Origin of the sequence: Kitasatospora sp. NBC_01287, from assembly GCF_026340565.1 — a bacterium.
Taxonomy (GTDB): Bacteria; Actinomycetota; Actinomycetes; order Streptomycetales; family Streptomycetaceae; genus Kitasatospora.
In genome coordinates this window covers 5,724,559-5,782,229 of record NZ_JAPEPB010000001.1, presented here as the reverse complement: position 1 = coordinate 5,782,229, position 57,671 = coordinate 5,724,559, and the positions used below count along the sequence as shown (strand labels likewise).

Here is a 57,671-nt window from a genome sequence, read left to right as displayed (position 1 = left end):
ACCGTCGCCTCGGCCAGCGCGCCCAGGGCCAGGCCGGGCGCGGCGGCACCCCGCTCCACCACCAGGCGCAGCGTGGCCAGCGGAGTACGCAGCTCGTGCGCGGCCTCGGTGAGGAACTGCTCCTGGCGCTCCAGGCCGAGCAGGGCCGGGCGCATCGCCCGCCCGGAGAGCAGGTGCCCGGCCGCGGCCGCCGCCAGCACCAGGCCGGAGCAGCCCAGCAGTAGCCGGCCGACCAGCCGCGCGTGGTCGGCCCCGCTGCGCGCCGGATCGGTGCCGACCACCACCAGGGCGGCGATGTCGTCACCGTCCCAGACCGGTGCCGCCGCCCAGCGCAGCGTCCGGCCGCCACCGCCGGGGCCGGTGGCCAGCGCGGTCCCCTGGGTGTCCTGGACCTGCCCCCAGAGCCGGGAGAGCAGCTGGGGGCCGGGCAGCCGGTCGGGGCCGGGGCGCGCCCAGCGCGGCACGCTCGGCACCCCGCCCCGCGGCCCGCGCTGCAGCGCCGCGAGCACCTCGGCGCCGCGGGCCAGCTCGTCCTCGTCCAGCGGTTCGGTGGCGAGCACGCCGCCGTCGAACCAGAGCGCGCGGGCCAGGCCGCCGGCCCGGCCGGTCACCTCGCTGTCCAGCTCCCTGGCCCGGGAGTGGGCGTCGGTGTGCGCGGCGAGCGTGGCCAGCACCAGCAGGCAGCCGGCCGTGGCGGCGGCGAAGAGCAGTGTCAGGGTCCAGCGCAGCCTGCGCAGGCGGCGGACGGCGGGGGAGGTCACGCGGAGCCGTCCCGCTCGGCCGGGTCGATCAGCCGGTAGCCCGCGCCGCGCACCGTCTCGATCGGGTCCGGCGGCCCGAGCCGGCGGCGCAGCTGGCCGATCAGCACGTCGACCACGTTGGACATCGGCTCGTGCCGCTCGTCCCAGCAGCTCTCGATCAGCCGGCTGCGGGTCACCACGCACCGGGCCTGCAGCATCAGCAGCTCCAGGACCGCGAACTCCTTGGCGGTCAGGCTGAGCAGCACCCCGCCCCGGGTGACCCGGCGGCGCGGCAGGTCCAGTTCCAGGTCGCCCAGTCGCAGCTCGGGCGAGCGGGGCTCGGGGCGGCGGCAGAGGTTGCGCACCCGGGCCACCAGCTCCGCGGCGGCGAAGGGCTTGACCAGGTAGTCGTCGGCACCGGCCTCGATGCCGGTGACCCGGTCGGCCACCGAGTCCATCGCGGTGAGCAGCAGTACCGGGCGCAGCCAGCCGGCCCGGCGGCGGTCCGCCAGCAGGCCGATCGCGTCGCCGTCGGGCAGGGCGCGGTCGGCGACCAGGCAGTGGTAGTCGGTGATCGACAGCTTGAGGTCGGCCTCGGCCAGGTCGACGGCCAGATCGACGGCGAAGCCGGCCCGGCGCAGCGTGTCGGCGATCTCCGGGCCGAGCCCGGGGTCGTCCTCCAGTACCAGTACGCGCATGGTGCTCGACCCTATGTCGAGCGCGCGCGGAAACGGCAGAGCGGGGGCGGTCCGGCGCACCGGACCGCCCCCGCTCCACAGAGGATCAGACGCCCTTGGCGGCTTCCTTGAGCTTGGAGCCGGCGCTCACCTTGGCGCTGTAGCCGGCCGCGATCTGGATCGGCTCACCGGTCTGCGGGTTGCGGGCGGTCCGGGCGGCACGGTGGGTGCGCTCGAAGGTCAGGAAACCGGGGATGGTGACCTTCTCGTCACCCTTGGCCACAACCTCGCCGACAACCTCGGCGAAGGCCGCCAGAACGGCGTCGGCGTCCTTGCGGGTCACCTCGGCGCGGTCGGCCAGAGCGGCCACCAGCTCACTGCGGTTCATGTGTACTCCTGTGGTCTGTTCGTTGCGGTGTGCGGGGGCCCATCGGTCGTCCCTCCGGAGGCACCCGGTTGGGCCGCTGGTCCGCACACTGTGCTCGTTCAGGCGGCTGGTGGTAGGGGCCCGGCTCGTGCTCCGGGCCGCGCACCGTGTCAGTCCTGCCACGTGCCTGCCTGGGAACGAATCCTGCCCTTACCGGCCCCGAGAAAGCCAATCGGGCCTCGGCCGTCCACCCCGAACGGCGCCCTCCCCACGCAGCTGTGACGCTCCGTCGGCGCCGGCGGACCGACGCGGGCGGCGGCCGGGAACGACTCGCCGAGTGGTTGGGGGACGTTCCGTACTTGTCGGACACGCCTGCCCCGTGCAGGGCTACCGTACGCCCTGACGGGGACAAGCCCAAACACGCCCTTCCCCTTGTGTCGCAAGGGATCGAGCCAGGTCGGCACGGGCAGGGGCGGTATTCGGCCAGGTGATCGACCGGATACCGCCCCCGGAGCGCCGCGAGGAGCGGGGTGAATCAGAGCTTGACCACCGGGAACGCCGCGGTGTCCAGGGTCCCGACGATGCCCGGAGTGGGCCGCGAGGGGGCACTGGCGGCCGGGTCGGCGGCGGCCAGCGCGGCGTCCCGCACCGCGGCGGCGACCGTCTTGGCCACGTCCGGGTGGAAGACGCTGGGGATGATGTAGTTCGCGTTCAGCTGGTCGTCGGTGACCGTGGTGGCCAGCGCCCGGGCCGCGGCGATCATCATCTCGGTGTTCACCGTGCGGCTCTGCGCGTCCAGCAGGCCGCGGAAGACACCCGGGAAGACCAGCACGTTGTTGATCTGGTTCGGGAAGTCGCTGCGGCCGGTGGCGACCACGGCGGCGGTCTGCCGGGCCACCGCCGGGTCGACCTCCGGGTCCGGGTTGGCCAGCGCGAAGACGATCGCCTTGTCGGCCATCGAGGCGATGTCGTCCCCGTCCAGCACGTTCGGGGCGGAGACGCCGATGAAGACGTCGGCCCCCGCCACGGCCTCCTTGAGGCTGCCGGTGCGGCCCGAGCGGTTGGTGTGCTCGGCGATCCAGCGCAGCGAGTCGTTGAGGTCCTCGCGGCCGCTGTGCACCACGCCCCGCACGTCGGCGACGGTGGCGTGCTCGACGCCGGCGGCCAGCAGCAGCTTGAGGATCGCGGTGCCGGCCGCGCCGGCGCCCGACATCACCACCCGGATGTCGCCGATCTCCTTGCCGACCACCCGCAGCGCGTTGGTCAGCGCGGCCAGCACCACGATGGCGGTGCCGTGCTGGTCGTCGTGGAAGACCGGGATGTCCAGCGCCTCGCGCAGCCGGGCCTCGATCTCGAAGCAGCGCGGCGCGGAGATGTCCTCCAGGTTGATCCCCGCGAAGCCGGGGGCGATCGCACGGACGATCTCGACGATTTTGTCAGCGTCCTGGGTGTCCAGGCAGATCGGCCAGGCGTCGATCCCGGCGAAGCGCTTGAACAGCGCCGCCTTGCCCTCCATCACCGGCAGCGCGGCCTGCGGGCCGATGTTGCCCAGGCCCAGCACCGCCGAGCCGTCGGTCACCACCGCGACGCTGTTGCGCTTGATGGTCAGGCGGCGGGCGTCCTCGGGGTTCTCGGCGATGGCCATGCAGACCCGGGCCACGCCGGGGGTGTAGATCATGCTGAGGTCGTCGCGGTTGCGGATCGGCAGCTTCGAGGACATCTCGATCTTGCCGCCGAGGTGCATCAGGAAGGTCCGGTCCGAGACCTTGCCGATCGTGACGCCCTCGATCGCGCGCAGCTTCTCGACGATCTCCTCGCCGTGCGCCACCGAGGCGGCGGCGACGGTGACGTCGATCCGCAGCGCCTCCAGGCCCGAGGCCGTCACGTCCAGGCCGGTCACCGACCCGCCGGAGGACTCCACCGCGGTGGTGATGTTGCTGACCGCACTGCCACTGGCCGGGACCTCCAGCCGCACCGTGATCGAGTTGGAGACACTGGGCACCGTCGCCATCGACGTCCTTCTTCCGTCCACTGAGGGGTAAGAGCCGGCCAGGCGGTCTTCAACGCCCTGCTGGAACGCCACTTGGTCATTTCAACAGTTTGTTGATGCTGCGCCTCGCGCATCCTAGGCCTCGATCGTCCCACCTACCAGGGGGTTCCCAGAAATATCGTCCGTTGATTGCGGGGAACCAACAACAGAGGATCCGGTGAACCTGACCAAGCACCGAAAATCCGCCGCCCGGCCTTGCCTGGCGGGGCCGATGGGTTACATTGGACGAGACACCGGCTCGATCCAAGCCCCCGGGCCCAACCTTAGTCGCTTCGAGCGACCACTTGCCGCGAGGCGAGCATGGCGGGTCGGTGTCACCAACGTGATGACTGTGGCCCCCACCTCCGGTGGGGGCCACAGTCGTTGACGGAGTGTCCGCGCTACCGCAGCAGCGCGGGGACGCCCTCGGTGTCGGGCAGGTCGTCCGGTCCCGAGAGCACCGTCAGGCGCTGGGTGGCCCGGGTCAGCGCGACGTAGAGGACCCGCAGCCCGGCCTCCGACTCGCCGGCGATGCCGGTCGGATCGGCGACCACGGTGGCGTCGTACTCCAGGCCCTTGGCCTCCAGGCTGCCCAGCGCGACCACCCGCTCGCCCAGCCCCTCGATCCAGCCGGCCGCCTCGGCCCGGCGCTCCATCGGGACCACCACGGCGACCGTGCCGTCCACCTCGCCGAGCAGGTGGCGCAGTTCGGCCCGGGCGGCGGCACCGAAGGCGGCCGGCTCGGGAGCGGTGACGGCCGCGAAGCGCGGCTCGATGCCGGTGGAGCGCACGGCGCTGGGCGAGGGCGTGCCCGGGGCGGCCAGCGCCAGCACCTTCGCCGCCACCTCGGCGATCTCGGCGGGGTTGCGGTAGTTGACGGTCAGCGTGTGGCGGCGGCGCGGCTTGCCGGCCAGCACCTCGTCCAGCGCCGCCTGGGCCTCCGCGGGGAAGGGCCAGGAACTCTGCGCCGGATCGCCCACGATGGTCCAGGTCGCCGAGCGGGAGCGGCGGCCGATCATGCGCCACTGCATCGGCGTCAGGTCCTGCGCCTCGTCGACGATCACGTGCGCGTACTCGGTGCGCTCCACCGGGAGCTGCTCGCGGCGGCGCGAACTGCGGTCGGCGAACGTGGTCACCTCCTCCAGACCGGTGAGCAGGTCCACCGCGTCCACCTCGCGCACCTTGGGCCGGGCCGGCTCGCCGAGCAGCAGCTGCAGCTCGTCGATCAGCGCCACGTCGTGCGCCGAGAGCGCCCCCTCGCCGCGCCGGCCCAGGTGGCGCCAGGAGGCGGCCAGCAGGCGGGCCTCCTCGGAACTGACCACCTGCCGGGCGATCCGGTTGGTGTGCTTGGCCTGGCGCAGCGTGGCCAGCACCTGACGCGGCGTCAGGGCGGGCCACCAGGCGTCCAGGAAGTCGAGGAACGGGGCCTCGTCCGAGACGTACTCGTCGAAGCTCTCCTTCTCCTCCTGGCGCTGCTCGCGGGAGAAGTGGTCGGCGGGCCTGGGCAGGTGCTTGGTGGCCTCCACCCAGAGCGCGTCGAGCAGCAGCCGGCGGGCCCTGGGGCGCAGCAGGTTGAGCGGGGTGCCGCCGCTGCCCACCACGTTGCCGCGCACCGCGCGCAGCCGCCCGGCGTCCAGCCGCAGCACCTCGCCGCGCGCCACCACCTTCAGCTCGGCCGGCGCACCGCCCGCGCCGGAGCCGCCGGTCGGCACCTCCAGCGCGGCCCGCGCCGCCCGGCGCAGCAGCTGGATCATCCGGGCCGAACCCTTGATCCGCGCCGTCTCGGGGCTGTCGTAGCGCTCGGCCTCGATGCCGTCCACCAGGCTGCCGATCGCCCGGATCGCCACCTGGCCCTCCTCGCCGAGCGAGGGCAGCACGCCCTCGGTGTAGGAGACCAGCAGCGGGGTCGGGCTGACCACCAGGATGCCGCCCGCGTACCGGCGGCGGTCCTGGTAGAGCAGGAACGCGGCCCGGTGCAGGGCCACGGCGGTCTTGCCGGTGCCGGGGCCGCCGGTGACCAGGGTGGCGCCGGCCGCGGGCGCCCGGATCACCTCGTCCTGCTCCTTCTGGATCGAGGAGACGATGTCGCGCATGGTGTGGCTGCGGGCCCGGCCGAGCGAGGCCATCAGGGCGCCGTCGCCGATCACCGCCAGTTCCTCGCCACCCAGCACCGGGGTGAGGTCGGGACGCAGCAGGTCGTCCTCGACGCCGATCACCTTGCGGCCCTTGGAGCGGATCACCCGGCGGCGCAGCACCCGGCCCGGCTCCAGCGGGGTGGCCCGGTAGAAGGGGGCGGCGGCCGGCGCCCGCCAGTCGATCACCAGCGGGCCGTACTCGGCGTCGAGCACGCCGAGCCGGCCGATGTGCAGGGTCTGCGCGACGTTCTCGTCACCCGGGTCCAGCGGGGTGAAGGAGGGGATGCCGTGCTCCTCGGGGGCGTCGGCCTGCTGCAGGTCGATCCGGCCGAAGAGGAAGTCCTCGAACTCGTTGTTCAACCGGTTGAGGTGCGTGCCGGCCCGGTAGACCTGCGCGTCCCGCTCGGCGAGCGCGCCGGGGGTGCCGACCTGGACCCGCTTGGCGGCGTCTTCCAGCACGTACTCGGCCTCGGCGAGCTTCTCCTCCAATCGCCGGTAGACGGTGTCGAGGTGCCGCTGCTCGCCGGCGATCTCTCGCTCGCGCAGCCCCTCGGCCGCGCTCGTGATGATGCCCGCTGGTGCCGTTCCGGCCTCGGTGGTTGCGGCCGCGTGCTGCCTGCCGTGCGCGCCCAAGGGGTCCCCTGTCGTACGTCTGCTGGTCGGAGAGATGACCGCCGTCCAAAGTCGGCGGACGGACGATCCTACTCCCGGAGGCCAGGACGGGTCACCCAGGGCGGGCGTCCCGGTCGCGCGCCACCGGATGCCCCGGGCGCTTCGGGTGCTTCGGGAAACACGAAGGCCGCCCTCCGGAATCGGAAGGCGGCCCGCATGCACATGGGATGGTGGAGATGCCGGGAATCGAACCCGGGTCCAGTGGAGTGGATTCAGGACTTCTCCGAGCGCAGTCCGCTGTGCTTTTCTCGGCCCTGGCAGTCACGCGGACAAGCCGCCAACGGGCCCAGCTACTGTTTGTTGTCCCGCTCACCCGCGTAACCCGGGTGGGCAGTTGAGTTCCCTAAATTATGCCAGGCTCCGGGTCGGGAACTCCCCGGTCTGACACCTTGGCTACTCGCTGCTCAGGCAGCGAGCGCGAAGGACTCGCGCTTAGAATTGGCGATTATTTTTTTGCGACAGATGGTTAACGAGATCATTGCCGCGTTCCTCGGCTCGCTTCTCCTGTTTCGACGTCCCCTGTCGAAACCGATCATCCCCATGTTTTTTTGAGAAACAGCTGGTTGAACCGCGCCCCGCCCGGGTCGACCCCGTCCGGTGACGCTCGCTCCATGGTACGCGCCCCGGATGGGGCGGTCCAGCCGATTAGGCCGCCGCGCCGGGGGCCGGCGGCGACTTGGTCACGTGCGGCCCGGGGGTGCCGAGCTGCTGGGCCAGCCAGGGCAGCGCGTCGGCGAACGCGGTGGCGGCGAACTGCCAGACGTGCCGGCCCGGTTGGACGTCCACCGTGCACGCGATGCCGTCCTTGCGGGCGGCCGCGGCCAGCTGCCTGCCCTGCGCGGTCTGCCGGACCTCCTCATCGCCGCTCTCGAACCACCCGGAGGTACCGCGGTACTTGCCGTGGCGCCCGAGCACCGTCAGCGGATCGTGCGCCGACCAGGCCGCCGCGTTGCCGCCGTAGAGCTTGTCGATGGTCTGCTGCTTGTCGCCGGCGTTGGGTCCGAGGTCGCCGGAGATGTCCTCGAAATGGGTGAAGACCTGGGGGTGTTCAACCGCCAGGTCGACCGCGCAGGTCCCGCCCATCGACCAGCCCGCCACGCCCCACTTGCGCGGGTCGGTCGCGGTGCCGAAGGTCTTCTCGATGTACGGCGGGATGTCGCGCACCAGGTGGTCCTCGGCCATTCCGTTCGGACCGTCCACGCATTCGGTGTCGACCTTGAATCCGCCGGTCGCGTCGGTGAAGACCAGGACCGGCGCGTAACCGCCGTGCCGGGCGGCATAGGCGTCGGCGGTCCGCACCGCGTCACCGGCGCGCACCCAGTTGTCGGGCGCCGCGTACTCGCCGCCGATCATCTCCACCACGGGCAGCTTGGGGCGGGCCTTGCTGCGGAACCAGGCCGGCGGCAGGTACACCAGCTCGGGGCGGTGCTCGAAACCGCTGGCGCTGTCGGGTATGTCCACCTGGACGATCCGGCCGGTGCCGGTCCGACCGGTCAGCGAGCCGAGCTGGTCGAGCGTCACCTGCTGGGGCAGCGGTGCGCCGGTCAGCTCGCCGATCGCGTCGTCCAGGGTCGGGAAGTAGCCGGTGGCGGCGTTCAGCGCGTTGCCGGCGGCCAGCAGGGCGAGCAGGGCGGCCACCGGCGCGAGCGCTCGGCGCCACCAGCGCGCCGAGCGCCGGCCGGCCACCAGCACCGCGAGTGCCAGCACGGCGGCGCCGGCCCAGAGCCAGAGTTCCGGCGGCAGCGGGTCGGTGACCCCGCCGACGGTGACCGCGAGCAGCCCGGCCAGGCCGGTCAGCAGCGCGGCGGCGCCGACCGCCACCGGGACCCGGCGCAGCCGCCAGCGGCGGTCCCGCCAACCGATCGAGGCCAGCAGGGCGGCCCCCGCGGCGACTTGGACGGCCCACGGGAACCAGCCGGCCAGCAGGGAGACGTTCATCCCCGAATCGTACCGATCCGGATGCCGCCCCCAGGCCGCTGACCAGCCAGGATCACGCAGTTGGGACGAAGCCGCTACCGAACGCGCACAATCAGCCCTGCCGGCGGCGGGCCGCGGAGACCGCGCGCGCCGTCTCCCGGGTGTCCTGCTTCTCGCGCAGGGTCTGCCGCTTGTCGTAGAGCTTCTTGCCGACCGCGAGGGCCAGCTCCAGCTTGACCCGGCCGTCCTTGAAGTAGAGCGAGAGCGGCACCAGGGTGTGCCCGGTCTCCTTGGTCTTCGCCTCCAGCTTGCGGATCTCCATCTTGTGCAGCAGCAGCTTGCGCTTGCGCCGCGCCGAGTGGTTGGTCCACGTCCCCTGGGTGTACTCGGGGATGAAGACGTTGTCGATCCACACCTCGCCGGCCTGGGTGTAGGCGTAGCCGTCGACCAGGTTGGCCCGCCCCTCGCGCAGCGACTTGACCTCGGTGCCGGTGAGCACCATCCCGCACTCGTAGGTGTCGAGGATCGTGTACTCGTGTCGCGCCTTCTTGTTCTGCGCGATCAGCTTCTGTCCCGTTTCCTTTGCCATAGCACCGGACATTCTCGCACCTCGCGGCCGTGCCCGGCAGCCGGTTTACGGCCGCGCGGCCACCTCGCCGAGACCGCTGAGCACCCGCAGCGCCAGCGCGTCGGCGCTGCCGGGGTCGGCGGCGGGCACGTCGGGGAGCAGCCCGGTGCCGTCCGGCGAGCGGCCGGCGGGGGTGGACCAGCGGCCCACGGTGAGCTCCAGCACCGATCCGTCGGCGAGCCGGCTGGGCTGCTGCACGGTGCCCTTGCCGAAGGTCCGGCTGCCCACCAGCACCGCCCGGCAACGGTCCTGTAGCGCGCCGGCCAGCAGTTCGGCGGCGCTCATGGTGCCGCCGTCCACCAGCACCACCAGCGGCGTGCGCGCGTCGCCGCCGGGTGCGGCGGTCAACTCCCGCCGCTCGCCGCCGGCCAGGTAGGAGGCGACCGGGCCGCCGTCCAGGAAGACCGAGGCGGTGGCGACCGCCTCAGCCACCAGGCCACCGGAGTTGCCGCGCAGGTCGAGCACCACCCCGTGCTCGGGAGATCGCCGCACCGCCGCGGCGATCTCGGCGCCGACCCCGGTGGTGAAGGCCCGCGCGGTGATCCAGAGCACCCCGGCGGCCGGGTGGTCCACCGCGACGTCCTGGGCGGCGAGCACGGCCCGGCGCAGCGTCACCTCGCGCGGCGCCGCGCCGGGCCGGCGCAGCGTGAGCCGCACCGCGGAACCGGGCCCGGCCGCGCGGCCCGGCTCGGCGGGGGTGTCGGGGCGGCCGCGCAGCCGGGCCACCACCTCGGTCACCGGCAGGCGGTCCACCGGCGCGCCGTCCACCGCGAGCAGGCGCTCGCCGACCGCGATCCCGGCCGCGGCGGCCGGCGAGCCCGGGGTCAGCTCGGCGACCACCGTCGAGCCGTCGGCGGCCCGGTCCACGAAGAGCCCGACCCCCAGGTACTCGCCGTCCAGGCCCTGGGCGAACTCGGCGTACTCCTGCGGGCTGTAGTAGGCGGCCCAGCGGTCGCCGCCGACCGCCACCAGGCGCTCGGCCTGCTGCGGGGTGAGCGCCGCCGCGGGCGGTGCACCACCGTCCAGGCCGCGATGGCCGTCCTGGCCGTCCTCGCTGCCCTGGCTGCGCTGACCGGACGCGGTTGCGTTGCCGGCCGGGACGGCCGGACGCACCGGAGCGGTGCCGCCCCAGGCACCCGCGGCGGCACCGCTGAGCAGCACCGCGCCGAACACCAGGCCGAGAGCGGCACCGCGGCGCGCCCTCCCCCGGCCGCCGGCCGCAGGGACACCCATCGCGGTTGCGGTCATGGCAGCGGAGTGTAAGCGCCCGGTGCGCTCTGTGGCCGCAGAACGGCGCAACGCCACCGGGAGTGACGACAGCCGGTCCGCTCCGTGCTCCCGGGCCGGCGGACCCTGGAGCGGGACAGGGCCTAGACCTTCAGGTACTTGCGCAGGGTCAGGAAGGCCGCGATCGCCGCCATCGCCATACCGGCCACGATCAGCAGCGGGATCACCTGGAGCACCGAGGAGAGCCCGATGAACTGGATGAACGCCACCTTCTTGGCGAGCCAGCTGTGCACGCCGAAGTTGCCGAGCAGCAGCAGACCCGAGGCCAGCACCGCGCCCAGCAAGGCGGCGAAGGCCGCCTCCGCGATGAACGGCATCTGCACGTAGAAGTTGGACGCGCCCACCAAGCGCATGATCCCGGTCTCCCGCCTTCGACTGAAGGCCGAGACCCGCACGGTGTTGACGATCAGCAGCAGGGCCACCGACAGCATCAGCACCATGATCACGAAGGCTGCCGTCTGCAGACCGTTGAGCAGCCCGAAGAGGTTGTCCAGGATCTGCCGCTCGTCCTCCACCGAGCGCACTCCTGGATGCCCGGCGAACGCGCTCTGCAGCACGTCGTAACGGGTCGGGTCGCTCAGCTTCACCCGCCAGGAGGAGGGGATCGCGTCGGCACCGAGGACGGAGACCAGGGCGTTGTCCGGGTTCATGTCCTTCCAGTGCTTGTACGCCTCCGCCTGGCTCTCGAAGGTGGAGCTCTCGACCAGCGGCTGCATCTTGTCCAGACCGGCCTTCACGGCGTCGATCTGGTCCTGGGTGGCGGCACCGTTGGCGCACTGCGGGGCGGTCTTGGCGTCCGCCTTGGTGCAGAAGTAGATACTGACCTCGACCTTGTCGTACCAGTACCCCTTCATCGAGTTGACCTGGTCACGGACCAGCAGACTGGCCCCGGCCAGGGCGAGCGAGAGCGCGACGCTGACCACGACCGCGATGGTCATGGTCAGGTTGCGGCGGAGACCCACACCGATCTCCGACAGGATGAACTGGGCGCGCATGGGCTTCTTCTACTCCAAGATCAAGGCTGGTGGACCGGCGGCGACACGACGGGCCGGCGGAGCCGGCCGGGCCCCGGGGCCTCGGGGGCCCAGGGCCGTACGGGCCTAGTGCTGGTACCCGTAGACACCGCGGGCCTGGTCGCGGACCAGCAGCCCCTTGTCGAGCTCGATCACGCGCTTGCGCATCTGGTCGACGATGGCCTGGTCGTGGGTGGCCATCAGCACCGTGGTCCCGGTGCGGTTGATCCGGTCCAGCAACTTCATGATGCCGACCGAGTTCTGCGGGTCCAGGTTGCCGGTCGGCTCGTCGGCGATCAGCAGCATCGGGCGGTTGACGAAGGCCCGGGCGATCGCCACGCGCTGCTGCTCACCACCGGAGAGCTCGCCGGGCATCCGGTCCTCCTTGCCGCCGAGGCCGACCAGGTCGAGCACCTCGGGCACCACCTTGTTGATGGCACCCTTCGGCTTGCCGATGACCTCCAGCGCGAACGCCACGTTCTGCGCCACGGTCTTGTTCGGCAGCAGGCGGAAGTCCTGGAAGACGGTGCCCAGTTGGCGCCGCATGTGCGGCACCTTCCAGTTGGACAGCTTGCCCAGGTCCTTGCCGAGCACGTGCACCTCGCCCGTGCTGGGGCGCTCCTCGCGCAGGCACAGGCGCAGGAAGGTGGACTTGCCCGAGCCGGAGGAACCGACCAGGAAGACGAACTCGCCCTTCTCGATCTCCAGCGAGACCTCCGACAGGGCGGGGCGGTTCTGCTTGGGATAGGTCTTGGAAACGTTGTCGAATCTGATCACGGCTGCATCACGGAGGCCATCCTAGGCGGAGCAGCCGACAGCTCGGACAACTTCCGTAACCCGATCGTTACTTCAGGCCGATGACGGGCGCCGGTCGCACTGCTCCTGGGGCGGACCCGCCCCTCGATCCGGCCGAGGCGGGGTGGCGGGAGCGGCCCGAACGGCTGCCCCCGGCTTGGGACCATACGCGACCCGGCTGAGACCGCGCAGGGCGGTCCGGCGAACGGTCCTGACGGATTGTCCGCTCTCGATGGGAAATAACCGGAAAATCGTGAGTCGATCCACAGCCCGCTCCCGGGGCCGCACACCTCGGGCCCGGCCCGCCGGCACCGGGGCGGCCCGAGGTGTGCGGCCCCGGGAGCGGTTTTCCGGCCCGGGCGCCGGAAGCCGCGGAACCTGGCAGAGTAGAGGGCAAACCGCGCTGCCGCGGTCCGGCTCCGATCCCCCGCCCGGAGCAGATACGGGAACCATCCGGCTGCCCGGCGCGTTGGCTGTAGCAGGCAAGGAGGAGATCGCATGACATGCGACCATCTGGTGTGCGCCAACTGCGCCGGCCGCGTCAGCGAGGGCCGGTGCCCGGTCTGCCGCGCCGAGCGTGCCCGGCTGCAACAGCAGCAGGGCCCCTTCTCCACGCTCTCCCCGGCCACGCTGCTCGCGCTGCTGGCCGCGCTGCTGGCGGTGGCGATGATCTGCCGGCAGGCGCTGGCCTAGCCGAGCCCGTCGCACCTCGTCCACCGCACGGCGCTCCCGCCGTTCACCGCACGGCACTCCCGCTCAGAATGCGCAGGGCCCCCGGACTCGGTCCGGGGGCCCTCTTCTTTCACCAGCGCCCGCTCAACGCCCGCGGTGCGCGCGGGCGCCGCCGGCTCAGTTCTCGCGCTGCTTGCGCCAGCGGATACCGGCCTCGATGAAGCCGTCGATGTCGCCGTCCAGGACCGCCTGCGGGTTGCCGACCTCGAAGTCGGTGCGCAGGTCCTTGACCATCTGGTACGGGGCCAGCACGTAGGAGCGCATCTGGTTGCCCCAGGAGCTGCCGCTGTCCTTGAGCGCGTCCATCGCCGCGCGCTCCTCCTGGCGGCGCCGCTCCAGCAGCTTGGCCTGGAGGACGTTCATCGCCGAGGCCTTGTTCTGGATCTGCGAGCGCTCGTTCTGGCAGGAGACCACCACGCCGGTGGGCAGGTGGGTGATCCGGACCGCCGAGTCGGTGGTGTTGACGCCCTGGCCGCCGGGGCCGGAGGCGCGGTAGACGTCGATCCGCAGTTCGCCCTCGTCGATGTCGACGTGGTCGCTCTGCTCGACGACCGGGAGCACCTCGACGCCCGCGAAGGAGGTCTGCCGGCGGCCCTGGTTGTCGAAGGGCGAGATCCGCACCAGGCGGTGCGTGCCCTGCTCGACCGAGAGGGTGCCGTAGGCGTAGGGGGACTTCACGGTGAAGGTCGCGGACTTGATGCCGGCCTCCTCCGCGTAGGAGGTGTCGTAGACCTCGGTCGGGTAGCCGTGCCGCTCGGCCCAGCGCAGGTACATGCGCATCAGCTGCTCGGCGAAGTCGGCGGCGTCCACACCGCCGGCCTCGGCCCGGATGTTGACCAGGGCCTCACGGGCGTCGTACTCGCCGGAGAGCAGCGTGCGCACCTCCAGCTCCTCGACGGCCTTCTTGACCGAGACGAGCTCGCCCTCGGCCTCGGCCAGGGTCTCGGCGTCGTCCTCGGCCTGGGCCAGCTCGAACAGCACACCCAGGTCCTCGACCCGGCCGCGCAGCTGCGTGACCTTGCGCAGCTCGCCCTGCAGGAAGGAGAGGCGGCTGGTGATCTTCTGCGCGTTCGCGACGTCGTCCCAGAGGCTGGGGGCGGCTGCCTCCTCCTCCAGGTGTGCGATGTCGGCCCGGATCTTGTCCAGGTCGAGGACGGCCTCGATCGACCCCATGGTCGTTTCGAGGTTCTTGAGCTCTTCGGAAGGATCGACGGCTGCCACGCCACCAGCCTAATGGTTAGCGCGGGGCGCTGACACCGGCCGGTGGCCCGCCGCTGTCGGCGGTGCTCCGTACGGCCACCACCGGGCCCGGCGCACCAGCACCCGCGTGGTGGCCGCCGCCGCTGCCGAAGGCGCTGAACGCGGCGGCCGCGCCGGCCAGCAGCAGCAGGACGGCGAGCAGCACCGCGAGCAGCCGGCGCCGGCGCACCAGAGCCGTGCGGCGCCCGCCGCGGTGGGTGGCGGCGGGCGTGGTGGCGCGCTGGGCGCGGGACTCGGCGGCGTAGCCGGCCAGCTCCTGGGCGGAGGGGCGGCGCAGGCTGGTGTGGGTGTCCCTGGTGGAGTCCGGGGCCGGGGCGGGGACCAGCGGGACGGCGGGGCCGCGCCGGCGCCGGTGGGTCCCGCTGCCGGTGTCCGCCTCGGTGTAGACGGCCTCGGCGGGCGTCGGGGCCTCCTCGGCGGCCGGCCGGTCCTGGGCGGGCAGCGCGAGCGGCGGCAGCCCGGCCAGCGCGGGCAGCTGCTCGCGCAGGCGCTCGGCCAGCTCGGCGGCGCGCAGCCGGGAGGCGGGCGCCTTGGCCAGGCACTCGGAGATGATCCGCCACAGCCCCTCCGGCAGCCCCGGGATCGGTGGCACGCTCTCGGTCACGTGCCGGCGCAGCACCGCGCCGGTGTGGCCGCCGCCGAAGGGGGTGAAGCCGGCCAGCAGCTCGTAGCAGACGGTGGCCAGGGCGTAGATGTCGACGGCCGCCCGCGGCTCCAGGCCCTCGATGATCTCGGGCGCCAGGTAGTCGGGGGTGCCGATGATCCGGGTGGCCCTGGTCCGGCGCGGGGCGTCGACCAGCCGGGCGATGCCGAAGTCGGTGAGCTTGGCGCGCGGCGTCCCGCCCGGCCCCGGCGGCGCGGCCAGGTCGAGCATCACGTTCTCCGGCTTGACGTCGCGGTGCACGATCCCGGCCGCGTGCGCTGCGGCCAGGCCGTCGGCCACGTCGGCGATCACCGCGGCGGCGGCCTGCGGGGCGAGCACCCCCTCGCGCTCCAGCCGGGAGCGCAGGTCGGTGCCGTGCACCAGCTCCATCACCAGCGCCAGGTCGTCGCCGTCCACCACCATGTCCCGCACCCCGACCACCCGCGGGTGGTCCAGGCTGGTGAGCGCGGCCCGCTCCTGGACGAAGCGGCCGACCAGCACCTGGTCGGTGGCCAGGTCCTCGCGCAGCAGCTTGACCGCCACCGCTCCGTCGGGGCCCTCGCCCAGCCACACGGTGCCGGCGGACCCCCGGCCGATCACCTGGTGCACGGTGTACCGGCTGCCGATCTTGCGTGCCAATGCTGCTCCGTGGGCGGCGGGGAGCGCTCCCTGGCCGCCGCTGGGGGCCCGGGAGCGCTCGTGAGGTCGGTGCGTCGCCGACCAACCTACGCGCCCTGGGCCCCTGTGCGGGACCTCCCGCCAGCCAATGTCGACAAAGCGTCAATACTGACCGCTTGGTGTCGGACCGTCAGTTGCCGGTGACGGAGTGCCAGGTGCTGCTGACCCAGCCGGTGGTGCTGTCCCACCACTGGTGCACGTTGTCCCAGTAGTGCGGCAGCGGGGTGAAGTTCCACAGCGCGGCGGCGGCCACCGCCATGATCAGCAGCACCATCAGGCAGCCCTTGAGGCAACCCAGGCCCGGGATGTACATCCGGTTGCGGCTGCGCGGGCGCGGCTCACGGCGCGGCCGGGGCTCGCGCTCCGGCTCGGGCGGACGCGGGGCCGGGGGCTCCGGGCGGTGCTGCGGCGGCTCCGGACGGCGGCCCGGCGCGGGCGCCGACGGGGCCGGGCGCTGGGACGGCTCGCGGTACGCCTGGTAGCCCTGGTCCGGGTACTGCTGCTCGGGGTACTGCTGGTCGCGGTACTGCTGGTCCTGCTCGGCGTAACCCTGGTCGCGGTAGCCGGGGCCCGGCGGGCGGCCGCGCTGCCCCCGGTAGGGCGGCGGGGCCACCGGCGGGCGCTCGGCGCGCCCGTAGCCCGGCCCGGGCTCGCCCTGGCGCGGCCGGCCGCCCTGGGGCGGGTAGCCGCCCTGCTGGGAGTAACCGCCCTGCTGGGGGTAGCCCTGAGGCGGCTGGGCGCCGCCCTGGGGCGGGTAGCCGGGGCCGGGGTAGCCGCCGGGCTGGTAGGGGCGCGGGGCGGCCTGCGGGGGCTCGAACTCCTCGGCCGCGAAGACCTGGGTCTGCTGGTTGCGGTCCCGGGCGGCACGCAGCTGGGTCTGCCACGGGTGCGGGGCCTCGGGCTGCGCGGCGGGCGGCGCGGCGGGCGGGCCCGGCTGGGCGGCGAACGGGCCGCCGGGCGGGGTCGGCATCAGGCGGGTCGGGTCGCCGGCCGGCCGGCCCGCGGTGTCGGGCGCGCCGTTCGGCAGCACCTGGGTGGCGGCCCCCGAGTCGTACTGGGAGTTCAGCACCCGGGTCGCCTGGTCCGGCTGGAACTGCTCGCCCTGGCCGGTGCCGGGCACCTCGGCCGGCCGCTCCTCCGGGAGCAGCAGCGCGGCCACGCCGAGCGCGGCGTCCACCGCGGCGGGCGAGGCGTGCACGCCGATCCCGGCGGCGACCACGCGCAGCGCGTGGGCCAGCGAGGTGGCGCTCGGGCGCCGGGCCGGATCCTTGCTCAGGCAGCGCTCGACCACGGTCCACAGCGGCTCCGGCATCCCGGGCGGGCGCGGCGGCTCCTGGGTCAGGTGGGCCTGGAGCACCTGGAGCGCGCCGTCGCCCTGGAACGGAGCCCGCCCGGTGACCAGCTCGTAGAGCATGATCCCGGCGCCGTAGATGTCCACGGCCGAGGTCTGCGGGCGGCCGCTGACCGACTCGGGGGCGACGTACGCGGGGGTGCCGACGAACTCGCTGGTCCTGGTGATGCCAGGGGAGTCGGCGAGCCGGGCGATGCCGAAGTCGGTGAGCATCGGGTGCAGTTGCTCACCGCCCTGGCCCTCGCCCTGGCTGGTGGCGAGCAGCACGTTGGCGGGCTTGAGGTCGCGGTGCACCACGCCGTCCGCGTGGCTGACCGCGAGCGCGTCGGCGATCTGGGCCATCAGCAGCGCGGCCGCGATCGGGCTCAGCGGGCCGTTGGCGCGCAGGTAGCGGTAGAGGTCGGGGCCGTCCACCAGGTCCATCACCAGGGCGAGCAGCTCACCCTCGACGACCAGGTCGCGGACCCGCACGATGTTGGGGTGGCGCAGCCGCAGCAGCACCGAGCGCTCGCGCAGGAAGCGCAGCACGATGTCCTGGTCGGCGGCCAGCTCCTCCTTGAGCACCTTGACCGCGACCTGCTGGCCGGGCACCAGGTCCGCCAGCCCGGCGTCCTCGCGCACCCGTCCCCGCCAGACGGTGCCCATGGCACCGCGCCCGAGGGTCTCCTCGAGCAGATACTTGCTGCCGACCGGCCGCACCTGGTGCACTCCTTGCCCTGCCGAGGCCTACCGTCGCCGCGCGCGATAGTCCGTGTGTGCGGCAACTCTAACGGTGCCCGGCAAACCCCAGCCGGATGAGTGCGCGAGCCGGGTGGCGCACGGCACCGGGCCGCCTTGGTCCTGACGCCCCCACCGACTTCGCCGACTCCACCGACTCCACAGGCCCCACCATGACGATGATCACAAGATCGTCAAATCCGGTACGGTGCGCGGACTGTCAGTCCCGGGTGGCAGGATGACGCCTAGCACTCCTGTGGTCCAACACTCATCACGAGCAGAGGGGAACCCCGGGCGAGATGCAGATCCGGCTGACGGTCCTCCGGCCCCGCGCGGGCGCCGGCGTGCCCGCGCCCGCCACCGACGTCCTGGTCACCGCCCCCGTCGGCACGGCGCTCGGATCGCTCGCGGTGGCGCTGGCAGGCGCGGTGGGCGTGCGCGGCGCGCGCAGCGCGACCCATGTGCACCTCTACGCCGGGGCCCGGCGCATCGACGAACGCACCCCGCTCGGCCACCCCCCGCTGCTGAACGGCGCCGTGCTCACGCTCGGCGAGCCCGACCCGGACGCCGCCGTCCCGCCGGACGACGGGGCGGCCGCGGCCGCCGTCGAGCTGCGGGTGGTCGGCGGACCGGACGCGGGCGGCGTGCACCGCCTGCACGGCAGCCAGGTGCGGGTGGGCCGCTCCAGCGAGGCCGACGTCCCGCTGGACGACCCCGACGTCTCCCGGCTGCACCTCTCCCTCCAGCTGGCCGCCGACGGCGGTGTCACGGTGCACGACCTCGGCTCGACCAACGGCACCTCGCTGGACGGGCGCCCGCTCGCCGAGGAGCCGCGGCCGCTGCCCGAGGGCGCCCTGCTGCGCCTGGGCGAGTCCACCGTGGCGCTGGCCGCCGCGCCCGCCGCCGACCAGGTCCGCAGCACCGCGCCGGACGGCCTGGGCCACCTCCAGGTCAGCCCGGCGCCCCGCCCGTCCCGGCCCGGCGCGCCCGCCGCCGAACCGCCCGCGCCGCCCGCCGCCGCCGGGAGCGGCCGCACCCGCTCGCTGCTCTCCCGCACCCTGGGCCGCTCCCCCACGCCCGCCGCCGCACCGGACACCGCGCAGCAGCACGCCAGGGCCCGCGACCGCCAGGCGGCCGCCCGGCGGGAGCGCTTCCCCGATCCGGCCGGCCTGCTGCTCAGCGCGCTCGGCCCCGGCCCCCGGCTCTGGGAGCGCCTCCCCGCCCACCCGGACGCCCTGGTGGTGCGGCTGGGCACCGCCGATGTGCCGGCCGGCCCCGGCACCACCCCGGGCGCCGTGCTGCCCGCCGTGCCGGTCACCGTCGACCTGCGGGCGGTCGGCAGCCTCGGGCTGACCGGGCCGCGCGAGCGGCTGCTCGGCCTGTCCAGGTCGCTGCTCGCCCAGCTGGCCGTGCTGCACCCGCCGAGCGGCCTGAGCCTGGTGGTGGTCAGCGCCGACGAGGAGCACGAGGCCGAGCAGCGCACCGCCGACTGGGGCTGGTCCCTGTGGCTGCCGCACCTGCGCCCGGGCCAGGGCCAGGACTGCCGCCTGCTGGTCGGCCTCGACCAGGCGCAGGCCCAGGTGCGGCTGGCCGAGCTGGCCGACCGCCCGGCCGAGGCGGGCGCCCAGCCGCTGACCGTGCTGCTGGTGGACGGCGATCCCGGCTCCGAGCCGGCCCGGCAGGCGCTGGCCCGGCTGCTGCGGCAGGGCGCGGCGGCCGGCGTCTTCACGATCTGCCTGGCCGAGCGTCCCGCGCTGCTGCCGCGGGGCCTGGGCGCCGACGCCGCGGTGACCGGCGAGGTGGCCACCCGGCTGACCGTCGGCATCGAGGGCCGGGCGGCCGAGGAGGTCGTCCTGGACGCCGTCTCGGCGGCCTGGGCCGAGCGGCTGGCCCGGGCGCTGGCGCCGCTGCGCGAGGCCGCGCCGGTCTCCCGCGGGCCGCTGCCGGAGGCGCTGCGGCTGCTCGACCTGCTGGAGCTCGACACGGTGACCCCGGCCAAGCTCTCCGCCCGCTGGGCGGACCTGCCCAGCACGGCCGGCACCGCCACCGCCCTGCTCGGCACCACCCGGGACGACCTGTGCACCATCGACCTGGCCGGGGCCGGGCTCGGCGAGCCGCAGCACCTGCTGGTCGGCGGCGCCAGGGGGGCCGGCAAGAGCGAGCTGCTGCGCACCCTGGTGGCCTCGCTCGCCGTCGGCGAGCGACCGGACCGGCTCCAGGTGCTGCTGATCGGCGGCCGCGACGACGCGTTGGCCGGCTGCGCCGAGCTGCCGCACGTCACCGGCCGGGTGGAGGCCGCCGCCGAGCCGCGCCAGGCCCTGCTGACCGCCGAGGCGCTGCAGGAGGAGCTGGCCAGACGCGAGGAGCTGTTCCGCGACCGCTCCTTCCCGGTCTGGTTCGCCGAGCGCGCGCTCACCGCCCGGCCCGCCGTGATCGGGCCGCAGCGCAGCGCCGAGCAGGGCGCCAGGCGCCCGGCCTCGGCCTCGGCCTCGACTGCGACTGCGACTGCGACTGCGACTGCGACCGTGGCCGGCACCGCGACGGTGGTGGCCGACGCGCTCCCCGCCCGCCTGGTCGTGGTGGTGGACGACTACGACGCGCTGCTCGCCCCCACCTCCCCCGCCGGCCGCCCGCTGGCCCGCGCGCTGGGCGCCGTGGCGCAGCGCGGCGGGCGGCTGGGCATGCACCTGGTGGCCGCCACCGGCCGCCCCGAGCTGAGCGCGGGCAGCGAGCTGGACGAGGCCGCGCTGTGGCGGATCGCGCTGCGCACCGACCATCCGGCCGACTCCGAGCTGCTGGTCCACGTCGACGACGCGGCGGCCCTGCCCGAGCAGACCCCGGGCCGCGGCTACCTGCGCCGACCGGACGGCGCGGTGCTGGCCTTCCAGACCGCCCGGGTCAGCGGCCGGATCCCGCGCACCGCGACCCTGCGCCCCACCGTGGTCGCGCTCGACCCGGCCCAGCTGGGCGCCCCGCCGACCAGGCGGCCGGTGCGCGAGCTGGGCAACGGGCCCACCGACCTCGCGCTGCTGGCCAGCGCGCTGCAGCGGGCCGCCCAGGGCTGAGCCCCACCGCGGTCACGCGCGACGACGGCGGCGAGAGCGACCGCGACGGCGCGCGGCCGCGACGGCGGAGCAAACGCGGAGCGGGGCCGCACCCGAAGGTGCGGCCCCGCTCCGCTGCCGTCCCGCCCTCAGCGCATCGAACCGGTGCGCAGCAGCGTGCGGATCACCCGCATGGCCACCGAGAGGCTGGACAGCGCGTAGGTGTCCGAACCCCTTATGTCGTCCAGCGTGGTCTGCGCCCGGCTGAGCAGCGTGCTGTTCAGCTCGGCCCAGGCCGTGAAGCGCTCCTCGCTGGTCGCGCTCTCCGGACCGCAGGCCAGCACGTCCTCGGTGAGCTGGGCGTGCGCCGCGAAGAGGTCCTCACGGATCGAGGTGCGGGCCATCGAGGACCAGCGGTCGATCCGCGGCAGTTCGATGATCCGGTCCAGCAGATGGGTGATGCCCAGGCGGTCGCCCAGGTCGTAGTAGAGGTCCGCGACCTCGGCGACGTCCTTGCCGGAGCGCTCTGCGACCTCGGTGACGTCCAGGGTCGGGAAGGTCGAGGAGAGCCCGGCGACCCGGGTGGCCAGCGCCTCGGGCACACCCGCGCCGGTCAGCTCCGCGTGGATCTTCTCGTACCAGGCCAGGTCCTCGCCGCGCAGCGGCTTGGGCAGGCTGGTCCAGACGTGGTCGACCCGCTGCTGGAAGAACGCGATGGTCTCGGCGATGTCCAGCGGCTGACGGCGGTTGTTGAGCATCCACCGGGTGGCCCGCTCGACCAGCCGGCGCGAGTGCAGCCGCATCCGGGTGGCGGTCTCGGCCGGGATCCGGTTGTCCAGGCCCTCGACCTCGTCCCAGATCTTCTCCAGGCCGAAGACCGCGCGGGCCGCGGTGTGGGTGCGGGCGATCTCCTCGTAGGTCGCGCCGGTCTCCTCCCGCAGGCGGAAGGCGAAGGTGCAACCGCCGCGGTTGATCGTGTCGTTGACGATCAGGGTGGTGATGATCTCCCGGTGCAGCGCGTGGTTGTCCACCGCCTCGGCGAACCGCTCGCGCAGCGCGGTCGGGAAGTAGAGGTGCAGGGTCTCGCGGAAGTACGGGTCGTCGGGCAGCCCGGTGGCGAGCAGCTCGTCGGCCAGGGTGATCTTGGTGTAGGCGAGCAGCACCGACAGCTCGGGCTGGGTGAGCCCGAAGCCGCTCTGCTGGCGCTCCTTCAGCTGCCTCTCGCTGGGCAGGAACTCCAGCTGGCGGTCGAGCTGACCGTCCGCCTCCAGCCGGTTGAGCATCCGCGAATGGACGTTCACCATGCTGTGCGCCTGGGCCACCGCGTTGGCCAGCACCACGTTCTGCGCGTAGTTGTTGCGCAGGACGAGCTTGCCGACCTCCTCGGTCATCTCGGCCAGCAGGGTGTTGCGCTGCTTGACCGTCATGTCGCCCTCGGCGACCACCTGGTTGAGCAGGATCTTGATGTTCACCTCGTGGTCCGAGGTGTCCACGCCGGCCGAGTTGTCGATCGCGTCGGTGTCGATCCAGCCGCCGCTCCTCGTGCCCCCCGGGCCGTCCGGGCCGCCCACCTGGGCGTACTCGATCCGGCCCAGCTGGGTGCAGCCGAGGTTGCCGCCCTCGCCGATCACCCGGGCGCGGACCTGGCTGCCGTTGACCCGGATCGCGTCGTTGGCCTTGTCGCCGACGTCCGCGTTGGTCTCCCGCTCGGCCTTGATGTAGGTGCCGATGCCGCCGTTCCAGAACAGGTCCACCGGGGCCTGCAGGATCGCCTTCATCAGCTCGGCCGGGGTGAGCTTGGCCGTCCTGATGCCGAGCGCCTCGCGGACCTGCGCGGTCAGCTGGATCGACTTGGCGGTGCGCGGGAAGACGCCGCCGCCGGCCGAGATCAGCGCCTTGTCGTAGTCGTCCCAGGAGCTGCGCGGCAGGTCGAAGAGCCGGCGGCGCTCGGCGAAGGAGGTGGCCGCGTCGGGGTTCGGGTCCAGGAAGATGTGCCGGTGGTCGAAGGCGGCCACCAGCCGGATGTGCTCGCTGAGCAGCATGCCGTTGCCGAAGACGTCACCGGACATGTCGCCGATGCCGACCACGGTGAAGTCCTCGGACTGGGTGTCCACGCCCAGCTCGCGGAAGTTGCGCTTGACCGACTCCCAGGCACCGCGGGCGGTGATGCCCATGCCCTTGTGGTCGTAGCCGGCCGAGCCGCCGGAGGCGAAGGCGTCGCCGAGCCAGAAGCCGTACTGCTCGGCCACGCCGTTGGCGATGTCCGAGAAGGTCGCGGTGCCCTTGTCGGCGGCGACCACCAGGTAGGTGTCGTCCTCGTCGTGCCGGACCACGTCGACCGGGTGGACGACGGCGCCGCCCACGAGGTTGTCGGTGATGTCCAGCAGGGCGGAGATGAAGGTCTTGTAGGACGAGATGCCCTCGGTCAGCCAGGCGTCGCGGTCCACCGCCGGGTCCGGCAGCTGCTTGGCGACGAAGCCGCCCTTGGCGCCGACCGGGACGATCACGGTGTTCTTCACCATCTGGGCCTTGACCAGGCCCAGGATCTCGGTGCGGAAGTCCTCGCGCCGGTCGGACCAGCGCAGACCGCCGCGGGCGACCTTGCCGAAGCGCAGGTGCACGCCCTCGACCTGCGGCGAGTAGACCCAGATCTCGAAGGCCGGGCGCGGGGCCGGCAGGTCCGGGATGGCGTGCGGGTCGAACTTCATCGACACGTACGGGTGCCACTGGCCGTCCGCCGCGCGCTGGAAGAAGTTGGTCCGCAGGGTGGCCTTGATCAGGTGCAGGAAGGAGCGCAGGATGCGGTCCTCGTCCAGCGAGACGACCTCGTCCAGCGCGCCGTCCAGCTCCTCCAGGATGGCCTCGCCCAGCTCGTCGGCACCCAGCTGGTGGCTGGGGCTCAGGCGGGCCTCGAAGAGGTTCACCAGCAGGCGGGTGGTGTGCGCGTTGTTGCGGAGCGCGTCCTCCATGTAGTCCTGCGAGAAGGTGCTGCCGGCCTGGCGCAGGTACTTGGCGTAGGCGCGCAGCACGACCGCCTGACGCCAGCTCAGCCCGGCGGTCAGGATCAGGCCGTTGAAGCCGTCGTTCTCCGCGTGACCGGTCCAGGTGGCCGCGAAGGCCTCCTGGAAGCGCTCGCGGGCCTCGTCGGTCAGCTCGGCCGCCTCGCGCAGCTTGAGGCCGAAGTCGTAGACCCAGGCGGTGGTGTGGTCGGAGCGGCGCAGCGCGTACGGGTGCTCGTCCAGCACCTCGACACCCAGGCGCTGCAGCACCGGGAGCACCTCGGTCAGCGAGATCGGACCGCCGACCCGGTAGATCTTGAAGCGGCGCTCGTCGTCGCCGGCGCCGACCGGCTGGTAGAGGTTGAGCCGGAAGTCGCCCTCGCCGTGCAGCGATTCGATCTGCTTGAGGTCGGCCACGGCGGTGCGCGCGGAGAAGTCGGCCCGGTAGCCGTCGGGGAAGGCGTTGGCGTACTTGTGGCCCAGGTCCGCGGCCTTCTCCTCGCCGAGCTCCAGCAGCAGCTGGTCGTTGAAGCCGTCCATCCAGAACCGGGCGGCCTCGGCCAGCTTGGCCTCGATCCGCTCGATCTCGGCCTCGGTCAGCTCGCTCAGCTCGCTGCCCGGGGCGACCCGGACCACGAAGTGCAGACGGGTCAGCACCGACTCGGTGGACCAGACCGTGTAGTCGATGGCCGCGCCGTTCAGCTCCTGCATCAGGATGTCCATCAGGCGCAGCCGGATGCGGGTGGTGTAGCGGTCGCGCGGCAGGTAGACCAGCGCGGAGAAGTAGCGCCCGTACTCGTCCTGGCGCAGGTAGAGCCGCAGCTTGCGGCGCTCCTGCAGGTACAGCACGCTGGTCGCGATCTGCTGGAGCTCCTCGGCGGCGGTCTGGAAGATCTCGTCGCGCGGGAAGGTCTCCAGGATCTGGAGCAGGTCGCGCCCGTCGTGGCTCTCGGCGGAGAAGCCGGAGGCGTTGACCACCTCCTGGACCTTGCGGCGCACCACCGGGATCCGGGTGACCGACTCGGTGTAGGCGGCGGAGGAGAAGAGGCCGAGGAAGCGGCGCTCGCCGACCACGTTGCCGTCGGCGTCGAACTTCTTCACGCCGACGTAGTCCAGGTAGGACGGACGGTGCACGGTGGAACGGGAGTTGGCCTTGGTCAGCACCAGCAGCTTCTTCTCGTGCGCCTTGGCCCGGACCGGGGCGGAGAGGCGGCCGAAGGACTCGCTGACCGGGTGGTGGTCGCTGTCGTGGCTGAGCGGGTCGGAGCGCAGGATGCCCAGGCCGGTGCCGGGGATCGCCCGCAGCACCTCCTCGCCCTCGTGCTCGACCAGGTCGTACTCGCGGTAGCCGAGGAAGGTGAAGTGGTCGTCGGCCAGCCAGCGCATCAGCTCCCAGGACTCGCCGACCTCCTGCTCGGGCAGGTGGGCCGGGGGCTGCTCGGCGAGCTCGTCGGCCAGGCGGAGCGCGGAGGCGCGCATCTTCGCCCAGTCCTCGACCACCTCGCGGACATCGCCCAGCACCCGGCGCAGGTCGGACTCGATCTGGCGCAGGTCGGCGCGGTCGCTCTCGCGGTCGATCTCGATGTGCATCCAGGACTCGACGGTGGCGTCGGCGGGCCAGTCGGCGCCGGCCGCCTGGCTGCGCGCGCAGGCGTCGATGTCGAGGATCTCCAGCAGCTTGCCGGTGATGTCACGGCGCACCACCAGCTGGGGGTGGATCACCAGGTGGATCGACCGGTTCTGCCGGGACAGCTCGTTGGTGACCGAGTCGACCAGGAACGGCATGTCGTCGGTGACCACCTCGACCACGGTGTGGCCGCTGGACCACCCGTTCTCGTCGACGGTCGGGGTGGAGACCCGGACCTCGGCGGTGCCCTGGGGACGCTTCAGCCCCAGCCGGTAGTGCGAGGCGGCCGCCCCGTAGACGTCGACGGGGTCGCGGTCGACCAGGTCCTCGGGAGCGGTGTGCAGGTAGTAGTGCTGCAGGTACGCGGTCAGAGCGCCGTTGCTCAGACCCTCCCCGGGCGCCGCTCCCCCTACCTGGCTGTGCTCCGCGGCCGCGGCCGCCTTGACGAGCAGTTCGGCCTTGGCCGCGTCCAGCTTGGTCTGCATGGCTGATTGGCTCCTGTCGCGCGCCGTTGCGTGACTCGGTGGTGGTCAGGGTGTGCACCGCCGGGCCTGTCCGCAATCCTCCCGCACGATCCTGGCGAGAGGCACTCAAGGCACGCTTAAAGAACCCCTTGCCTGGGTACGACAGGCTTTTACGGCCTGCGGGACGGCCCCACGACGCCAGCCAGCCTAACGGGCGGAAACGAAGGTGTCAGGGGACAGGGAGGCACAAAGGCGCAGGGAGATCCACTTTTCCTCGACAGCTTGTCCAAGTCGTGCCGCTCAGCCCAGGTGGGGGTACCCGGTGGCGGTCGGGGGGACGAAGGTCTCCTTGATCGAGCGGGCCGAGGTCCAGCGCAGCAGGCTCTGGGCCGCCCCGGCCTTGTCGTTGGTGCCCGAGGCGCGGCCGCCGCCGAAGGGCTGCTGGCCGACCACGGCGCCGGTCGGCTTGTCGTTGATGTAGATGTTGCCCGCCGCGAACCGCAGCGCCTCCAGCGCCTCGGCGATGGCCCGGCGGTCCTGGGCGATCACCGCGCCGGTCAGCCCGTAGGGCGCGTCGCCGTCCATGGCCGCCAGCGCCTCGCTCCAGCGGCGGTCCTCGTAGAGCTGGATCGCCAGGATCGGCCCGAAGTACTCGGTCGAGAAGATCTCGTTGCGGCTCTCGCCGCTGACCAGCACGGTGGGCCGCACGAAGTAGCCGATCGCGTCGTCGTACTGCCCGCCGGCCACCAGCTCGACCCGCGGATCGCGCCCCGCCCTGTCGATCGCGTCCCGGTTCCTGGCGAAGGCCCGGGCGTCGATCAGCGCCCCCATGAAGTTGGACAGGTCGGTCACGTCGCCCACGGTGAGGGCGTCGACCTGGGCCAGCAGGTCGTCCTTGATCCGCGTCCAGAGGCTGCGCGGCAGGTAGGCCCGGGAGAGCGCGGAGCACTTCTGGCCCTGGTACTCGAAGGCGCCGCGGATCAGCGCGCAGGTCAGCACGGCCGGGTCGGCCGAGGGGTGGGCGATCAGGAAGTCCTTGCCGCCGGTCTCGCCGACGATCCGCGGGTAGCTCCGGTAGCCGGCCAGGTTGGCGCCGATGGTCTGCCAGAGCTCGCGGAAGGTGGCGGTGGAACCGGTGAAGTGCAGGCCGGCCAGGTCGGGGCTGGCCAGCGCCACCTGGGAGAGCGCCCGGCCGTCCCCGGTGACCAGGTTGATCACCCCGGGCGGCAGTCCGGCCGCCTCCAACAGGCGCATCAGGTGGTGAGCCGCGAAGGTCTGGGTGGGCGCGGGCTTCCAGACCACCGTGTTGCCGAGCAGGGCCGGTGCGGTGGGAAGGTTGCCGGCGATGGCGGTGAAGTTGAACGGTGTGACCGCGTAGACGAAACCTTCCAGCGGGCGGTGGTCGGTGCGGTTCCACACCCCCGGCGCGGACTCGGGCTGCTCGGCCAGCAACTGGCGGGCGAAGTGCACGTTGAAGCGCCAGAAGTCGACCAGCTCGCAGGGCGCGTCGATCTCGGCCTGCTGCACGGTCTTGGACTGGCCGAGCATGGTGGCCGCCGCCAGCGTCTCGCGCCAAGGGCCGGCCAGCAGCTCGGCGGCGCGCAGGAAGACCGCCGCCCGGTCGTCGAAGGAGAGCCGGCGCCAGTCGGGCCCGGCGGCCAGCGCGGCGCCCACCGCGAGCTCCGCGTCCTGGGCGGTGGCGTTGCCGAGCACCCCCAGCTTGGCCGTGTGGTGGTGCGGCTGGACCACGTCGATCCGCGGGCCGGAGCCGAACCGCTGCTCGCCGCCGATGGTCATCGGCAGCGCGAGGGGCTCGGCCGCCAGCTCGTCGAGCCGGCGCAGCAGCCGGGCGCGTTCCGGGCTGCCGGGGGCGTAGTCGCGCACCGGCTCGTTGACCGGGACGGGCACCTTGGTCACGGCGTCGATCGGCATGGGCGGCTCCGCTCTGCTGGCTGTTCGGTCGCCCTAGACTGACCACAGCCCAGCCGTCGCCGGGGCGGCGACACACCGGTCAGACGGGGATCCGCCGGGCCAGCTCGACCGCCTCCGCCAGGGTGTCCACCACCGGGACGCCGATCGGCTCCAGGTTCGCGCGGATGTGCGAGCCGCCGGTGTAGAGCACGGCGTGCACGCCCGCCTGGCGGGCCGCGAGCGCGTCATCGGCAGCGTCCCCGATCACCACGGTGCGCGCCGGGTCCACGCCCGGCGCGAGCGCGGCCAGGTGGCGGACCAGTGAGGCGGCCTTCTGCCCGTGCGAGGGACCGGTGCGGCCGTCCACCCGCAGGAAGTGCCGCTGGATCCCGAAGGACTCCACGATCGGGACCAGCCGCCGGTGCTCGTACATCGACAGCAGCGACTGGGTGTGGCCCTCGGCCGCCCAGGCCGCGAGCAGGTCGGGAACGCCCTCGGTCAGCGGGCACTGCCCGCTGACCTCGCTGTAGTGCTGCTGGAAGGCCGAGTCCAGCCGCTCCCACTCGGCGCTGCTCGGCTGGAAGCCCAGGGCCCGCTGGTAGAACCGCGGGATGGGGATCTCGTACATCTCGCGGTACTGCTCGAGCGTCAGCGGCGCGCCGCCGAGCACGGCGAAGGCGGCGTTGCTCGCGCCGAGCACGGCCGCCATGTCGTGCAGCAGGGTCCCGTTCCAGTCCCAGACGATGTGAGTTCGCACCCCGGAACGGTAGCGGCCGGCACCGACAGTCAGGTGTCGGGCAGTGGTCAAAGGCGTAGAGATCGGCCGCGCCCCTCGGGCGATCAGGGGCCCGGGCCCCTGGGGAAGAGGCAGGCAGGCGGGCGACCGGACAGGCAGGCAGGCGATCAGGCGATCAGGCCCGGGATCTCCTGGGTGGCGAACCAGAGCAGCTCGTGGTCCTCGGCGCCGTCCACGCTGAACTGGGCGTCGGCGTCCCCGGCGTCGGCGGCGTCGATGGCGGCCGCCGCCGCGGCGACGTCCTCGACCACCCCGTCGTCGTCGGCGTCCGCGTGCACCGCGGCGGCCTTGGCCAGCTTGACCGGCCCGCCCAGGGTGACCCGGCCGAGCGAGGCCTGGTCCTGGTACTCGTCGCCGGTGAACGGCTGGACGGCGGCGTCCGGCACGTCCAGCGCCACCACCACCCGGCGGCGCGGAGCCTGCGGGTCGGCCGCCAGCAGCCGCAGCGAGGACTGGGCGGCGCGCACCAGCGCGGCGTACTCCAGCTCCTCCAGGTCGTCGCTGATGTACCACTCGCGCAGCGCCGGGGTGACCGCGTAGGCCGCGGGCTGCTCCAGCGCGCCGCCTCGCTGCGCCTGGGCCAGCGCGGCCAGGGTGGTGGGCACGTAGACACGCATCGGGGCACGCTCGCTTCCTGGGGTGCTGCGGGACCCCCTCAGAATACGGCCCGGACGATCACCCCGGTGTCCCCCTTCGAGCGCATCGTCGGGCCACCGGTGCGGCGGGCCGGGCGGTGCGCGCGGCCCTGGGCCCACCGGGCACGGGGGTGGTCAAGCCGCCGTCCGGGCGACCGGCGTGGCGGGGTCCCGGCGGTCTCGGGCCGGCGGGACCGGGCGCCGATAACGGGGGCAGACCATCCTGCGAACCAGATCCGGGGGTACCGCCCATGGCCGAGACCGCGCTCCGCACCACCACCGCACCCGCCAGTGCACTCGCCGCACCCGCCAGTGCACCTGCCGCCACCACTGCCACTGCCGCTGCCGCACCCGCCACCGGGCCGGCGATCCGCCGGCTGGCAGCCGCCCGGCGCCCCGCGCCGCACCGCGCGCCCACCGGCCGCGCCGTCGCGCCGCGCCACCCGCGCGCCGCCTGCGACGACGGCGACCTGGCCGCCCGCTTCGCGCTGCGCCTGGTCGAGGTGCTCAGCGGGCTGCGCCCGATCGGCCAGCTGGCCCGGCACACCACCCACGACGGCTACCGCCTGCTCGCCCGGCTGGCCGGCCAGGGCCCGCTGCGCCGCCCCGGGCAGCCGCAGCGCCCCCGGCTCGCCCGGGTGCACGAATCCGCCCCGGCGGCGGGCGTGCTGGAGGTCTGCGTGCGGGTCGAGAGCGGCGAGCGCCACCACATGGTGGCGTTCCGGCTGGAGCGGCACCGGCGGACCGAGCAGTGGCAGCTGGCCGCGGTGGAGGCACGCTGACGCAGCGGGGGGCGCTGACGCCGCGGGGGACGCTGACGCGGCGACGACGCGGCGGTGGCGGTGCGGGCGCGGCAGGGCGGCGCGGAGCCGCCGACACGCCGCAGGGCGCCGTCCGGGATCGCTCCCGGACGGCGCCCTGCGCTGCTCGCTCGGCCCGCGGTCAGTGCCCGCGGCCCGGCCTCACTTGCGGCGGCGGCCCTTGGCGGACTTCGCGGCCTTGCGGCGCTCGGCGCGGGTCAGGCCGTCGCCCTCCGCGTCGTCGGCCACGCCGTCCTCGAAGTCGCCCTCGATCACGCTCTCGTCACCGTCCACGCTCGGCGCGGTGTAGTGCAGGCGCTGCGGGGCGGGCGCCTCCAGGCCCTTGGCCTTGATCTCCGGACGCGCGGTCTTCTCCAGCGAGACCTCGGCCGCCTCCGAGCCCTCACCCAGCGGGGAGTCCTGCACCGGGACCTCCTCGACCTGCTGCTCGACCTGGACCTCCAGGTTGAACAGGTAGCCGACGGACTCCTCCTTGATGCCCTCCATCATGGCGCCGAACATGTCGAAGCCCTCACGCTGGTACTCGACCAGCGGGTCGCGCTGGGCCATCGCCCGCAGGCCGATGCCCTCCTGGAGGTAGTCCATCTCGTAGAGGTGCTCGCGCCAGCGGCGGTCCAGCACCGAGAGCACCACCCGGCGCTCCAGCTCGCGCATGACCTGCTCGCCGAGCTGGTCCTCACGCGCGCCGTACTGCGCCTGGATGTCCTCCTGGACCACCTTGGTGAGGTACTCGCTGGTCAGCCCGGCGCTGCCGCCGGCCTCCTCCTCCAGCGTGTCCAGCTCCAGGGTCATCGGGTAGAGCTGCTTGAGGGCGGTCCAGAGCTTCTCCAGGTCCCAGTCGTCCTCGAAGCCCTCACCGGTGGCGGCGCTGACGTACGCCTCCACGGTGTCGTCCATGAAGTGGCCGATCTGCTCCTGCAGGTCCTCGCCCTCGAGCACCCGGCGGCGCTCGCCGTAGATGACCTCGCGCTGGCGGTTGAGCACCTCGTCGTACTTGAGGACGTTCTTGCGGATCTCGAAGTTCTGCTGCTCGACCTGGGTCTGCGCGGAGGCGATGGCGCGGGTGACCATCTTGGACTCGATCGGCACGTCCTCGGGGACGTTGGCCATCGAGAGCACGCGCTCGACCATGCCGGCCTTGAAGAGCCGCATCAGGTCGTCGCCGAGCGAGAGGTAGAAGCGGGACTCACCCGGGTCGCCCTGGCGGCCGGAGCGGCCGCGCAGCTGGTTGTCGATCCGGCGCGACTCGTGCCGCTCGGTGCCGAGCACGTACAGGCCGCCGAGGCCCTGCACCTCCTCCTGCTCCGTCTTGACCGAGGACTTGGCCTTCTCCAGGGCCTCGGGGAAGGCCTCCTGGTACTCGTCCGGGGTCTCCACCGGGGTCAGGCCGCGCTGGGCCAGCTCCGCCGTGGCCAGGTGCTCGGGGTTGCCGCCGAGCATGATGTCGGTGCCGCGGCCGGCCATGTTGGTGGCCACCGTGACCGCGCCCTTGCGGCCGGCCTGGGCGACCACCTGGGCCTCGCGCTCGTGGTGCTTGGCGTTCAGCACCTCGTGCGGGACGCCGCGCTTGCGGAGCTCCTGCGAGAGGTACTCGGACTTCTCGACCGAGACGGTGCCGACCAGGACCGGCTGGCCCTTCTCGTGCTTCTCGGCGATGTCGTCGACCACGGCGGCGAACTTGGCCGGCTCCGACTTGTAGATCAGGTCGGGCTGGTCGATCCGCTTGGGGTCCTTGTTGGTCGGGATCGGGACCACACCGAGCTTGTAGATCTGGTGGAACTCGGCCGCCTCGGTGGTGGCCGTACCGGTCATGCCGGCGAGCTTGTCGTACAGGCGGAAGAAGTTCTGCAGGGTGATGGTGGCCAGCGTCTGGTTCTCGTTCTGGACCTCCACCCCCTCCTTGGCCTCGATCGCCTGGTGCATGCCCTCGTTGTAGCGGCGGCCGGCCAGGATACGGCCGGTGTGCTCGTCGACGATCATGACCTCGCCGTTCATCACGACGTAGTCCTTGTCCGCCTTGTAGAGCTCCTTCGCCTTGATGGCGTTGTTCAGGAACCCGACCAGCGGGGTGTTCACCGACTCGTAGAGGTTGTCGATGCCGAGGTAGTCCTCGACCCGGGTGACACCCTCCTCCAGCACGCCGACGGTGCGCTTCTTCTCGTCCACCTCGTAGTCGCGGTCACGCTTGAGGCGCTGCACCAGCTTGGCGAAGTCCGCGTACCACTTGGTGGCCTGGTCGGCGGGGCCGGAGATGATCAGCGGGGTGCGGGCCTCGTCGATCAGGATCGAGTCGACCTCGTCGACGACCGCGAAGTTGTGGCCGCGCTGCACCAGTTCGTCCTGCGACCAGGCCATGTTGTCGCGCAGGTAGTCGAAGCCGAACTCGTTGTTGGTGCCGTACGTGATGTCCATCGCGTACTGGCGCTTGCGCTCGGCGGGCGGCATGTTGGCCAGGATCACGCCGACCTCGAGGCCGAGGAAGCGGTGCACCCGGCCCATCCACTCCGAGTCGCGCTCGGCGAGGTAGTCGTTGGTGGTGATCAGGTGCACGCCCTTGCCGGTGAGCGCGTTGAGGTAGGCCGGCAGCGTGCCGACCAGGGTCTTGCCCTCACCGGTGCGCATCTCCGCGACGTAGCCGAGGTGCAGGGCGGCGCCGCCCATCAGCTGGACGTCGTAGTGGCGCTGGCCCAGCACGCGCTTGGCGCCCTCGCGGACGGTGGCGAAGGCCTCGGGGAGGATGTCGTCCAGGCTCTCGCCGTCGGCGAGCCGCGTCTTGAACTCGTCGGTCAGACCGCGCAGCTCGTCGTCCGTGAGGTTGACGAAGTCCTCTTCGATGGAGTTGACCTGGGCAGCAATCCGCTGCAGCTTGCGAAGGATCTTGCCCTCGCCGGCGCGCAGGATCTTGTCGAAGACGGACACTTGAGCGGGCTCCTCGCCTGGATTGGCACTGGACTGAGCGAACGACTTGCGCGGCGGGATCCACCCCACCGCACGGGCCATCGTATGCGAGGAGGCCAACACCCCGGGAGGTGCGTCAGCACGCCATTCCGGTGTCACCCGTGGGAGCGGATCCCGCGATACGCTCCAGTAACAGGACAAATCGGTCATGAGAAAGTCGTTTTGAGCCCGCTGGGCGGTTGGCCATACTCCGTTCATGAGCACCCCCGCACCACAGCCCGTGGCCTCGCAGCCCGCGACCTCGCACCCCGCGCCCCCGGAGACCGTGATCCTGGAGACCGAGCGGCTGATCCTGCGCCCGCCCGTGCCGGCCGACATCGACGCGATCTTCGCCGCCTGCCAGGACCCGGAGGTCCAGCGCTGGACCCCCGTCCCCTCCCCTTACACCCGTGAGGACGCGGTCTTCTTCGTCGAGAAGCTGGCCGTGGAGGGCTGGCGCAGCGGCCGGTCCCTGCCCTTCTGCGTGCTCTCGAAGGAGACCGGCGAGCTGGTCGGCACCCAGGGCCTGACCGCCCGCGGCCCGGGCGCCGCGGAGGTCGGCTTCTGGACCGCCGCCGAGGCGCGCGGCCGCGGCTACACCGTCGAGGCGCTGCGCGCGGTCTGCCGCTGGGCCGTGGCCGAGCGGGCCGTCCGCCGGCTCGAGTGGGTGGCCTACGTCGGCAACGAACCCTCGCTGGCGGTGGCCCGCAAGGCGGGATTCACCCTGGAGGGCACCCTGCGCTCCTACGCGGAGCAGCGCGGCGTCTTCCACGACTCCTGGATGGGCTCGCTGCTGGCCTCGGAGCTGACGGACGAGGCGTGACGGCCCTGCGCCGCCGGCCGTCGGCGCCCGCGCCGTCGGTGCCCGCGCCGTCGGTGCCCGCGCCGTCGGTGCCCGCGCTGTCGGTGTCCGCGCTGTCAGCGGCACCGCCTACGCTGCCCGCATGACCGCAGCACCGCCGCCCGTCCTGACCCTCGGCGCTGACCAGGCGCGCCGGATCGCCCTGCGCGCCCAGGGGCTGCTGGGCGCGCCCGACCGCCGGGGCGGAGTGCGCGGGGTGTTGCGCCACCTCGGCGCCGTGCAGCTGGACACCATCTCGGTGCTGGCCCGCTCGCACGAGCTGGTGCCCTACGCCCGGCTCGGCGCGGTCGGCCGCCCTGCCGTCGAGCAGGCGCTCTGGGGCGTCGGCGGCAGCTTCGAGTACTGGTCGCACGCGGCCTGCGTGCTGCCGATCGAGGAGTGGCCGCTCTTCGCCTTCCGCCGCCGCTCCTACCGCGACCGCGGTCACCTGTGGGGGCACCAGGTGAGCCCGCGGGCCTACCGCGCGGTGCTGGACCGGCTGCGCGCCGAGGGCCCGCTGACCAGCACGGAGCTGGGCGGCGCGAAGCGGACGGCGGAGTGGTGGGACTGGTCCGACACCAAGATCGCGGTGGAGCGGGCGCTCGCCTTCGGTGACGTGGTCTGCACCGAACGCCGCGGCTGGAAGCGGGTCTACGCCGCGGCCGAGCAGGCGGTGCCCGCCGAGCTGTACCAGCGGGAGCTGACCGACCAGGAGTGCCTGACCCGCCTGGTGCGCCAGGCCGGTCAGGCCCTCGGGGTGGCCACCCGGGCCGACCTGATGGACTACCACCGACTCAAATCCGCCCAACTGGACGCGGTGCTGGCCGAGTCGGGCCTGCTGCCGGTGACCGTGGCCGGCTGGGGTCAGGGCGGCGGCACGGCCACCACCGCGGCCTGGGCCGATCCGGCGGCGCTGGCCGGCGAGCCGCGCGGCCGCCACCGCACCACGCTGCTCTCGCCCTTCGACTCGCTGGTCTGGGACCGCGCCAGGACCGAACGGATCTTCGGCATGTCGCACCGGCTGGAGGCCTACACCCCCAAACACCTGCGGGTGCACGGGTACTTCGCGATGCCGCTGCTGACCGGCGGCAGGCTGGTCGGCCGGGTCGATCCGGCCAGGGAGGGCAAGGTCCTGGTGGCCCGCCGGGTCTCGCTCGACGCACCGCGCCATCTGCCCGCGCTGGCCGGGGCGCTGCGCGAGGCGGCGCAGTGGGTGGGCTGCACCGGGGTCCGCGTCGAGGCACTGGCCGACGAGGCGCTGCGCCCGGCCCTCGACAGACTGCTGGGCTGAGAACTTCCGGGCCGACCCGGGGGCCGCGCGCTCGGCCACCGGTGGCGCTCCGGCCCCGCGGGCGGCGCGCCACCCTACCGGGTCACCCTATTTCGAGGATCTTCTCCCGCATCGCGTAGACCACGGCCTCCATCCGGGAGTGCAACTGCAGCTTCTCCAGGATGTTGCGCACGTGGTTCTTCACGGTGTTCTCGCTGATGAACAGCTCCTTGGCGATCTCCCGGTTGTTCATCCCGGTGGCCACCAGCTTGAGCACCTCCAGCTCACGGTCCGTCAGCCGTGGCGCGGGCACCAACTCCCGTTCGTCGGACCGGCGCTGGATCATCGACTTGAACTCGGTCAGCAGCTTGGCCGCCATTGAGGGGCTGATCTGCGACTGCCCGTCGGCGACCGCGCGGATCGCGGTCGCCACCTCGTCCGTGGAGATCTCCTTGAGCAGGTAGCCGGTGGCACCCGCCTTGATCGCCTCGTAGAGGTCGGCCTCCTCGTCGCTTATCGTCAACATGATGATCTTGGTACTGGGGGCGACTTCCTTGATCGCGGTGCAGGCCTCGATCCCACTGCGGCGCGGCATCCGGACGTCCATCAGGATGATGTCGGGCAGCAGGTCGGCGGCCTTGAGCACCGCCTCCGCGCCGTCACCGGCCTCACCGACCACCTTGATGTCCGGCTCCTCGGCCAGCACGATCTCCAGCCCCCGCCGGAAGAGCGCGTGGTCGTCCACCACCAGGACCCGGATGGGCTCGCCGCCGCGCGGCGCGTACGCGGACTCCAGACCGTCGCCGACGCCGCCTTCGAACCGGCCCACCATCCGCCCTCCCCGTCCCGAACGCTGTGGGCCACATCATTCCACGCCGTCAGCGGCCGGGTTCCACCACCGATCGGCGGGGTCCCTCCAACGGGCGCGCCCCCGGACGCGAACCGGCGGCCGGTGCGACACCGGCCGCCGGTGAGTACGCGACGGAAGAACCCGCTCGATCGGCCCGCCTGCACGGCGGGGGGCGGGGGGCAGGCTATCCGGCCCGCCGGGGGCTCAGCGCTCGCCCACGGCGTTGATCGCGCCGCCGGCGCCGCCGATCTCGTCGTCCGGCTCCAGGCCGTCGGCCTTCAGGTGGATGACGCCGTAGTCGTAGCCGCGGCGGCGGTAGACCACGCTCGGCAGCCCGCTGTCCTTCTCCACGAAGAGGTAGAAGTCGTGGGCGACCAGCTCCATGGCGTGCAGCGCCTGAGCCAGCGTCATCGGGTGGGCGCTGTGCGTCTTCTCGCGGACCACCAGCGGTCCTTCGCCCTCGACCTCGAGGGAGGGGGCCACCGTCTTGCGCACCGGCGCCTCGTTCAGCTCCTCCGCCGTCGCCGTGCCGGGCAGGGCCGCGATCCGCGCGGTCGCCTCGGCCACGCTCAGCGGCGTGGTGCGCGCTCCGTGGTGCACCCGTCGCCGGTCGGCGGACTTGCGCAGCTGGGCGTCGAGCTTCGCCGAGGCCAGGTCGAGCGCCGCGTAGGGATCAGCGGCGGCGGCCTCGGCACGGATCACCGGACCGCGGGTACGGACGGTGATCTCGACCCGGTCGGACCGGTCGGCCTGACGCGGGTTGTGCTCCTTGGACACCTCGACGTCAAGGCTGATCACCTTGTCGTCGAACCTCTGGACCTTCTCCAGCTTTTCGGCCACGTGCTCGCGGAACCTCTGGGGCACCTCGGTCTTGCGGCCCTTGACGACGATGTCCACGCAGAACTCCGATCCCTCGTGCTGACGCCGATCCGGACTACCGGACCGGACATGAGACCCAGCCTGACCAGCCACTCTGCCGCCGGCCCCAGCGCCCGGCCGTTGACCGGGGCGGCTGGGCCTTCACCCACTTCCTCCCCATCAGAGGCGCTTGAAACCCCTTGGGGCCTCATAAGACACCCGGGACGGGTTTTTCGCCTCCCCAGCGGGAGGCTAGGCGGGCGCGGGTTCGGCCGGACAGCTGTTCACCCCTGTCTACCCTCTATCGAGTGAAGTGGGGGTAAATATCTGGACAACTCCGCCCAGACGGCCCACCCTGGCCGCACCACTCAGCGTCACGAGTCACCGGGAGGGGTCGTGTCCACGCTCCTGCTCGACCTGCTGCTGCCCACCGCCTGCGCCGGCTGCGGGGAGCCGGGCGGCCAACTCTGCCTCGACTGCCGGGCCCTGCTGGCGGGGCTGCGCGGAGCGCCGGCCGGCCCCGAGCCGGCCCCTGCCGGCCTGCCGCCGCTGCACTCCTGCGCCGGCTACCGCGATCCGCTGCGCGGGCTGCTGCTCACCCACAAGGAGCGCGGCGCACTGCGGCTGGCCGGCCCGCTGGGCATGGTGCTCGCCGCGGCGGTGCGCTCGGCGCTCGCCGCCGAACGCCCACCCGGGGACGCCGGCGCACGGCCCCTGCTGCTGGTGCCGGTGCCCTCCGCCCGCCGCGCGGTGCGGGCTCGCGGCCACGACGCGACCAGGCGGCTGGCCCGGTGCGCCGCCCACCGGCTCAACCGATCCGGCCTGCCCTGCCGGGTCGCCCCGGTGCTGCGCCAGCGCCGCGCGGTCGTCGACCAGGCCGGTCTCGGCGCCGAGCAGCGGCGGGCCAACCTGCACCAGGCGCTGGCCGTCCCGCCGCTCTTCCAGACCGCGCTGAGCGGCCGTCAACTGGTCCTGGTGGACGACCTGGTGACCACGGGAGCCAGCCTCGCCGAGGCGGCCAGGGCGCTGCGCGCGGCCGGCGCGCCGGCGCTGGCCGCCGCCACGGTGGCCGCCACCGCCCGCCACGAGCGGGCACCGGACCACGCGGCCCCGCGGGCGGTCCACCACCGCGGCCACCGGGCGCCGCGCGCTCAGCCCGGGTAGGCGGGCAGCACGGCACCGATGCGGTTGTAGGACTTCCACTGGGGCGGCGTGCTGCCGGAGAGCGAGTAGACGCCCTGGTCCTTGGAGTCGGCGAGCACCTGGTCGCCGCGGTCCTCCGAGGAGGCCACCACGGTCATCCCGTCCACCGCCTGCAGCACGTTGTCCGTCGCGCCCGAGCCGTCGGTCGACACGTAGTGCAGCTGCGGCACGCTGTCGCTCTCCTTGCCCAGCGCCAGCAGCACGTCCGGGTCGGCCCAGGAGACCGAGGTGACGTCGGAGAGCAGCGGCGCGATCGGCCGGATCCCGGTGATCGAGGCGGCCGGCTGCCCGCTGCCGCCGCGCACCACCAGCCCGATCGCCAGGCTGTGCGCGGCCGTCCCCGAGTTGCCCAGCAGCAACGCCGCCCTGGTGCCGTCGGAGGAGAGGCGGATGCTGTCCACCGTCTGGCCCGGCGGCAGGTCCACCGGGACCACGGAGCGGCTCGACCCGCGGATCAGCCAGACCTGCGGGTTCGACGGATCGCGGTCCACCACCCAGAGCCCGCCGGAACCGTCCCAGCTGGGCGAGCCGAGGCCCTGCTCGGGGCTCGGCGCCCGGCTGGTGACCAGCGCGCCGCCGAGCTGCTTGGCGGTGTCGTCCAGCGGCACCTGGTAGAGCCCCTTGCCGTCGGTGCTGACCACCGCGGCGGCGCGGCCGTCCCGCTGGACGGCGAACGCCCCCAGCGGCGCGCCACCGGCCGGGCGCAGCGTGGCCGGCAGGCTGCTCGCCCCCAGGACGCCGGGCACCGGAGCCGAGTTGTCCAGTCGGATCAGCTGCCCGGTCTGCGCGTTGCGGGCGTAGGGCACACCGCCGCCGACGGCCGCCGCGGTCAGGCTGCCCGGCGCCCAGGAGGCCGTCCTGGCCTGGGCCGGGCTGTACTCGCAGCTGCCGCGCTTGGCGGTCAGTGTCACGTTGTCGAGGGAACTCGGGCCGCTCAGGCTGAGCAGCGTGAAGTACAGCTGCGCGGCCATCTGACCGCACTGCGGCGAGCCGGTCTGGAAGTCGGCCCCGTCGATCTGGAGCTTGGGCTGATGCGGGTCGTCGGTGTTGACGGTAGCGGCCGGTGAGGTGCCGTCGAAGGCCGACCTGACGACCGGCGCGAGCCAGTCCGAGGGACCCTCCTTGAGGGCCTGGGCCGCCGCGGAGGCCGGGTCTATTCGGCGCCGCACGAAGATCGGGTCGGGCACCAGCACCGGCTGGTCGGCCCCGGGCGGGGCGCCCGGGTCGGGCCGGGTGAAGAAGTACCGGTCGGCCTGCTGGTAGGCGTTGCGGAAGTTGGTCTGGTTGAGGATCAGCGCCGTCGGCAGGTCGGTGATCCGCCACTGGGCCTTGTCGGCCGTCTCCTTGGCGTCCTTGCCGGTGTCCTTGGTGACGTTGGTCAGGCTGAAGACGGCGGAGTACTGCGGATCGGTCTTGGCCCGGTAGGTGTGCTTCCCGTCCAGGGTCGCGATCTCCGAGGACTGGAGCGTGACCGTCGCGTGGTCGGGGTCGCCGTCGCCCGGGGCGGTGTCCAGGTTGATGGTGTTGAGGATCACCGCGCCGGTGTCCGGCTGCCAGGTCCTGACCGCCTCGGGGGTCAGGTACTCCCGTGCGGTCTGGTAGTCGTGCTCGTCCGAGATCGAGGCGTCCAGGAAGTTCTGCAGCACCTCGCGCGGCGTCTGCCCGTCCCGCGGCGGCACCGGGATCACCCGCACCTGGACGCCCTGGTCGGCGCCCGAGGGCGGGTCGACCGGCTCGGGCGAGCCGCTGTCCGGCATGGTGGCGCAACCGGCCGTGACCAGCACGGTCAGTGCCAGCCAGCCGGTTCCCGTCCAGCGCCGACTAGTCCTGCTGGTCCCCACCCCGTGCCCCCTTCGCGCTCGTGCCGCCGGCGCCCCGCGCCGTCGCGCCACCGGACTCGCCGTCCTGCGGCCGCAGCCGGCTCGGGTCCACCACCACCTGTGCTCCGGTGGCACCGTATCCGCCGCTGCCGGACCGCACGTCGGACGGGTCGGCGAACACCTGGGCCTCCGGCAGCCGCCGGGCGCCCAGGCCGGCCCCGCCGATGCTCAGCACCCCGCCGAGCCCGGGGCCGAGGCCGCCGCCCGCGCCGCCCGGTGTCTCCGGGATCACGGTCGGCTCGCCGCTGGCCGTCAGGGCGGTCGCCCCGGCCGGCAGGGCGCGCCGGTACGGGGTGCCCTGGGCACGCAGGCCCCGGTTGTAGCGCGAGTCCTCCGGTTCCAGCCGGAACGGCGCGCGGCCGATGTCGCCGCCGCGGGTGCGCGGCAGGGTGAGCCGGAAGTGCGAACCGCCACCGGGCTCGCCCCAGGCCTGCAGCCAGCCGCCGTGCAGATGGGCGTCCTCGACCGCGATCGACAGGCCGAGCCCGGTGCCGCCGGTGGTCCGCACCCGGGACGGGTCGGCCCGCCAGAAACGGTGGAACACCCGGGAGGCCTCGCCGGGCTTGAGCCCGATGCCGTAGTCCCGCACGCCGACCGCGACCGCGCCGTCGCCCGAGCCCAGCCGGATCACCACGTCGCGGCCCTCGCCGTGCTCCAGCGCGTTGACCACCAGGTTGCGCAGGATCCGCTCGATCCGGCGCGGGTCGACCTCGGCCACCACCGGGTCGTCCGCCCCGGCCAGCACCACCGAGCTGCCCTTGAGCCGGGCCAGCGGGTCGGCCGCCTCGACCACCCGGTGCACGAGGTCGCGCAGGTCCACCGGCTCGGCGTCCAGCACCGCGGCCCCGGCGTCGAACCGGCTGATCTCCAGCAGGTCGGCGAGCAGCGACTCGAAGCGGTCCAGCTGGCCCTGCAGCAGCTCCGCCGAGCGGGCCGCCATCGGGTCCAGGTCCTCGCGGCTGTCGTAGATCAGATCGGCCGCCATCCGCACGGTGGTCAGCGGGGTGCGCAGCTCGTGCGAGACGTCGGAGACGAACCGGCGCTGCACCCGGGAGAGCTCCTCCAGCTGCCGGATCTGCGCCTGCAGCGCGTCCGCCATCCGGTTGAAGGACTCGCCGAGCCGGGCGATGTCGTCGGTGCCGGTGACCTTCATCCGCTCTTCGATGTGGCCGTCCGCCAGCCGCTCGGCGATCCCGGCGGCCATCCGCACCGGGGTGACCACCTGGCGCACCACGAGCCAGGCGGCGCAGCCGACCAGGATCACGATGAAGACGCCGGCGGTGGCGACCGTACCGGTCACCAGGCTCAGCGTGTTGTCCTCCTGGGCGAAGGAGAACGCGAAGTAGAGCTGGTAGTCCTGGTTGTCGGGACCGGTCAGCTGCTTGCCGATCACCAGGCCCGGCTCGGAGCGTGCCTGGGCGCCGAGCCCGCGGTGGATCGTGGTGGTCTGCTCGTGCGGGACCGTGCGGTCCTGCGCGACCTGCGCCTCCAGCTCCGGCGAGATGCTGCTGTAGTTCACGTCACCGGAGGCCCGGATCAAGGTGGGCGGGGCGCCGTCCTCGGAGGGGCGCAGGCCGATCACCGAGTAGACGCCCTGGCCACCGCTGGCCAGGCTGGCGACCTGGTCGGAGATCCAGGTACCGGGCTCGCTCGGCCCCGGGGCGGCGCCGGCGGCGCCGGCCTTGGCCCGCTGCTCGGCGAGCGCGTCGCTCTGCTGCTGCGCGGTGGTGAAGCCGCCGCTGGCCTGGTTCTCGACCGCGTGCTTCTTGGTGTCCAGCAGCCCGGTGCGGACCTGCGCCATCACCACGACGCCGAGCACCACCACCAGCGCGACCGAGAACAGCATCGTCGCCGCGACCACCCGCAGCTGTATCGAGCGGCGGTACAGCGCCGAGGCGCGCAGGAACGGGCTGCGCAGCCGGCGGCCGAGCAGCCCGAGCGGCGAGGCCGGCCGCTTCGCCGCGGCCTCCCCGTAGTGCGCCTCCCCGTCGGCGGCGGAGCCGGACGGGGAGGGGTGGACCTGGTACGTCACGTCAGCTGGGCCCGGCCTTGTAGCCGACACCGCGGACGGTGACCACGATCTCCGGGCGCTCCGGGTCCTTCTCGATCTTCGAGCGCAGGCGCTGCACGTGCACGTTCACCAAGCGGGTGTCGGCCGCGTGCCGGTAGCCCCAGACCTGCTCCAGCAGCACCTCACGGGTGAACACCTGCCAGGGCTTGCGGGCCAGCGCGACCAGCAGGTCGAACTCCAGAGGGGTGAGCGGGATGCCCCGCCCGTCCCGCTTGACCGAGTGGCCGGCCACGTCGATCACCAGGTCGCCGATGGTCAACTGCTCGGGCGTGGGCTCCTCGGCCCGGCGCAGGCGGGCCCGGACCCGGGCCACCAGCTCCTTGGGCTTGAACGGCTTGACCACGTAGTCGTCGGCGCCGGACTCCAGACCCACCACGATGTCGACCGTGTCGGTCTTCGCGGTGAGCATCACGATCGGCACACCGGACTCGGACCTGATCTGCCGGCAGACGTCGATCCCGTCGCGTCCGGGCAGCATCAGGTCGAGCAGCACCAGATCCGGCTTGGTCTCGCGGAACGCGGCCAGCGCCTTGTCCCCGTCCGCGACGAAATACGGCTCAAAACCCTCACCACGCAGCACAATGCCGAGCATCTCGGCGAGTGCGGTGTCGTCATCTACGACGAGGACGCGACCTTTCATGCGCCCATCCTCTCATTACGGGAATGTGACCTGACGCACACCTGTGCCCCTGATCCGGCTGCCGCACCGGCAATACCGCGCATATCCACCCAAACTCCCGTGTTCCTCGGCCCCGCCGACGCCGTTGTCGATCAGCAACCAGGCGCCCCTGGGGTGCCTGCCGCCACCATGGCACGATGGGCGGCACGAATTGCGCCGCACCACCCATCCTGGGGCACCGCCCCACGCCGAGGAGCAGTGATGACCGACACTCCGGGCTGGGTCTCCCCCAGCGCCTCCGGGACCGATCCCGAGGACGTCCGGCCGTCGGCCACCGCTCCCGCCCCGGGCATCCCCACCCCGGCGGCCCCCGCCGACGCCGCCCCCACGGGCAGCACCGCGACCGCGCCGCCGACCGCGCCCGCCCCGCCGACCGCACCGGCCGCGCCGAGCGCCCCCGCGGCGCCGCCGTACCCCGGCGCCTACGGTCAGGCACCCGCCGCCCCGACCCCGCCGCCCGCCCAGGGCTGGGGAGCGCCGCAGCCCGGCTGGGGTCCGCAACCGGGCTGGGGACCCCAGGGCGGCCCCGGCTGGGGTGGCCCGCAGCCGGGCTGGGGACCCCAGGGCGGCCCCGGCTGGAGCTACCCGCCGCCGCCCCCGAAGCCCGGCGTGATCCCGCTGCGTCCGCTGGGCGTCGGCGAGATCCTGGACGGCTCGATCTCCACCGTGCGCAAGCACTGGCGCACGGTGCTGGGGCTCTCGCTGGTGGTCGCCGTCATCTCCCAGCTCGTGCTCAGCCTGCTCGACTGGTGGACCCAGCACGACGACCAGAGCAACACCGGGCTGGTGGTCGGCATCGTCGGCATGCTGGTCAGCGCCGCGGCCGGTCTGGTGCTGAGCGCGCTGCTGACCATGGTGGTCAGCCGGGCCATCCTGGGTGAGACCGTCTCGGCCGGCGCGGCCTGGCGGGCCGCCCGTCCGCAACTGTGGCGCCTGGTGGGCCTGAGCCTGCTGGTGACGCTGATCCTCGTCGGGGTCTTCGTGGCCGCCGCCGTGCCGGTGCTCGTGGTGGCGCTCACCTCGGGCAACGAGGACGCGATCGCCGTGACGGCGTTCCTGATGCTGATCGCCGCCCTGCCCGTCGTGGTCTGGCTGTACATCCGGTTCTGCCTGGCGAACCCCGCGCTGATGCTGGAGAAGCAGGGCATCAAGGCCGCGCTCGGCCGCTCCCGCAAGCTGGTCCACGGCTCCTGGTGGCGGATCTTCGGCATCAGCCTGCTCGGCCTGGTGCTGAGCACCATCCTCGCCTCGGTGATCGCCATCCCGTTCCGCATCCTGGCCGGCCTGGTCGGCGGGTCGGTGCTCGACGCGCTGGGCGGTGACCCGTCCCACCCGCAGTCGATCGCCGCACTGGTGGTCGTCGGGGTCGGCAGCGTGGTCGGCGCGATGCTGACCACCCCGGTCCAGGCCGGCATCAACGTCCTGCTCTACGTCGACCAGCGGATCCGCCGCGAGGCCCTCGACCTGGAGCTCGCCCGCGCGGCCGGCCTGCCCGAGTACGGCGGCACCGGCTGGGCCGGTCAGGGCGGCGGGGCGGCCTGACCCGATGCCGACCTGGGGGGAGCGGGTCCTGGCCGCCGCCGACGGCGCGCCCGTGACCACACCTCGCGACCCGGCCCGCGAGGCCGCGCGCGAGGAACTGCTCAAGTCCGAGTACCACCGGCACGACCCGAGTCTGCTGCAGCGGGTCAGCGGCTGGCTCTGGGACCGGCTGAACGACCTGCTCGGACAGCTGGGCGGCAGCGGGACCAGCGGCACCACCGGGTTGATCCTCTTCCTGGTGCTCGCGCTGCTGGTCGGTGCCGCGCTCTGGTGGCGGCTGGGCCGTCCCCGTCGCGCCGCCACCACCAGCACGGCGCTGTTCGGCACCGCCGGTCCGCGCACCGCCGACGAGCACCGCGAAGTCGCCCGCCGGCACGCCGCGGCGGGCGACTTCGCGGCCGCGGTCCGCGAGCAGATGCGCGCCCTGGTCCGCGGCCTGGAGGAGCGCGTGCTGCTCGACCCGCGCCCCGGACGCACCGCCGACGAGGCCGCCGCCGAGGCCGGGCGCCGGCTGCCGGAGCACGCCACGGCGCTGCGCGAGGCCGCCCGCCTCTTCGACGACATCGCCTTCGGCGACCGCGCCGCGGACCGGTCCGCCTACCAGCGGCTCGCCGACCTCGACCAGGCGCTGCGGCGCACCCGCCCCGCGGACCTGACCCCGGCGGGCGCCGCGTGAGCACCCACGACACCCTCCCCCAGCCCGCCGCACCGGCCGACAGCACCGCGCCCGGCACCGCCGGCCCGCCGGCGCCCACCCCGCGCGAGCTCTGGCGCCGCGCCCGCTGGTTCGTGGCCGGCGCCGCCGCCCTGCTGGTCACCGGCCTGCTGATCGCCGGGCTCGGCAACAACACCGCCTACCCCTCGCTCGACCCGCGCTCGGCCGATCCGGACGGCACCAAGGCCATCGCCCAGCTGCTGCGCGCCCAGGGCGTGACCGTCGACACCACCGCCGACCCCGGCCGGCTCGCCGATGCCGCCGACGCCGCCGATGCCGGTGCCGATACTGTGCTGCTGCCCCTGCCCGACCTGCTGACCACCGACCAGCTGCGCGCGGTGGCCGCCGCGGGACACCGCCGCCTGGTGCTGATCTCCCCCGACAGCACCGCCCTCGACCTGCTCGCCCCCGGCCTGCACACCGCCGGCAGCGGCGACCTGCCGCTCACGGTCAGCTCCGCCGTCACCGCGCCCGACTGCCCGCTGCCCGAGGCCCAGCGGGCCGGCAGCGCCGACCTGGGCGGACGCCTCTACCAGGTCGACCCCGGCGCCGGGGCGGACGCGAACGCGGTCGGCTGCTACCCGCGCGACGGGTACCCCGCGCTGGGCCGCACCACCACCGGCCAGGGCACCGAGGTGATCGTGGTCGGCTCCGGGCGCTTCCTGACCAACCAGAGCCTGGCCTCCGGCGGGAACGCCGCGCTCGCCCTGGGCCTGCTCGGCGCACAGCCCCACCTGACCTGGTTCCTGCCCGACTTCCAGGCCCAGGCCACCGCCACCGGCCCGCAGAAGTCGTTCACCGACCTGATCCCCGACGGCTGGCACTGGGCCGCCCTGCAGTTGGCCGTCGCCACGGCACTGGCCGCCCTCTGGCGGGCTCGCCGGCTCGGGCCGGTGGTCAGCGAGCGGCTCCCGGTGGTGGTCCGCGCCACCGAGACCACCGAGGGCCGGGCCCGGCTCTACCAGCGGGCCAAGGCCCGCGGCCGGGCCGCCGAGGCACTGCGGCGCGCCGCCCGGCAGCGGCTGGCCCCCGCGCTCGGCGTGCCGCTGACGGCCGGCGAACCGGACACGGGCGCGCTGCTCGCCGCTCTCGGCGACCGGCTCGGCACGGAGCGGCCGGCCACCACCGGGCCTGCCGGCGAGGCCGCCACCAGGGCCGCCACCGGGCCGTGGGACGACAGCCGCCGCCCGCCCGGCGAGCTCCACGGCCTGCTCTACGGCCCACCACCCACCGACGACGCCGCGCTACTGCGGCTCGCCGACGACCTCGATGCCCTGGAAAGGCAGGTACGACAGCCGTGACCGACCAGACCGCCCTCGACCAGCTCGCCGAGCGGGCCGCCCCCGCGCCCGACCCCCGGCAGGCGCTGGGCGCCCTGCGCGCCGAGATCGGCAAGGCCGTGGTCGGCCAGGACGCCGCCGTCACCGGACTGGTGGTCGCGCTGCTCTGCGGCGGCCACGTACTGCTCGAAGGCGTCCCCGGCGTGGCGAAGACACTGCTGGTCCGCACGCTGTCGACCGCGCTCAGCCTGGGGACCAAGCGGATCCAGTTCACCCCCGACCTGATGCCCGGCGATGTCACCGGCTCGCTGGTCTACGACGCCCGCACCGCCGAGTTCTCCTTCCAGCCCGGTCCGGTCTTCACCAACCTGCTGCTGGCCGACGAGATCAACCGCACCCCGCCCAAGACCCAGGCCTCGCTGCTGGAGGCGATGGAGGAGCACCAGGTCACGGTCGACGGCGAGCCGCGCGCGCTGCCCGAGCCGTTCCTCGTCGCCGCGACCCAGAACCCGCTGGAGTACGAGGGCACCTACCCGCTGCCCGAGGCCCAGCTCGACCGCTTCCTGCTGAAGCTGGTGCTGCCGCTGCCCGACCGCGAGCAGGAGTTCCAGGTCCTCAGCCGGCACGCCGCCGGGTTCGACCCGCGCGACCTGCACGCGGCCGGGGTGCGCCCGGTGGCCGGCCCCGCCGACCTGGCCGCCGCCCGCGCCGCGATCGCCCGGCTCACCGTCTCCCCCGAGGTGCTCGCCTACATCGTCGACCTCTGCCGGGCCACCCGGCAGTCGCCCTCGCTCTCGCTGGGCGTCTCCCCGCGAGGCGCGACCGCCCTGCTCAACACCTCCCGGGCCTGGGCCTGGCTGGCCGGACGCGACTACGTCACCCCGGACGACGTGAAGGCGCTGGCCCTGCCGACCCTGCGGCACCGGGTCCAGCTGCGTGCCGAGGCCGAGATGGAGGGGGTCACCGCCGACACGGTCATCCAGGCCGTACTCGCCCAGACGCCGGCTCCCCGCTGAACCCAGGCCGGGAAGCGCGGCGAGACCGCGCCCGGTCCCGCCGCCGCCAGATCCACCGCGTCCTTTAGGAGTCCACCGTGGCCCTCACCGGCCGTACCGCCCTCCTCGCCGCCCTCGGCAGCCTGGTGGTCGGGCTCCTGCTGCCCTCGTGGACCGGGATCGCTGCCGTCAGCGGCGCCCTGCTGCTCGGGGTCCTGGTCGACCTGCTGCTCGCCGCCCCCGTCCGCCGCCTGCGGCTGGAACGCGCGGGCGACAGCTCGGTGCGCCTCGGCGAGCCCGCCACCATCACGCTGACCGTCGTCAATCCGTCCGGCCGGTCGCTGCGGGCCGGACTGCGGGACGCCTGGCCACCCTCCGCCTTCCAGCCGGGCACCGAGCTGGCGGCCTCCCGGCACACCCTGCGCGTGCCACCCGGCGAACGCCGCAGGATCACCACCGAACTGCGCCCCACCCGGCGCGGTGACCACCAGGCCCACCGGGTGACGGTCCGCTCGCACGGCCCGCTCGGCCTGGCGGGGCGTCAGGGCTCGCGCCAGGTCCCGTGGACCCTGCGCGCGCTGCCGCCCTTCACCAGCCGCAAGCACCTGCCCTCGCGGCTGGCCCGGCTGCGCGAACTGGACGGCCGTACCTCGCTACTGACCCGCGGCCAGGGCACCGAGTTCGACAGCCTGCGCGAGTACCTGCCGGGCGACGACGTGCGCTCGATCGACTGGCGGGCCAGCGCGCGCCGCAACACGGTCGCCGTGCGCACCTGGCGGCCCGAGCGCGACCGGCACATCCTGATCGTGCTCGACACCGGCCGCACCTCGGCCGGCCGGGTCGGCGACGCCCCTCGGCTGGACGCCGCCCTGGACGCGGCGCTGCTGCTCACCGCGCTGGCCACCAAGGCCGGCGACCGCGTGGACCTGCTCGCCCACGACCTGCGACCGCGCGGCACGGTGCTGGGCCGATCCGCCACCGACGTACTGCCCGCCGTCACCCACGCGATGGCTCTGCTGGAACCGGCCCTGGTCGAGACCGACCTGCGGGCGCTCACCGCGACAGTCCTGCGGCTCGCCCCGCGCCGCTCACTGATCGTCCTGCTCACCGGCCTGGACGCCGGTCCCGCCGAGGACAGCCTGCTGCCACTGCTGCCCCAACTCACCAAGCGGCACCAGGTGGTGATCGCCGCCGTGGCCGATCCGCGGCTGACCGAGCTGGCCGCGGGCCGCGGCACCCTGCCCGCCGTCTACGGCGCGGCGGCCGCCGAGCAGACCCGGGCCGACCGCCGCGCGGTCGCCGACCGGCTCACCCGGCTCGGTGCCACCGTCCTCGACGCCCCGCCGACCGCGCTGCCTCCGGCACTCGCCGACGCCTACCTGGCCCTGAAGGCGGCCGGGCTGCTCTAGCCCAGGCCGGCCAGGCTCCCGCAGGCACCCGTACTGCTGGTGCCGGTGCGGATCAGTCGTGCTGCGGCTTGACCCAGACGTGCGCGGTCGCCGCGTCGCTCTCCTCGGTCAGCTCCGCCACCGCCGTCAGCCACTCCGTGATCCCCTGCGAGAGCGCGGTCGCGGACGACTTGTCCCCGTGGAACGCCTCGCGCGCCGCCTGGTAGGCGAACCACCGCTCGACATGAGCCAGCCAGGCTTCCTCGCTGGGCGCGAAGTGCATCGTCACCCGCGGGTGGGCGCGCAGCCAGTTCACCACCGTCGGGGACTTGTGGGTGAAGTAGTTGTCGCAGATCAGGTGCAGCTCGCCGCTCTCCGGCAGATCCCGCTCCAGCTGTGACAGGAAGCGGCGGAACTCCACCCCGCGCCGCCGCCGGTGCAGCGTGCCGAGCACCTGCTCACGGGTGCTCCCCAGGCTCGCGAGCAGCCCCTCGACGGACGCCGGCAGCGGCTCCTCGCTCCGCTCCCGCAGCTCCTCACGGAGCTTGGGACGGAGCATCGTGTCCGCGTCCACCCGCAGCACCAGTACCCGCTCGGGTGGCGCCAGGTACATCGCGGCGACCTCGTGCGAGGTCTCCATGGTGAAGGGGTCGGTGGCCAAGCCGAACGGCTCGGGACGCGGTTGGGGTTCGGGGCGGGCCTTGGGGCCGGGGCGTGCCATAGGTCGATCGTAACGGCCGATACCGTCGCCCCCGACCAGGCCGTGAACGCGAAGAAGCCCCCAGCCGAAAGGCTGGGGGCTTCTCCTGAATGATTGTTCGGCGGCGTCCTACTCTCCCACAGGGTCCCCCCTGCAGTACCATCGGCGCTGTAAGGCTTAGCTTCCGGGTTCGGAATGTAACCGGGCGTTTCCCTCACGCTATGACCACCGAAACACTATGAAACTATCGGCCGCACCACACCCGTGACCAACGGTGTGGGGTCGTTGTTTCAGAACAACACAGTGGACGCGAGCAACTGAGGACAAGCCCTCGGCCTATTAGTACCGGTCAGCTCCACCCATTACTGGGCTTCCACATCCGGCCTATCAACCCAGTCGTCTACTGGGAGCCTTACCCTCTCAAGGAGGTGGGAGTGCTCATCTCGAAGCAGGCTTCCCGCTTAGATGCTTTCAGCGGTTATCCCTCCCGAACGTAGCCAACCAGCCATGCCCTTGGCAGGACAACTGGCACACCAGAGGTTCGTCCGTCCCGGTCCTCTCGTACTAGGGACAGCCCTTCTCAACACTCCTACGCGCACAGCGGATAGGGACCGAACTGTCTCACGACGTTCTAAACCCAGCTCGCGTACCGCTTTAATGGGCGAACAGCCCAACCCTTGGGACCTACTCCAGCCCCAGGATGCGACGAGCCGACATCGAGGTGCCAAACCATCCCGTCGATATGGACTCTTGGGGAAGATCAGCCTGTTATCCCCGGGGTACCTTTTATCCGTTGAGCGACGGCGCTTCCACAAGCCACCGCCGGATCACTAGTCCCTGCTTTCGCACCTGCTCGACCCGTCGGTCTCACAGTCAAGCTCCCTTGTGCACTTACACTCAACACCTGATTGCCAACCAGGCTGAGGGAACCTTTGGGCGCCTCCGTTACTCTTTAGGAGGCAACCGCCCCAGTTAAACTACCCACCAGACACTGTCCCTGATCCGGATCACGGACCCAGGTTAGACATCCAGCACGACCAGAGTGGTATTTCAACGTCGACTCCACGACAACTGGCGTTGCCGCTTCAAAGTCTCCCACCTATCCTACACAAGCCGAACCGAACACCAATATCAAGCTATAGTAAAGGTCCCGGGGTCTTTCCGTCCTGCTGCGCGAAACGAGCATCTTTACTCGTAATGCAATTTCACCGGGCCTATGGTTGAGACAGTCGAGAAGTCGTTACGCCATTCGTGCAGGTCGGAACTTACCCGACAAGGAATTTCGCTACCTTAGGATGGTTATAGTTACCACCGCCGTTTACTGGCGCTTAAGTTCTCAGCTTCGCCTGGTCGAAACCAAGCTAACCGGTCCCCTTAACGTTCCAGCACCGGGCAGGCGTCAGTCCGTATACATCGCCTTACGGCTTCGCACGGACCTGTGTTTTTAGTAAACAGTCGCTTCTCGCTGGTCTCTGCGGCCACACCCAGCTCAGAGAGCAAGTCTCCTCACCAGACATGGCCCCCCTTCTCCCGAAGTTACGGGGGCATTTTGCCGAGTTCCTTAACCATAGTTCACCCGAACGCCTCGGTATTCTCTACCTGACCACCTGAGTCGGTTTGGGGTACGGGCCGCCATGAAACTCGCTAGAGGCTTTTCTCGACAGCATAGGATCATCCACTTCACCACAATCGGCTCGGCATCAGGTCTCAGGCTATAGTTGTGCGGATTTGCCTACACAACGCCCTACACCCTTACCCCGGGACTACCACCGCCCGGGCTGGACTACCTTCCTGCGTCACCCCATCGCTCACCTACTACCCTGTTGGATCAGCGGCTCCACCACGTCCCTTCGTCCGAAGACTCCAGGCCGGCTTCACGGCTTTAGCATCCAGAGGTTCGACGTTGGCGCTTCAAAGCGGGTACGGGAATATCAACCCGTTGTCCATCGACTACGCCTGTCGGCCTCGCCTTAGGTCCCGACTTACCCTGGGCAGATCAGCTTGACCCAGGAACCCTTGGTCAATCGGCGCAAGAGTTTCCCACTCTTGTATCGCTACTCATGCCTGCATTCTCACTCGTATCCCGTCCACGACTCGATTCCTCGGCCGCTTCACCCGGAACACGACGCTCCCCTACCCATCCACAGCGCCGTTGGACGTATTCTGTGAATGACACGACTTCGGTGGTGTGCTTGAGCCCCGCTACATTGTCGGCGCGGAATCACTTGACCAGTGAGCTATTACGCACTCTTTCAAGGGTGGCTGCTTCTAAGCCAACCTCCTGGTTGTCTCTGCGACTCCACATCCTTTCCCACTTAGCACACGCTTAGGGACCTTAGTCGGTGTTCTGGGCTGTTTCCCTCTCGACCATGGAGCTTATCCCCCACAGTCTCACTGCCACGCTCTCACTTACCGGCATTCGGAGTTTGGCTAAGGTCAGTAACCCGGTGAGGCCCATCGCCTATCCAGTGCTCTACCTCCGGCAAGAAACACGTGACGCTGCACCTAAATGCATTTCGGGGAGAACCAGCTATCACGGAGTTTGATTGGCCTTTCACCCCTAACCACAGGTCATCCCCCAGGTTTTCAACCCTGGTGGGTTCGGTCCTCCACGCGGTCTTACCCGCGCTTCAACCTGCCCATGGCTAGATCACTCCGCTTCGGGTCTTGGGCATGCAACTCAAACGCCCTATTCGGACTCGCTTTCGCTACGGCTACCCCACACGGGTTAACCTCGCTACACACCGCAAACTCGCAGGCTCATTCTTCAAAAGGCACGCAGTCACGGCCCGCCGAGAAAACTCGACGAACGACGCTCCCACGGCTTGTAGGCACACGGTTTCAGGTACTATTTCACTCCGCTCCCGCGGTACTTTTCACCATTCCCTCACGGTACTATCCGCTATCGGTCACCAGGGAATATTTAGGCTTAGCGGGTGGTCCCGCCAGATTCACACGGAATTTCTCGGGCTCCGTGCTACTTGGGAAAAGCTCAAGTGAGCCGCACAGATTTCGTCTACGGGGGTCTTACCCTCTACGCCGGACCTTTCGCATGTCCTTCGACTATCCATACGGTTTCTGACTCACCCAGCCGCCGGCAGACGACTGAAGAACTCTCCCACGACCCCGAAGTGGCAACCCCTGCCGGGTCTCACACCACTACGGTTTAGCCTCATCCGGTTTCGCTCGCCACTACTCCCGGAATCACGGTTGTTTTCTCTTCCTGCGGGTACTGAGATGTTTCACTTCCCCGCGTTCCCTCCACATACCCTATGTGTTCAGGTATGGGTGACAGCCCATGACGACTGCCGGGTTTCCCCATTCGGACACCCCCGGATCAAAGCTCGGTTGACAGCTCCCCGGGGCCTATCGCGGCCTCCCACGTCCTTCATCGGTTCCTGGTGCCAAGGCATCCACCGTGCGCCCTTAAAAACTTGGCCACAGATGCTCGCGTCCACTGTGCAGTTCTCAAACAACGACCAGACACCCACCCTCAACACCCGAAGGCATCTCAAGTAGGACCGGCACTGAGACAACGGAAACCCATTCCCTCAGGACCCAACAACGTGCCCGACACACCAGACTCACAGTTACGCTTTCCACGCCGAAGCAGTACTCACGAACCATCACCCAGTGTGCCGAATAGTCAACGTTCCACCCATGAGCAACCAATCCGAGGCATTCGCTCGGATCTGGCCATGTGCTCCTTAGAAAGGAGGTGATCCAGCCGCACCTTCCGGTACGGCTACCTTGTTACGACTTCGTCCCAATCGCTGGTCCCACCTTCGACGGCTCCCTCCCAAGGGTTAGGCCACCGGCTTCGGGTGTTACCGACTTTCGTGACGTGACGGGCGGTGTGTACAAGGCCCGGGAACGTATTCACCGCAGCATGCTGATCTGCGATTACTAGCAACTCCAACTTCATGGGGTCGAGTTGCAGACCCCAATCCGAACTGAGGCCGGCTTTTTGGGATTCGCTCCACCTCACGGTATCGCAGCCCTTTGTACCGACCATTGTAGCACGTGTGCAGCCCAAGACATAAGGGGCATGATGATTTGACGTCGTCCCCACCTTCCTCCGAGTTGACCCCGGCAGTCTCCTGTGAGTCCCCATCACCCCGAAAGGCATGCTGGCAACACAGAACAAGGGTTGCGCTCGTTGCGGGACTTAACCCAACATCTCACGACACGAGCTGACGACAACCATGCACCACCTGTATACCGACCACAAGGGGGCGCCCATCTCTGGACGTTTCCGGCATATGTCAAGCCTTGGTAAGGTTCTTCGCGTTGCGTCGAATTAAGCCACATGCTCCGCTGCTTGTGCGGGCCCCCGTCAATTCCTTTGAGTTTTAGCCTTGCGGCCGTACTCCCCAGGCGGGGAACTTAATGCGTTAGCTGCGGCACCGACGACGTGGAATGTCGCCAACACCTAGTTCCCAACGTTTACGGCGTGGACTACCAGGGTATCTAATCCTGTTCGCTCCCCACGCTTTCGCTCCTCAGCGTCAGTAATGGCCCAGAGATCCGCCTTCGCCACCGGTGTTCCTCCTGATATCTGCGCATTTCACCGCTACACCAGGAATTCCGATCTCCCCTACCACACTCTAGCCTGCCCGTATCGAATGCAGACCCGGGGTTAAGCCCCGGGCTTTCACATCCGACGCGACAGGCCGCCTACGAGCTCTTTACGCCCAATAATTCCGGACAACGCTCGCACCCTACGTATTACCGCGGCTGCTGGCACGTAGTTAGCCGGTGCTTCTTCTGCAGGTACCGTCACTTGCGCTTCTTCCCTGCTGAAAGAGGTTTACAACCCGAAGGCCGTCATCCCTCACGCGGCGTCGCTGCATCAGGCTTTCGCCCATTGTGCAATATTCCCCACTGCTGCCTCCCGTAGGAGTCTGGGCCGTGTCTCAGTCCCAGTGTGGCCGGTCGCCCTCTCAGGCCGGCTACCCGTCGTCGCCTTGGTAGGCCATTACCCCACCAACAAGCTGATAGGCCGCGGGCTCATCCTGCACCGCCGGAGCTTTACACCAACCCCCATGCGGAGGAAGGTCATATCCGGTATTAGACCCCGTTTCCAGGGCTTGTCCCAGAGTGCAGGGCAGATTGCCCACGTGTTACTCACCCGTTCGCCACTGATCCACCCCGAAGGGCTTCACCGTTCGACTTGCATGTGTTAAGCACGCCGCCAGCGTTCGTCCTGAGCCAGGATCAAACTCTCCGTGAATGATTACCCGGCCCCGTCATCAACAGAGCCGGTTCACACCCGCGTTGAGCGGCACGACAACCACCGGAATAGGGCGGCCCCGTGCACTGCGTCCTCGCTGTGTCTTACTTCAAAAGGAATCTCCAACCCCCACCAAACGGTGAAGGCCGGGGATGTCAACATATCTGGCGTTGACTTTTGGCACGCTGTTGAGTTCTCAAGGAACGGACACTTCCTTCAAGCCGCTCTCGCAAGCTCTCCGGGCATTCGTTTCAGTTACTGCGTTCTTTCGTGTTCTCAGCCTATCAGATCCGATTCGCACCGTTTTACCGGCCGCTTTCTTCTCCGAATTCCCACTGAGGGGATTTCCTTCGGCTTACCGGAAGAGCTTATCAAAGCCTCTGCAGTGGTTTTACCTCGGGAGTTTGACTTGCCGGGCCGCATCCATGGACGCTTCGCCTCGGCATGCCGTGTCGTAGACACTAGCGCTCGTTCAGGTCTGATGTCCAGTCCGAGCTAACCGTTCTAATCTACTAGCCGGTCCGACCCGTGTCAACGGTTCTTGCGGCATGTGGAGAAGACTACCAGGTCAGCGGGGGTCAGGCCGCCACCGGTTGGAGGTCGGCGCGGTCGGACGCGGCGACGTCGCCGGTCTCGCCCGTGGCGGCGGCGCGGCGGCCGAGCACCAGGGCGTAGAGCAGGAAGAGCGTCTCGGCGGTGGCACCGATGGCGACCCGGGCCCAGGTGGGGAGGCCGGAGGGAGTGACGAAGGCTTCGAGCAGGCCGCTGACGAAGAGGACCGCGGTCAGGCCCATGGCCATGCCGATGGTGGCGCGACCCTGCTCAGCCAGGGCCACGCCGCGCGGGCGCGGGCCGGGGTCGATCACGGTCCAGCCCAGGCGCAGGCCGAGGCCGGCGGCGACGAAGACGGCGGTGAGTTCGAGCAGGCCGTGCGGCAGGAGCAGGCCGAGGAATAGGTCGAGCCGGCCCGCGGAGGCCATCAGCCCGATGCCGATGCCGAGGTTGAGGATGTTCTGGGCCAGCACGTAGAGCACCGGCAGGCCCAGGAAGACGCCGAAGACCAGGCACTGGGTGGCGACCCAGGCGTTGTTCGTCCAGACCTGAGCGGCGAAGGAACTGGCCGGGCGGTCGGAGTAGTAGGCCTGGTAGGCGCCGCCGGGGCGGGTCATCTCGCGCAGTTGGGCGGGGGTGGCCAGACTGTCGCGGACCTCCGGGTGGCTGGCCACCCACCAGGCGATCAGCGCGGCACCGAGCAGCGAGACCAGGGCGATGGGGAGCCACCAGCGGCGGGAGCGGTACAGGGCCGCGGGGAAGCTGACCGCGAAGTAGCGGCCCACCTCGCGCCAGCCCGTGGCTCGGCGGCCGGTGACGGCGTTGCGGGCCCGGGCCACCAGAGTGGTCAGCCGGCCGACCAGGGCCGGGTCGGGAGCCGTGGCCTGGACCCTGGCCAGGTGGCCGGTGACCCGCTGGTAGCGGGCGACCAGCTCGTCGGCCTCCTCGCCGGTGAGCCTGCGCCGCTTGCTCAGGGTCTCCAGGCGCGCCCACTCCGCCTGGTGGGCGGCGACGAAGACGTCCAGATCCATGCGGGTCACTCCAAGGTGGCTGCGGCGGCGCGGGGCAACGACTGGGGTCAGCTTGCCAGAGCCGGTCCGGGGCGGAACGGCCCTTCCCTGCCCTCCGCCCGCCCTTCCCTGGCTTTCGGGACGCCCCGTATGTTGGGCCCGAAGAAGATCGGGGGTCGGGCGCTCGCCCTGCTCCGTGACATCGGATCGAGTGGAACGGGCTGATGCGGTGAGCGACCTGGTGACGGGGGAGGCCGTCGTCCTCGGGCTGCGGGCGGCGAAGCTGCCGAGTCGGGCCCTGGCCGTCCTGCTCGACCTGGTGGTGCAGTTCGCGGCGTTCTTCCTGGTCTCCCTGCTGCTGCTGACGCTGCTGACCGACCTGGACGGTGCGGCGGCAGCGGCGTTGGTGATCTGCCTCATGGTGTTCTTCCTGGTCGCGGTCCCCGTGCTGGTCGAGACGCTCTCCCGGGGGCAGTCGCTCGGCAAGGCCGCGCTGGGACTGCGGGTGGTGCGGGTCGACGGCGGCCCCGCGGGCTTCCGGCACGCGCTGGTGCGGGCTCTGGTGGGGGTCTTCGAGATCATCCTGCTGACCGGTGTGCCCGCCGCGATCACCTCACTGGTCTCCTCCGACGGACGCCGGCTGGGCGACCTCTTCGCGGGCACCCTGGTGGTGCGGGAGCGGGTGCCGGAGACGGCCGCGCCCGGGCTGCCCGTCGCGCCGCCGCCGCAGGTGCTGCACGCGCTGGGGCCGGACCTGGTCCGGCTCGACCTGTCGGCCGTGCCCACCGGCCTCTGGCTGGCGATCCGTCAGCTACTGGGCCGGTCAGGCCAGTTGGACGACCAGGTGGCATTCGGGATGGCGCAGCGGCTGGCCGGCGACGTGGCGGCGCGGACCGGCTGGCCGGTCCCGGCCGGGCTGCACCCGGCGCTCTACCTGGGCGCGGTGCTGACCGAGCGGCAGCGGCGGGAGTGGCAGCGTACGAGCGGTCAGAGCGCCGTGCCCGCTGGACCTCAGCCGCTCGCGGCTCCGCAGCCGCCCACCGGGGCGTGGCCACCGCCGGCCGCCTTCTCCGCGCCGGCCGGCCCCGTGGCCCCGCCCCCGCCGCCAGCGTCCGGCGGCGGTGGGTTCACCCTGCCCGGCTGAGTCAGTCCCGATCGGGCCACGGGTTCGGCGGGTTCTCCAGCTCCTCCAGCTCGATGCCCGGAGCCGCGAGCAGGACGTCTCCCGCGAGGTGCACCTCCCGCTGCTCGCCCGTCTCCAGGTCGGCCACCTGGTAGCGCTCCACCAGCAGCGGTCCGCTGTCGGTGGGGTGCTGCTCCAGGCCGCCCAGGGTCCAGCCCTGGTCGAAGGTCCGCGGCGCCAACGCTGAGCCGCCGAAGGCGACCAGCCGCACCCGCGCGCTCGCGCCCTCGGCCAGCCGCAGCAGCCGGGCGGTGGCGATCAGGAAGGCGGGCGAGTCACCGGCGAAGCCGTGCGCCCGGTCGTGTCCTTCGGTGGCCGAGTCGCCGGTCGGATCCGCCGGGTCGGTGCGCACCCAGGCCACGCCGTCCACCGCTCCCCCGCGCACCTGCCAGCCGCCGGAGCGCAGTTCCAGCCGCAGTGGCCGGGCCCGGGAGTCGAGCGTGAGGTCGACGGTGCCCAGTGGAGTGCCGTCTGGCGCGTAGGACTTGCCGACGTAGCGCCAGCCCGCCGGGCCGGGCGCGCAGCTGAACCGCTCCTCGCCGAGGG

The 57,671-nt window shown here is 72.0% G+C and carries 38 protein-coding genes, 3 rRNA genes and 1 other RNA gene (2 of these 42 only partly in view); 12 read left to right on the top strand and 30 right to left on the bottom strand.

Annotated features, from left to right (window positions below; genetic code table 11):
- The 11 genes from OG455_RS25015 to ftsE form a co-directional block, all read right to left on the bottom strand.
- Positions 1-761 carry the 5' portion of a sensor histidine kinase KdpD gene (locus OG455_RS25015; RefSeq protein WP_266297277.1) on the bottom strand. Its footprint begins 562 nt before the window's first position, so only the first 761 of its 1,323 coding nucleotides appear in the window; it begins with the start codon at positions 759-761; the stop codon falls past the left edge of the window.
- Positions 758-1,438, bottom strand: a complete 681-nt coding sequence (locus tag OG455_RS25010; RefSeq protein ID WP_266297275.1) for a response regulator transcription factor — start codon at positions 1,436-1,438, stop codon at positions 758-760. The genes OG455_RS25015 and OG455_RS25010 overlap by 4 nt, the downstream gene beginning before the upstream one ends.
- Before the next feature lie 85 nt (positions 1,439-1,523).
- Positions 1,524-1,805, bottom strand: coding sequence for an HU family DNA-binding protein (locus OG455_RS25005; RefSeq protein WP_145905962.1), 282 nt, complete (start codon positions 1,803-1,805; stop codon positions 1,524-1,526).
- 514 nt (positions 1,806-2,319) lie between these two features.
- Entirely contained in the window at positions 2,320-3,795 is a 1,476-nt protein-coding gene (locus OG455_RS25000) for an NAD-dependent malic enzyme (protein WP_266297270.1), read from the bottom strand.
- Positions 3,796-4,214: 419 nt separating this feature from the next.
- Positions 4,215-6,518, bottom strand: a complete 2,304-nt coding sequence (locus OG455_RS24995) for a UvrD-helicase domain-containing protein (RefSeq protein WP_266300945.1) — start codon at positions 6,516-6,518, stop codon at positions 4,215-4,217.
- Positions 6,519-6,788: 270 nt separating this feature from the next.
- Positions 6,789-7,160: a transfer-messenger RNA gene (gene ssrA, locus OG455_RS24990) on the bottom strand.
- A gap of 105 nt (positions 7,161-7,265) precedes the next feature.
- A complete protein-coding gene (locus OG455_RS24985; RefSeq protein WP_266297268.1) occupies positions 7,266-8,558 on the bottom strand; it encodes an alpha/beta hydrolase family protein in 1,293 nt (430 codons plus the stop codon).
- Between the two features lie 91 nt (positions 8,559-8,649).
- On the bottom strand, positions 8,650-9,126 hold the full coding sequence (smpB, locus tag OG455_RS24980) for an SsrA-binding protein SmpB (RefSeq protein WP_266297265.1): 477 nt from the start codon (positions 9,124-9,126) through the stop codon (positions 8,650-8,652).
- 45 nt (positions 9,127-9,171) lie between these two features.
- Positions 9,172-10,413, bottom strand: a complete 1,242-nt coding sequence (locus tag OG455_RS24975) for a S41 family peptidase (RefSeq protein ID WP_266297263.1) — start codon at positions 10,411-10,413, stop codon at positions 9,172-9,174.
- A gap of 122 nt (positions 10,414-10,535) precedes the next feature.
- Complete coding sequence (gene ftsX, locus OG455_RS24970; protein ID WP_266297261.1) at positions 10,536-11,447, bottom strand: permease-like cell division protein FtsX; 912 nt, start codon at positions 11,445-11,447, stop codon at positions 10,536-10,538.
- 105 nt (positions 11,448-11,552) lie between these two features.
- Entirely contained in the window at positions 11,553-12,242 is a 690-nt protein-coding gene (ftsE, locus tag OG455_RS24965) for a cell division ATP-binding protein FtsE (protein WP_035848706.1), read from the bottom strand.
- Between the two features lie 516 nt (positions 12,243-12,758).
- On the opposite strand from ftsE, the gene OG455_RS24960 reads away from it, so the two are divergent.
- Positions 12,759-12,953, top strand: a complete 195-nt coding sequence (locus OG455_RS24960) for a hypothetical protein (RefSeq protein ID WP_266297258.1) — start codon at positions 12,759-12,761, stop codon at positions 12,951-12,953.
- A gap of 156 nt (positions 12,954-13,109) precedes the next feature.
- On the opposite strand, the gene prfB is transcribed toward OG455_RS24960, so the two are convergent.
- From prfB to OG455_RS24945, 3 genes are all read right to left on the bottom strand, one after another.
- Positions 13,110-14,213 carry a peptide chain release factor 2 gene (gene prfB / locus OG455_RS24955; RefSeq protein ID WP_266297256.1) on the bottom strand — a complete coding sequence of 368 codons (1,104 nt, stop codon included), beginning with the start codon at positions 14,211-14,213 and terminating at the stop codon, positions 13,110-13,112.
- A gap of 16 nt (positions 14,214-14,229) precedes the next feature.
- A complete protein-coding gene (locus tag OG455_RS24950; RefSeq protein WP_266297254.1) occupies positions 14,230-15,534 on the bottom strand; it encodes a serine/threonine-protein kinase in 1,305 nt (434 codons plus the stop codon).
- Between the two features lie 169 nt (positions 15,535-15,703).
- Complete coding sequence (locus OG455_RS24945; RefSeq protein ID WP_266297252.1) at positions 15,704-17,623, bottom strand: serine/threonine-protein kinase; 1,920 nt, start codon at positions 17,621-17,623, stop codon at positions 15,704-15,706.
- 317 nt (positions 17,624-17,940) lie between these two features.
- On the opposite strand from OG455_RS24945, the gene OG455_RS24940 reads away from it, so the two are divergent.
- The gene (locus OG455_RS24940; RefSeq protein WP_266297249.1) at positions 17,941-20,706 is read left to right on the top strand and encodes an FtsK/SpoIIIE domain-containing protein; all 2,766 of its coding nucleotides are present in this window, start codon (positions 17,941-17,943) and stop codon (positions 20,704-20,706) included.
- Between the two features lie 128 nt (positions 20,707-20,834).
- Here OG455_RS24940 and OG455_RS24935 read toward each other — a convergent pair whose 3' ends face one another.
- From OG455_RS24935 to OG455_RS24920, 4 genes are all read right to left on the bottom strand, one after another.
- The gene (locus OG455_RS24935; protein WP_266297247.1) at positions 20,835-25,796 is read right to left on the bottom strand and encodes an NAD-glutamate dehydrogenase; all 4,962 of its coding nucleotides are present in this window, start codon (positions 25,794-25,796) and stop codon (positions 20,835-20,837) included.
- A gap of 279 nt (positions 25,797-26,075) precedes the next feature.
- Complete coding sequence (gene pruA / locus OG455_RS24930) at positions 26,076-27,701, bottom strand: L-glutamate gamma-semialdehyde dehydrogenase (protein WP_266300944.1); 1,626 nt, start codon at positions 27,699-27,701, stop codon at positions 26,076-26,078.
- 85 nt (positions 27,702-27,786) lie between these two features.
- The gene (locus OG455_RS24925) at positions 27,787-28,443 is read right to left on the bottom strand and encodes an HAD family hydrolase (protein ID WP_266297245.1); all 657 of its coding nucleotides are present in this window, start codon (positions 28,441-28,443) and stop codon (positions 27,787-27,789) included.
- Positions 28,444-28,589: 146 nt separating this feature from the next.
- The gene (locus OG455_RS24920) at positions 28,590-29,099 is read right to left on the bottom strand and encodes a hypothetical protein (RefSeq protein WP_266297243.1); all 510 of its coding nucleotides are present in this window, start codon (positions 29,097-29,099) and stop codon (positions 28,590-28,592) included.
- A gap of 269 nt (positions 29,100-29,368) precedes the next feature.
- Here OG455_RS24920 and OG455_RS24915 point away from each other — a divergent pair, with 269 nt between their 5' ends.
- Entirely contained in the window at positions 29,369-29,899 is a 531-nt protein-coding gene (locus OG455_RS24915; protein ID WP_266297241.1) for an Rv3235 family protein, read from the top strand.
- Between the two features lie 180 nt (positions 29,900-30,079).
- Here OG455_RS24915 and secA read toward each other — a convergent pair whose 3' ends face one another.
- Entirely contained in the window at positions 30,080-32,857 is a 2,778-nt protein-coding gene (secA, locus tag OG455_RS24910; RefSeq protein ID WP_266297239.1) for a preprotein translocase subunit SecA, read from the bottom strand.
- A gap of 235 nt (positions 32,858-33,092) precedes the next feature.
- Between secA and OG455_RS24905 the strand changes: the two genes are divergently transcribed.
- Positions 33,093-33,698 (top strand): GNAT family N-acetyltransferase, encoded by a 606-nt coding sequence (locus OG455_RS24905; RefSeq protein ID WP_266297237.1) that lies wholly within the window; start codon positions 33,093-33,095, stop codon positions 33,696-33,698.
- A 121-nt stretch (positions 33,699-33,819) separates the two neighbouring features.
- Positions 33,820-35,007, top strand: coding sequence for a winged helix-turn-helix domain-containing protein (locus tag OG455_RS24900; RefSeq protein ID WP_266297235.1), 1,188 nt, complete (start codon positions 33,820-33,822; stop codon positions 35,005-35,007).
- 82 nt (positions 35,008-35,089) lie between these two features.
- Here the strand turns inward: OG455_RS24900 and OG455_RS24895 are convergent, their stop codons facing one another.
- Both OG455_RS24895 and raiA read right to left on the bottom strand, forming a co-directional pair.
- Complete coding sequence (locus OG455_RS24895) at positions 35,090-35,818, bottom strand: response regulator transcription factor (protein ID WP_266297233.1); 729 nt, start codon at positions 35,816-35,818, stop codon at positions 35,090-35,092.
- Between the two features lie 222 nt (positions 35,819-36,040).
- A complete protein-coding gene (raiA, locus tag OG455_RS24890) occupies positions 36,041-36,733 on the bottom strand; it encodes a ribosome-associated translation inhibitor RaiA (RefSeq protein WP_266297232.1) in 693 nt (230 codons plus the stop codon).
- A 357-nt stretch (positions 36,734-37,090) separates the two neighbouring features.
- Here raiA and OG455_RS24885 point away from each other — a divergent pair, with 357 nt between their 5' ends.
- Complete coding sequence (locus OG455_RS24885; RefSeq protein WP_266297230.1) at positions 37,091-37,858, top strand: ComF family protein; 768 nt, start codon at positions 37,091-37,093, stop codon at positions 37,856-37,858.
- On the opposite strand, the gene OG455_RS24880 is transcribed toward OG455_RS24885, so the two are convergent.
- The 3 genes from OG455_RS24880 to mtrA all read right to left on the bottom strand — a co-directional run bounded on the left by OG455_RS24880 (position 37,846) and on the right by mtrA (position 42,488).
- A complete protein-coding gene (locus OG455_RS24880) occupies positions 37,846-39,654 on the bottom strand; it encodes an LpqB family beta-propeller domain-containing protein (RefSeq protein ID WP_266297228.1) in 1,809 nt (602 codons plus the stop codon). The genes OG455_RS24885 and OG455_RS24880 overlap by 13 nt on opposite strands.
- A 64-nt stretch (positions 39,655-39,718) precedes the next feature.
- Complete coding sequence (gene mtrB / locus OG455_RS24875) at positions 39,719-41,710, bottom strand: MtrAB system histidine kinase MtrB (RefSeq protein ID WP_266300943.1); 1,992 nt, start codon at positions 41,708-41,710, stop codon at positions 39,719-39,721.
- Positions 41,711-41,810: 100 nt separating this feature from the next.
- Positions 41,811-42,488, bottom strand: a complete 678-nt coding sequence (gene mtrA / locus OG455_RS24870; protein ID WP_035848644.1) for an MtrAB system response regulator MtrA — start codon at positions 42,486-42,488, stop codon at positions 41,811-41,813.
- A 240-nt stretch (positions 42,489-42,728) separates the two neighbouring features.
- On the opposite strand from mtrA, the gene OG455_RS24865 reads away from it, so the two are divergent.
- The 5 genes from OG455_RS24865 to OG455_RS24845 all read left to right on the top strand — a co-directional run bounded on the left by OG455_RS24865 (position 42,729) and on the right by OG455_RS24845 (position 48,468).
- Entirely contained in the window at positions 42,729-44,069 is a 1,341-nt protein-coding gene (locus tag OG455_RS24865; RefSeq protein WP_266297224.1) for a hypothetical protein, read from the top strand.
- A gap of 4 nt (positions 44,070-44,073) precedes the next feature.
- Entirely contained in the window at positions 44,074-44,745 is a 672-nt protein-coding gene (locus OG455_RS24860; protein WP_266297222.1) for a DUF4129 domain-containing protein, read from the top strand.
- A complete protein-coding gene (locus tag OG455_RS24855; RefSeq protein WP_266297220.1) occupies positions 44,742-46,085 on the top strand; it encodes a DUF4350 domain-containing protein in 1,344 nt (447 codons plus the stop codon). Before OG455_RS24860 ends, OG455_RS24855 begins: the two co-directional genes overlap by 4 nt.
- Before the next feature lie 65 nt (positions 46,086-46,150).
- A complete protein-coding gene (locus tag OG455_RS24850; RefSeq protein WP_266300942.1) occupies positions 46,151-47,080 on the top strand; it encodes a MoxR family ATPase in 930 nt (309 codons plus the stop codon).
- A gap of 77 nt (positions 47,081-47,157) precedes the next feature.
- Entirely contained in the window at positions 47,158-48,468 is a 1,311-nt protein-coding gene (locus OG455_RS24845) for a DUF58 domain-containing protein (protein ID WP_266297218.1), read from the top strand.
- Positions 48,469-48,520: 52 nt separating this feature from the next.
- Here the strand turns inward: OG455_RS24845 and OG455_RS24840 are convergent, their stop codons facing one another.
- The 5 genes from OG455_RS24840 to OG455_RS24820 form a co-directional block, all read right to left on the bottom strand.
- Positions 48,521-49,168 carry a transposase gene (locus OG455_RS24840; protein ID WP_266297216.1) on the bottom strand — a complete coding sequence of 216 codons (648 nt, stop codon included), beginning with the start codon at positions 49,166-49,168 and terminating at the stop codon, positions 48,521-48,523.
- A gap of 95 nt (positions 49,169-49,263) precedes the next feature.
- Positions 49,264-49,380, bottom strand: a 5S ribosomal RNA gene (rrf, locus tag OG455_RS24835).
- Between the two features lie 86 nt (positions 49,381-49,466).
- Positions 49,467-52,587: ribosomal RNA gene (locus tag OG455_RS24830) — 23S ribosomal RNA — on the bottom strand.
- Between the two features lie 271 nt (positions 52,588-52,858).
- Positions 52,859-54,380: ribosomal RNA gene (locus tag OG455_RS24825) — 16S ribosomal RNA — on the bottom strand.
- The 16S, 23S and 5S rRNA genes sit together here, the layout of an rRNA operon.
- Before the next feature lie 578 nt (positions 54,381-54,958).
- Positions 54,959-55,963, bottom strand: coding sequence for a stage II sporulation protein M (locus tag OG455_RS24820; protein WP_266300941.1), 1,005 nt, complete (start codon positions 55,961-55,963; stop codon positions 54,959-54,961).
- 208 nt (positions 55,964-56,171) lie between these two features.
- Between OG455_RS24820 and OG455_RS24815 the strand changes: the two genes are divergently transcribed.
- On the top strand, positions 56,172-57,086 hold the full coding sequence (locus OG455_RS24815; protein WP_266297214.1) for an RDD family protein: 915 nt from the start codon (positions 56,172-56,174) through the stop codon (positions 57,084-57,086).
- A gap of 1 nt (position 57,087) precedes the next feature.
- Here the strand turns inward: OG455_RS24815 and OG455_RS24810 are convergent, their stop codons facing one another.
- Positions 57,088-57,671, bottom strand: the 3' portion of a protein-coding gene (locus OG455_RS24810; protein WP_266297212.1) for a hypothetical protein. 46 nt of this gene lie beyond the right edge of the window; only the last 584 of its 630 coding nucleotides appear in the window; its start codon lies off the right edge, out of view; its stop codon occupies positions 57,088-57,090.

Coding starts and splice junctions, on each gene's coding strand:
- OG455_RS25010 (WP_266297275.1), bottom strand. CDS start 1,438: ATGCGCGTACTGGTACTGGAGGACGACCCCGGGCTCGGCCCGGAGATC.
- OG455_RS24900 (WP_266297235.1), top strand. CDS start 33,820: ATGACCGCAGCACCGCCGCCCGTCCTGACCCTCGGCGCTGACCAGGCG.
- OG455_RS24920 (WP_266297243.1), bottom strand. CDS start 29,099: ATGCGTGTCTACGTGCCCACCACCCTGGCCGCGCTGGCCCAGGCGCAG.
- OG455_RS24820 (WP_266300941.1), bottom strand. CDS start 55,963: ATGGATCTGGACGTCTTCGTCGCCGCCCACCAGGCGGAGTGGGCGCGC.
- OG455_RS24880 (WP_266297228.1), bottom strand. CDS start 39,654: ATGCCGGACAGCGGCTCGCCCGAGCCGGTCGACCCGCCCTCGGGCGCC.
- OG455_RS24840 (WP_266297216.1), bottom strand. CDS start 49,168: ATGGCACGCCCCGGCCCCAAGGCCCGCCCCGAACCCCAACCGCGTCCC.
- OG455_RS25000 (WP_266297270.1), bottom strand. CDS start 3,795: ATGGCGACGGTGCCCAGTGTCTCCAACTCGATCACGGTGCGGCTGGAG.
- mtrA (WP_035848644.1), bottom strand. CDS start 42,488: ATGAAAGGTCGCGTCCTCGTCGTAGATGACGACACCGCACTCGCCGAG.
- OG455_RS24960 (WP_266297258.1), top strand. CDS start 12,759: ATGACATGCGACCATCTGGTGTGCGCCAACTGCGCCGGCCGCGTCAGC.
- OG455_RS24860 (WP_266297222.1), top strand. CDS start 44,074: ATGCCGACCTGGGGGGAGCGGGTCCTGGCCGCCGCCGACGGCGCGCCC.
- OG455_RS24905 (WP_266297237.1), top strand. CDS start 33,093: ATGAGCACCCCCGCACCACAGCCCGTGGCCTCGCAGCCCGCGACCTCG.
- OG455_RS24915 (WP_266297241.1), top strand. CDS start 29,369: ATGGCCGAGACCGCGCTCCGCACCACCACCGCACCCGCCAGTGCACTC.
- smpB (WP_266297265.1), bottom strand. CDS start 9,126: ATGGCAAAGGAAACGGGACAGAAGCTGATCGCGCAGAACAAGAAGGCG.
- ftsX (WP_266297261.1), bottom strand. CDS start 11,447: ATGCGCGCCCAGTTCATCCTGTCGGAGATCGGTGTGGGTCTCCGCCGC.
- OG455_RS24940 (WP_266297249.1), top strand. CDS start 17,941: ATGCAGATCCGGCTGACGGTCCTCCGGCCCCGCGCGGGCGCCGGCGTG.
- OG455_RS24865 (WP_266297224.1), top strand. CDS start 42,729: ATGACCGACACTCCGGGCTGGGTCTCCCCCAGCGCCTCCGGGACCGAT.
- OG455_RS24935 (WP_266297247.1), bottom strand. CDS start 25,796: ATGCAGACCAAGCTGGACGCGGCCAAGGCCGAACTGCTCGTCAAGGCG.
- OG455_RS24895 (WP_266297233.1), bottom strand. CDS start 35,818: ATGGTGGGCCGGTTCGAAGGCGGCGTCGGCGACGGTCTGGAGTCCGCG.
- OG455_RS25005 (WP_145905962.1), bottom strand. CDS start 1,805: ATGAACCGCAGTGAGCTGGTGGCCGCTCTGGCCGACCGCGCCGAGGTG.
- OG455_RS24975 (WP_266297263.1), bottom strand. CDS start 10,413: ATGACCGCAACCGCGATGGGTGTCCCTGCGGCCGGCGGCCGGGGGAGG.
- OG455_RS24985 (WP_266297268.1), bottom strand. CDS start 8,558: ATGAACGTCTCCCTGCTGGCCGGCTGGTTCCCGTGGGCCGTCCAAGTC.